Raw genomic sequence first — 55329 nt, 5'->3', positions numbered from 1 at the left:
CCAAGCGCGCGCAGCTGCTGTAGCGGCCACGGTCCCGTGCGGGCGCTGACGCCGGCGCGAGGTGCCTGATGTGTTGCGCACTGAGCCGTGCGTGAGGTAGCTGCTCAAGCAGCTCCTGCAGTGCTCCCCAGAATCGCAGCCGCCATGAGCGTGTTGTTGCAGTCGATTGCCGTCTTAAGTGCACGGCGTCGGTGACCGCTGCCCGATGCCCGCAGCCGCTCGCGAGGAGTCTGGCAACGCCATACCCCGCACGCCGCTTGGACGTGGATGCATGGCAACCGCGGGACAGCCAGCCAATCGTGAGCGCGTCTGCATGACCGTCACTGGACTTGGCGAAGCGACGCTGCACGGTGCGATGCGCGCCCCGTGATCGCACTGCAGGCGTCGCGCTGCAATCGGTACGTTGCATGCGGCAGAGGCTGCCTTTGACACGGCAGGCGCAAACGGCCTGCTGCCATGGCTGTTTTACATTGCTGTTTTACTTGGCCTCGGCTGTGACGGCCGCTACGACTGCAGCGGCTGGCGCAGCCTCCGGGGTGCCGCGCTTTTTTTCGCGACGTAGCGGTGTATCGCCCAGGCGCTCGATTGTGCCGCCAGATTGCTGAAACGCCTGCAGATCGGCGGCCAACCGCTGTTCGGACAACCGCGACTTGCCCGGCTGGTGACTGACGGTCATCGACTGACGGCGGGAATCATGCATCGTACATCCTCATGCGTTGTACAGCGTCAAGGGAATGCCGCGGCGGCGTTGATCTTCATAGGTGGCACGCACGTCGCGGCAGTATGGGCCGGACATGACAAAACGTCGGCAGATCGCCGGCCGCGTTTCGTAGATCGAGCAACACATGCGCGCAGCATCGATGGCCACGCACCAGCCTTCCTCGTCGCGCGCCATCACATGCCAGCCTTGCGGCGTCACGCTGGTGAGATGGTGTGGGATACGGTCGGATGGATCGACCATGACGGTGAGCCGGCAGCAGACGGCGTCGCAGCGTTCGCAGAGATTGTCGATGGAAAGGGCCAGATGAAATGAGGGCGACACCGGATTCCGGCCGCCCATGCACCATACACCCTGGACGCGCGCGGATGTGAACCAACAGCGCGTATGCGCATAGCTGCTGTGCAGGCGCAACTGCGCAGGTTCTCGGGTGCAGAGCTCGGCGACGAGCGTGTGCAGAATTTTGTGTAACCGTGGTTTGGGTTACCGCTGAGGAAGTCGCCCCTCGAACTGGATCGTAAAGCGGTTCAGCGCAGCCTTCCAGTCGCGGATCGGCAGCGTCCATTTCTTGGTGATGTTGCGCAGAGCCAGGTAGAACAGTTTCATCAAGGCTTCGTCGCTGGGGAACGCGCCGCGGTTCTTGGTCAGCTTGCGCAGGCTCATGTTGACCGACTCGATGGCGTTGGTCGTATAGATCACCTTGCGGATCTCCGGTGGGTAGTCGAAGAACGGGATCAGTCGTGACCAATTGCGCCGCCATGACTGGCTGATGGGCGGGTACTGGGCGTCCCACTTGGCCTCGAACTCGGTCAGTGCCTGCTCGGCCTCCTCGACGGTGGCGCAGGCGTAAATGCGCTTGAGATCGGCGGCAACCTCGGCGCGGCGTTTCCACGAGACGTAGTTCAGGCTGTGCCGCACCATGTGCACGATGCACAGCTGCACGGTGGTCTGCGGGAACACCGCCTCGATCGCCTCGGGAAACCCCTTCAGGCCATCGACGCAGGCAATGAAGATGTCCTGCACCCCGCGGTTGCGTAGCTCCGTCACGACTTGCAGCCAAAACTTGGCACCCTCGGCCTGCGCCAGCCATAGGCCCAGCACTTCCTTCTCGCCGCCCATGGTGATGCCGATGGCCAGGTACACCGCCTTGACCCGCACCGCGCCCTCGCGCACTTTGACGTGGATGCAGTCCAGATAGACGATCGGATAGACCGGATCCAGTGGCCGCGCCTGCCACGCCTTGACCTCCTCGACGACCGCATCGGTGACTGAGGAAATCAGACTCGGCGACACCTCGGTGCCGTACATCTCCTCCAGGTGCGACTGGATCTCGCGCACGGTCATGCCGCGCGCGTACAACGACAAGATCTTGTCATCGAAGCCGGCCCAGCGGGTCTGGTGCTTGGGGATCAGCTGTGGCGCGAAGCTGCCGTGGCGATCACGCGGAATCTCGATCGGCAGCTCGCCGAACTCGCCCTTGAGCGTCTTGCGGCTGCGTCCGTTGCGCGTGTTGCCGGCCGCGTTGGCGACCGGCTCATGCTTGTCATGACCGAGGTGTTCGGTCATCTCCGCGTCCAGCGCCCGCTCCACCAACCGCTTGGTCAGCTGCTTGAGCAGGCCGTTCTCGCCGATCAGATCCTCGGGTTTGGTGTAGTTGACCAACAGGCTGCTAAGCAGCTCGTCGGGTACCTCATGTGTGCGTGGGCTCATGGTGTCTCCGGGTTAGGTGGCAGTCTCCTGCCTGTGGCCCGGTTACACAAAATCTAGGACACGCCCTCGGCGACGGCGCTGGTTGCCGCACCGCTGCATGACCTCATTTGTGCAAGCACAGGTCACACCATGTCGCCGCGCGTATCGAGAGGGGCCACAGTTGCGCCGCATCTGGCAGAAATGGGAGTCCACACGCAATGCACCGAGTGGCCCGCCACTGTGTGTTCTGCGACACATGCGTTGCCTTTGTCGTTGATGTGCGAAGACGCTTTTCACCTGTGCCAACGCGGCGCACCGTAGCGTAGTGGCTCGCATCACGTCGTAGGACCACATATGAACACACCCAACCAGATTGCTTCTGCGCACGACCACGCCGAACACCGTGATCAAATGCAGCACGACCAGGCGCAGCACGAGAAGAAAAAGCAGGATGCACTGCAGGACGAAGCGGTGGAAGAAACCTTCCCGGCCAGCGATCCGGTGTCCCCGTTCGTACCGGCCAAGCCGCTCGACTGAGCCGATTGTCAGCGCTTGACGGTGCTACAAAACGCAGACGGCGCGGTCGAGGATCGCGCCGTCTGCGTTCATGCCATTTATGCACTCACGGCGTGAGCACCACCTTGCGGCAATCGTCCTGCTTCTTGTCGAACAGTTCGTAGCCACGCGCTGCGTCGGCCAGCGGCATGCGGTGCGAAATGATCGAGCTTGGCTTGAGCTGACCGTTGCCGATGCATTCCAGCAGATGCGGCATATGCTTTTGCACATGCGTCTGGCCCATCTTGAAGGTCAAGCCCTTATCGAACGCATCGCCAAACATGAAGGCGTGGATGAAGCCGGCATACACGCCAGGCACGCTCACTACACCGCAGCGGCGGGTTGCGGCGATGCACTGGCGGATCGCCACGCCGCTGCTGCCTTCCAGTTTCAGGTTGGTCAGTGCGGTTTCGATGGCGCTGCCTTCGGCCTCGAAGCCGACCGCCTCGATGCTGGCATCGACGCCGCGGCCATCGGTTTGCGAGACGATCACATCGGCCGGGTCGTCGATCTCGTCGAAATTGATCGGAATCACGCCATAGGCCTTGGACGCAAAATCGAGCCGGTATGCGTGCCGGTCGACCATGAAGATGCGCTCTGCGCCCAGCATGCGGCAGCACGCTGCGGCCATCAGTCCAACCGGGCCCGCACCGAAGATGGCGACGGTGGAGCCCTGCTTGACGCCTGCATCGACGACGGCCTGATACCCGGTCGGCAGGATGTCGGACAGGAACAACACCTGCTCATCGTGCAACGCATCGGGTACCACTAGCGGGCCGACATTGGCCTTTGGCACGCGCACGTATTCGGCCTGGCCGCCGGACAATCCGCCATACAAATGGCTGAAGCCGAACAGCGCGGCGGGCGGGCGCATGTCTTTGTGATTGAGTGCTGCGCCCTTGCCAGTATTGGTGGTCTCACACGCGGAAAATTCCTGCAGCACGCAGTGGAAACAGCGCCCGCAGGCGACCACGAACGGAATCACGACCCGATCGCCCGGCTTGACCGCCGTGACATCCGGGCCCACCTCTTCCACGATGCCCATGAATTCGTGGCCGAGAATGTCGCCTGGGCGCAGGTCGGGAATCTTGCCGCGATATAGATGCAGGTCAGAGCCACAAATCGCAGTGGCAGTGACGCGCAAAATCAGGTCGTCGCGTTCGACCAAGAGTGGGTCTGGCACAGTTTCCACGCGTACATCGTGTGAACCGTGATAGTTGAGGGCAAGCATGTCTGTCTCCTGTGGGCATTGGGACGCGGCAGCGCACTGCAGTGTTCGTGCAGCAGTGTTAAGCCCGTCAGCACGCTGCGTGCGCGTGGTGTGGACGCGCCTGACCCCCGACGCGGCGTTGATGCCCAGGTCACGCCTGGATAACCCCCGCGCTCGCAGGCTCGTGTGACGCGCTGGGAGGCAGGCATGCCACCTGCGCAAATGCATGCGAACCCGACAATCAACGACCACCAGACGCGACGAAAGAGCGCGATCAACAGGAGACAGCGATGGGACTTTTCAAGATGGTGACCGCCGGCGCCGTGGGCTACGTGGCGTACAAGGCCTGGCAGCGCCGGCAGGGGCAGGCGAGCGATCCACAGGATCTACGGAGCAGCGTATCCACGGTGGCCGGTAGCACGCCGCCTCACGGCGACCCGTTGCGCGACAGCGTGGGCGACGCCCGCGACCGCAAGCAGGCACTTGGTGCGCTGGCAGTGTTCAACGAGCACGAGCACACGCTTGCGCAGCTGGCGGTGGTCAAGGGTGTGGAAGGAGAGGTGCTGGCCTTCGCACGCAAGATGGGCGAAGCCCACAGCGCTGCGTTGACGGACCTCAGCCGGTTCGCGCCGGATCGCAATGGCACGCTGGGACAAGCCGCTGCTGCGGGCGCCGAGGGCCTGCGCAAGCGCCTGCAGGACCTGCATGGGCAGCAGTTTGAATCGCAGTATCTGCAGGCCAGCGTGGACAGCCACGAACAGGCGTTGGCCCTGCTCGACACACAGCTGAGCAGCGAGCCGGGCTCCAGCGACCTGGGCAAAGAGTTGCAGCGTGCACGCGAAACCATCGCCGAGCATCTGGAACATGCCAAGGCGCTGCGCGCCAAGCAGGGCCGGCCCCACTGACCACAGGCCGCCAGACAACGCGTCGAGGCAACAGCTCTGGCAAACCGTGAGAGCCGCAGGACTTGCAACCGACTCACCAGTTGTCCTATTCACCAGTTGTCCTATAGGGAGATCGCCATGGGCGAACCACAGGATGCGAGTCGCCAGCCCACCGATATGCACAGTGTGAGCATCAACGAGGAGTGGGAATTGCAGTACTGGGCGCGCGAGCTAGGGATGTCCGAAGACGATCTCAAGCGCGCGGTGCAGGAGGTCGGCAATGTAACGACCAAGCTGCGCGCCTATCGGCCACCGCATTGATGCGTTGTGCAGGAAGTGGAACAGGCAGCCAGACGCTGCCTGTTTTCTTTACGCGCCAGCGATTGCAAGCGTGGTCTGCTGTCTGGGCGGAAAGTGCATCTCATGCCATGCTCGTTGTACTGGGCCAGCCGTAGTCTGCGTCTGCCCGCCGCGCATCACGCAAGGCAACCAGCGCTTACCAGTGCAGTCGCTTCACAGGGTTTCCGGTGCAGTCTCGAATCCGGTCGCCTGCCGCTGCCACAAACTATCGAACACGCCACCACTGCCGCGCAGTTCCGCCGGGCTGCCGTCTTCGACGACGCGGCAGTCCTGCAGCACCACAATGCGATCGAAACCGATCACCATGGACAGGCGATGGGCGACCGCCATTACGATGCACTCGCGCGTCAGGTGATCCAGCGCAGCTTAAATTTCCGCTTCCGATTCGGTGTCCAGTGCCGAGGTGGCATAGTCCAGAATCAGGATCGGCGCATCCTTGAGAAAAGCGCGGGCGATACCCGCCGTTGCCGCTGTCCGCCCGACCACATCACACCACGCTCGCCCACCTGGGTGTCGTAGCCCTGGGGCAATTGCCGGATGAAGCATCGCAGAATGCATGCCGCGCCGCTTCGTGCACCTCGGCATCGCTGGCATCGGGACGTCCGTAGCAGATGTTGTCGCCGATGCTGCGATTGAACAACGCAGTTTCCTGCGGCACCACCGCACTCTTTTCGCGCAGGCTGTCCTGGCTGACCCCGCGGATGTCCTGCCCGTCGATCAGTACGCACCCGGATTCCACATCGTCCAGGCGCTGGATGAGGCAATCACGGTGGATCTGCCGGCACCGGAGGACTCTACGATGCCCACCTCTTGCCTGCCAGGAGCTGCAGGTTCAATCCCTCCAGCACTGCGGCCTGCTCGGGATAGGCAATCGCACCTCTTCGAAACAGACATCGCCTTCGGCCAAGGCCAGCAGCACGTCTGCATCGACGATGGCATGCGGTTGCAGCATGATCTGCAAGATATCGGGCAATGGCGCCCAGTTGCCGGGTGGTGTCCAGCAGGGTCTGCGCCGGATTGCGCGGGCCATGCCGGATGCGGAAGGTCAGCACACTGACCAATACCACATCGCCTGCACTCACCGCACCGGAACGCCAGGCAATGCGCTCGGATGTCCGCAAGGGCAAGCGAACGCGACGCGGTGTGCGCTGGTGAGCGCCGAGAATCAACGAACCCGAGCCAACAAGAAGCCCGCGTCGCTCGTCGGCGACGCGGGCATGGCAACAATCCGACAGCGTTACAGCGTGACTGCGCCGCCAGAGATGGTCAGCAAGGCGCCCGATGTGTAACTGGCGGTGTCGGCCGCCAGCATGACGTACGCCGATGCCAACTCGACCGGCTGACCCGGGCGCCCCATGGGTGTTTGCCCGCCGAAGTTTTCTACCGATTCCTCGTCCATGCCGGAGGGAATGAAGGGTGTCCAGATCGGGCCCGGCAGCACCGCATTGACGCGGATGTTCTTCTCCGCCAGCACACCGGCCAGGCCGATGGTGAGATTGGCCAATGCGCCCTTGGTCGCGGCGTAGGGCAGGATGTTGGGCGTCGGCTTCTTCGATTGCACCGAGGCAGTGTTGATGATGGAGCCGCCGTCGGTCATCAATGGCACCGACAGGCGCACCAGATTGAAGGCGGCATGCACGTTGGTATCGAACGTCTTGCGCCATTCGTCCAGGGTGATGTCGTCGAAGGTCTCGAAGTACTTCTGGTAACCGGCGTTGTTGACCAGAATGTCCAGGCCGCCCAGCGTGCTGTTGACCTTGTCGATCAAGGCGGCTGCCTGGCCAGGGTCGCTGATGTCGCATCCCACCAGCAGCGCCTTGACGCCGGCCTTTTCGATCAAAGCGCCAATGCGTGCCGCGTCCTCCTGCTCATCAGGCAGGAAGGCAATGGCCACATCGGCGCCTTCGCGCGCATAGGCAATGGCCACCGCAGCGCCTATGCCGCTGTCGCCACCGGTGATCAATGCGCGCTTGCCCTTCAACTGGCCGTGGCCGACGTAGCTGTCTTCGCCATGATCCGGGCGCGGGTCCATCTTCTCGGTGCGGCCGGGAAAGCTCTGCTGCTGTGGCTTGAAGGGCGGGCGTGGATAGTTGGGTACGGGCATCGTGGTCTCCTGGCAGTGGAAGTCGTTGGTCGCACGCCAGTGTCGTCATGCAAGCGTAAACATCCGGGCTAAACGATGTGCGCGTGGTGTGTGTTGCACAGCGCGCCATGTCCGTGGCAATCGACGATCGCGTGGCAAGCAGAACAGCGCGGCCGCACGCAAACTTCATGCGGTTTTGCCCGGGACACTCGATACTGCGCGCATCGTCAGGAGGTCATCCATGTTCTTGCGTCGTAACGGGCTGTCGTTGTGTCTGCTTGCGTTGACCATTTTCTTCATCGGTTGCCAGGTCTATGCCGGATTGCATGCGTACAACGACGAACTGCGCGAGCAGGGGCAGCCGACGCTGCTGCTGTCTGCGTATCTGCACAGCCCGCATTTCATGTCGGCATTGTTCGAAAACTGGGAGAGCGAATTCCTGCAGATGGGCATGTACGTGTTGCTCACCGTGAAGTTGCGGCAGGTGGGCTCTGCCGAATCGCGCCCGCTCGATCCGGCTGAAGAAAGCGTTGAGATCAAGCCCGGGACCACTCCGTGGCCGGTGCGTGCCGGCGGGATATGGCGACGGCTGTACGATCACTCGCTGGCCATCGCGTTCGGGGCGCTGTTCCTGATGAGCTTTGCGCTGCACCTGGTCGGCAGCTGGCGACTGGAGGTGGTTGAGCGTGCGCAGAAGGGCTTGCCGCCGATCACGGTCTTCGAGCATTTCACCAGCGCATCGTTCTGGTTCGAATCGATGCAGAACTGGCAGAGCGAGTTCCTGGCGGTGTTCTCGCTGGTGGTATTGACCATCTGGTTGCGGCAGAAGGATTCGCCGCAGTCCAAGCCGGTCGAGGCGCCGCATTCGCAGACCGGCGGGTAAGGCAGCTTGAACCTGTCGCCGGGCGGCGAGGCGGGCGCAGCCGGGCTTGTGCTCGCCAGTGTGGGACGTGCATCGCCAGGACGCACTTCACGCCACCACCGGGCTTCGTTCACCACCTCGCAATGTCTGCGCGCCTAGCGTTGGGGCATGACGACCACGCAGGAGATCAGCATGGGCAGCGAACCGAAAAAGCCATGGGGACCGGAAGACGATCAGAAAAAGCCGTTTACGCCACAGGAGCGTCGTAACGAGGATGTCGAATGGAAGGTGCACGACATGCCTGACGAAGACCCTGACGTCAACAAGGCCGATCCCGAACACGACTACGAACGACCGGACGGATCGGAAAAGCGCTGAAGCAAGTCACCAGGATCGCGAAACGCCCGCATTGCGGGCGCTTTTTGGTTGTATCAATGCAGCTGCCGCAACGCGTTGCATCTTGCCCGCGCCCACGCGCCGCACGATCGCCTAGTGATGATGGTGATACCCCACGTCAGCGGCGATCTTGCCGCGGAACACGCGGTACGACCACACCGTATAGCCGAGCACCAGCGGCAGCAGTATCACCAGGCCCACCATCGGAAAGATCTGCGAGGAGGGCGGCGAGGCCGCCTGCCAAATGGTGTAACTCGGCGGCACCAGATACGGCCACATGCCCAACACCAGGCCGACGAAGCCCAGCACGAAGATCGCCAGCGTCAACAGGAAGGGCATGGCGTCGCTGCGCGAGCTATCGCTGCTGCGCCAGAGCGCGAGCGCGACGCATGCAGTCACCAGCGGAATGGGCGACAGCCACCAGAAGTTGCCGTGCTCGAACCAGCGCGCCATCACATGCGAGCTCAGGAACGGCAGCCACGCGCTGACCAGCACGAGGAAGGTCACCACCACGCCCACCAGCGGCTTGGTCAGTTGCCGCGCCAGTGCATGCGTGCGCCCATCGGTCTTGAGGATCAGCCAGGTGCTGCCGAGCAGTGCATAGCCGAACACCAGCGCAGCACCGGTGAGGATGGTGAACGGGCTGAACCAGCCGAACACGCCGCCGGTGTAGCGCCCGTTGTCCAATGGCATGCCTTCCACCAGCGCGCCAAGGATGATGCCTTGCGCGAACGCGGTCAGGATCGATCCGGCGATGAACGACAACGTCCACAGCCGACGCGAGCGCTGCGCCTTGAACCGGAATTCGAACGCCACCCCACGAAACACCAGCGCCATCACCATCAACAGCACCGGCAGATACAGGCCGGACAGGATCACCGCATACGCCGTGGGAAACGCAGCGAATAGCCCCGCGCCGCCAAGCACCAACCAGGTTTCGTTGCCGTCCCAGATGGGCGCGGCGGTGTTCATCATCAGGTCCACCTCCTGTTCGTCGCGCGCGAACGGCGCCAGCATGCCCAGCCCGAGCACGAAGCCATCCAGCACCACGTACATCAGCACGCCGAAACCGATCACGCCAAACCACACCACCGGCAACCAGTGACTCAGTTCCATGGCGTGTTCTCCTGCTCCAATGATGTCTCTGCTGCAGACAGCGGGCGTGCCGGGGTGTGTTCGCCGCCGGCCACATCCGGCCCGTCGCGGCTGGGTTGCGGCCCGGCACGGACCAGCTTGGTCAGATAAAAGATGCCGAAGCCGAACACGAACGCGTAGCCCAGTAGATACACCAGCAGCGATACCGCCACCGTCGCAGTCGATTGCGGGCCTACCGCATCGGCCGTACGCAACAGCCCATACACCACCCACGGCTGGCGCCCGATCTCGGTGACGAACCAGCCGGCCACCAGTGCCGTGAATCCAGCCGGCAGCATGATGTTCCATGCCAGGATCAGCGGCCTGGCATGCAGGCGTCCACGCCACCACGCAATGGCCGAGATCCACGCCAGCAACAGCATCGCCATCCCCAGGCCCACCATGATGCGGAAGGCAAAGAACACTGGCGCCACCGGCGGCCGTTGATCGCGCGGCACCGACGTCAGCGGCGTAATGTCGCCGTCTGCGCTATGGGTCAGGATCAGGCTGCCCAGGCGTGGGATGGCCACCGCATAGTCGTTGCGCTCGGCCTCGGCGTTGGGCAGCGCAAACACCACCAACGGCACGCCGGCGCCATCGCCTTCGCTGTGCCAGTGCGCCTCCATCGCGGCGACCTTGAGCGGCTGGTGCTCCAGCGTGTTGAGCCCATGCTGGTCGCCCACCAGGACCTGGATGGGCAGCACGATGGCGGCAAATGCCACCGACAGGCGCAACATGCGGGCGCCGGCATCCACATGCAGCCCTTTGCGCAGATAGTAGGCGCCGACGCCGCCAACCACGAAGCAGGTGGTGATGAACGAACCCAGCGCCATATGGACCAGGCGATACGGAAACGACGGGTTGAAGATGATCTGCATCCAGCTGACCGGTTGCACGATGCCATTGACCATCGCGTAGCCACGCGGGGTATGCAGCCAGCTGTTGGACGACAGGATCCAGAACGTGGACACCAGCGTGCCGATCGCCACCATGCAGGTGGCGAAGAAATGCAGGCGTTCGGAAACCCGGCCCCAGCCGAACAGCATCACCCCCAGGAAGCTGGCTTCCAGGAAGAACGCAGTGAGCACCTCGTAACTCAGCAGCGGGCCGATGACACTGCCGGCAATGCGGCTCAGCTCGGGCCAGTTGGCGCCGAACTGGAAGGCCATGACGATGCCGCTGACCACGCCCATGCCGAAGGACACCGCAAAGATCCGCAACCAGAAGAAGTACAGCCGCTTCCAGGCCTCGTCGTGCGTGCGCAGCCAGCGCCATTCCAGAAAACCGAGCAGGTTCGCCAGGCCGATGGTGAAGGCCGGAAACAACACATGGAACGAAATGACGAAGGCGAACTGGATACGGGACAGCAGCAGCGCTTCCACAGGTGTCTCCTATGCCTTGCGGTATCCGGCGGCGCCGCCACGACGGCCGCGGAGTGGGGTGCCAGCCGGGCGAGGGCAAGCGCAGCTTGGGCCTGCGGCGTGCGCGCCGCGGGCACATGAGTACGCATGCCGCCACCGCGTGCGGTCATGGTGCCAATAACAAGCCTGCGCCCATCACACGCGGAAAAGAGTGAACTGGTGCACCGTGCGCCACCTTGCCGACTCAAAGAACCTGCGGACCCAAGGAGCCCAGCCAAGCACGAAAGGCCTGCACTGCATCGATCAAGCGAGCCCAATCGGTGGCCGCATCACGCCTGGCGTAAGTGACGCAGGCAACGCGGCGCCAGCCAGTCGGCGAACACGGCATTCATCGAGCCGGGGGTCAGGCACAGCGCATCGCGCACGGCCTTAACCGCGTCTGCATCAGTCAGGTCTGGACGCCTGTTATAGGCCGCGCAGACCGCGCGGATCGTGCCTTCGGGAATGCCGTCGAACGCGTAATAGCCAAGCTGGCCCCGGCGGTGCTCGCCACGCCAGTAGTCCAATTCGGTTTGCACATCGGCCTGCACGGGCGCCGAGACTGCGTGCATGGGACACCTCGCTCGCTGGATCGCGCGAGTGTTCGCCCCACCTTGGAAGGAATGCGTGAGCGTCTTGTGCACGCCCCCTCCACGGGCGGTGCGTAGGCTGTGGGTAACCCGGCGGACCCGATGCGGTTTCCTGACGGGTTCATGCGGCGCCATGCTGGCGTCGGCTTACGTCAGCCCCGGCTGATATCCTGGCCCCGATGCAGGCACGCAAGCGAGCTCAGCCAGCGCTCGATCAGGACGGCACCCGTCGTTGCACTGGCACGGCTGCCGCGGCAAACCTTGCACTCCTTGGCGTTTCGCCATTCTCGCAGCGGCAACCGGCCCAGAGCGTGACGCTTGGCACTGGCGCAATCGAGCGCTTCCATGCGTACTTCGCTCACGGCCGTCAGGGCGGGCTCGACAGGGGGGAGCGCCGCACCATCACAGAACGTGACAGCAGCAAGCAATTTCCGATGTGGTGTGTCAGCGCATTTCGCGCGACCGTCACAATTCTCAACTGAACATGTATCAGTCATTGCGGACAGAAGCGCTCATGGACCGTCTTTCCTGCGCCATCATCGACGACGACGTGGAGTTCTGCGATCAGGTGGTTGAACTCGCCACCGATAGCGGCTTCCGTGCCAAGGGCATCCACACCCTTGGCGAAGCCAGCCGCTGGCTGGACAGCAACTTTCCCGACCTGTTGGTGGTGGATGTTGGCCTGCCGGACGGCAGCGGTTTCGATCTGATCGAACGGCTCGACCCGGACCATACCCCACAGATCGTCGTGGTCTCGGGCGATTACGCGCGCGAAACCCAGGGCCGCGCACAGCAGTTCGGGGTCAGCGAATTCCTGACCAAGCCGTTCGCGCCCGAGCGCCTGGAGCGGGTGCTCGGGGGACTGCGCGAAGCGCAACAGGGCAACCTGGGCATCGTTGGCAACAGCGACAGCATCGTCATGCTGCGCAAGGACATCGTGCGCGTAGCGCCGACCGATCTGAATGTCCTGGTGACCGGCGAAACCGGCACCGGCAAGGATCTGGTGGCGCGCGCCATCCACCGTGTGTCCGGTCGTCGCGGCCGCTTCGTGCCGGTCAACTGCGGGGCCATTCCGGAAGAGTTGCTGGCCAGCCAGTTGTTCGGCCACGAGCGCGGCAGCTTCACCGGCGCCGACCGTCGCCATGCCGGGTTCCTGGAGCAGGCCGCAGGCGGCACGCTGTTCCTGGATGAAATCGGCGAGATGCCCAAGCGGCTGCAGGTGTATCTGCTGCGGGCGATCGAATCGCGCAGTTTCATGCGCGTGGGCGGCAACGAGGAAATCGCACTGGATGCGCGCGTGGTGGCAGCCACCCACCAGCACGTGCAGCGCGAGCAGGCGGTGCTGCGCGAAGACCTGTTCTACCGTCTCAACGAATACCCGATCCAGGTGCCGCCGCTGCGCGAACGCCGCGGCGATGCGCGCCTGCTTGGCTTACGCGCGATCGACGAGCTCAACGTCAAATACGGCAAGCGCAAGTTGCCGACCAAATCGTTGTTGCGCTACCTCGCCCACCATGTCTGGCCGGGCAACGTGCGCGAGCTGCGCTCGTTCATCCACTATCTGTATCTGCGCTCCGATGGCGATCTGTTGAGCGCCCCGGACGTGGAGCAGACCGTGCCCCAGGCGGACCAGGATGGCTTGCTGATCCCTGCCGGCTGGACCATGCGCCAGGCCGAAGACGCGATGATCGAATCGGCACTAGCGCGCACGCGCTTCAACAAAAAGGCCGCCGCGCGCGAACTGGGCATCAGCGTGCGCACCTTGCACAACCGTCTCAGCGACAAGGGCGCGGAGTGAGCGAGGCACCGCGTGGGCAGCGACGCGAGCTGCTGCACCAGTTGCGCAATCGTCTCAACGTGATGGGTTTTGCGTTGTATGCGTTGCGCAACGAAACGTCCAAACCGCTGGAAACGCTGCGCACGGCGCATCAGTCCGCCGTCGAATTGCTCAACCAGCTGGGCGAGCAAGAGCGCGCCCTGCAGCAGTCCGGCGTGGAACCGGACGATAGCGCCCAGCCCGCCTGCACGGATCAGTGATCGGCCAGCTCGGTCTGGTGGCTGAGCAAGCTGGTGATCGTGCGCGGGTTGTAGGGCTTCATGCAGTACGACAGATGCGCAAAGCGCTGCGGCAGCGTATAGCGTTCGTAGCCGGAGCAGAACGAAAACGGCACACCGCGCTCCATCAGCGCATCGGCGACCGGAAACACCGCCTGGCCGCGCACGTTGACATCCAGCAAGGCGCCATCGATGGCCTGGCCCGACGCCACCACTGAAAGCGCGTCGGGCACACTGCCGACCGGTCCCACGACACTGACGCCGGCTTCCACCAACAAGTCGTTGAGCGATTCGGCCAGCAAGTAATCGTCCTCGACCACGAGAATACGGCGGCCGGCGAGTGCAGTGTCGTGCATGACAGGCTCCAGAGCAGTGGCGCTTCAGGCAACGCGCGTGCGCATGGTGCTCCCAGTGCAGGTTAACGCGGCGCGCAAGCAGGCGCTTCCAAGACCGGTCTCTGCAGTGTGCGCACGCGATGCGCGGCGTGGTGCATGGCGGTCCACCGTGCTTTTACGCGATCATGGGCGATTGCGCTTGAACCCAGCGTTGCGACGCTAGTGCCGCCATGACCGACGACGAAACTTCCATCAACGACATCGCCACGGATGCGAACACGCAGCCGCCCTTATTCGTGCTCGGCGTGGGCGCCGCCGGCATGGACGCCGATCGCCTGGCAGAATTGCTCGATGCGGTTGCTGGCGCCTCGAATCTGGCCATCATGCTGTTGTTGCGCGACCGCCAATTATTGGATGAGGCACGCCTGCGCGAACTGCTCGGCAGCCAGGCGACCCTGCTGTCGGTCCCCAGTGATGGCGACCGGCTGCAACCGGGGCGCTTCTATCTGCCGCCGGCCGATACGGTGGTTACGCTGGAAGAAGGGCGCATCCGTCTGCGCGCCTTGCCCGGTGGCGAGAGCGACCACGGATTGATCGACAGCTTTTTCGTCTCGATGGCGCACGATCAGGATGGCAATGTGATCGGCCTGATCATGGGGCGCTTCGACGGCGACGGCACGCTGGGGACCGCGGCGATCCGTGAGTGCGGCGGTCTGGCGCTGGCCGTGGACGATGCCGCACTGCATGGGCTGGACCTGCGCAGCGCCAGCAACCCGGCCGCCATCACCGACGACATCCTGCCCCTGCCACAGATCGCCGCGCGTATCGCCGCGCACATGCAACGCCACCACGGCTTCGGTCATCCGGTGCCGACCGGCGTGCGCAATGGCAGCGAGAGCGACAAGCTCAGCCAGGTCGCCGCCATCCTGCGCAATACCACCGGTCACGATTTTCATGGCTACAAACGCGCCACCTTCCTGCGCCGCGTGCAACGTCGCATGCAGGTGGCGCAGGTGGAAACCCTGGAGCAGTATCTGGAGGTGCTGCGCAATCGCTTCGACGAACCGTTGCAGTTGTTCAACGACCTGCTGATCGGCGTGACCAAGTTCTTTCGCGACCGCCGCGAGTTCGAATTCCTCGAGCAACAGGTGATTCCGCGGTTGTTTCAGGGCAAGCACACCGGCGACAGCCTGCGCATCTGGGTGCTGGGCTGCTCCACGGGCGAAGAGGCCTATTCGCTGGCGATGCTGCTGCGCGAACACGCCGAAACCCTGGACACCGCGCCACGCATCCAGATCTTTGCCAGCGATATCGACGGGCGCGCACTGGCCACTGCGCGGGTGGGGCGCTATGCCTCCAGCATCGTCGGTGAAGTCGCACCCGAGCGGCTGCGGCGCTGGTTCGTCAAGGAAGGCGACACCTATGTGGTGAGCAAGGAGCTGCGCGAGCTGTGCGTGTTTTCGCAGCACAGCATCGTCAAGGACCCGCCGTTTTCGCGGCTTGACCTGGTGTCGTGCCGCAATCTGTTGATCTACCTGGATGCCGAATTGCAGAACCGGGTGATCCCGATCTTCCATTTCGCCATCCGTCCAGGCGGTTATCTGTTCCTGGGCAATGCCGAAAACGTCTCGCGGCACGCGCAATTGTTCATCCCGGTGGAGCGCAGCTTTCGTGTGTTTCAGCGCATCGATGCACAGAGCAACGTGCATGCGACGTTCCCAACCGTGCAGCCCGCTGCGGTTGTTCGGGTACCGACACCACCGCAACGGCAGCACGCTCCCAGCAATGCGCTGGTGCGTGCCGGCGAGCGTATCGCCGACCGTTATGCGCCGGCGTATGCGTTGCTGGACGAGCAGTTCGAGGTGCTGCACTTCTCGTCGCAGGCCGGGCGATTCATCCGCCCCGGCGGCGGCACGCCCAGTCTCAACCTGCTCAATCTGATCCATCGCGATCTGCGCCTGGACTTGCGCAGCGCGCTCAGCCGCGCAGAACGCGACCGTTCGCCCGTGCATGTCAGGGGCATCCAGGTGCACGAAGACGCGGCGACCTGGGCGGTGAACCTGTTCGTCGAGCCAACCGCCGACTCGGAGGTGCCGCGCGGCTACGTCGTGCTGTTCCAGGAAGTGGAAGCGCGCGAACCGGTGGAGCTGCCCGCACCACACGACAGCGTGCACGACGATGGTCATGTGCAAGTGTTGGAAAACGAGCTGCGTATCACCCGCGAGCGCCTGCAATCGATGATCGAGGAACTGGAAAGCACCAACGAGGAGCTCAAGTCCTCCAACGAGGAATACCAGTCGCTCAACGAAGAACTGCAGAGCGCCAACGAGGAGCTGGAAACCTCCAAGGAAGAGCTGCAATCGGTCAACGAGGAAGTGACCACCGTCAACGGTGAGCTGGCCCATCGCGTGCAGGAGCTGGCACAGGCCAACAGCGATCTGAAAAACCTGCTGGAAAGCACCCAGATCGCCACCGTCTTCCTCGACAACGAATTGCGCGTCACCAACTTCACCCCGGCCGTCACCGACATCCTGCCGCTGGTGGAAAGCGATATCCAGCGCCCGATCAGCCACATCAAGCTGCATGTGGATTACGACGAACTGCAGGATGATGCGCGGCGGGTGATCCGCACCCTGGCAGTGCTCGATCGCGAGGTCGAAAATCCCACCACGCATGCGCGCTACATGGTGCGTGTGTTGCCGTATCGCACCGTGGACAATTTCATCGGTGGTGCGGTGCTGACCTTCATGGACGTCACCCCGCTCACGCGCGCCGAGCGTGCGCTACGCAGCAGCGAGCAACGCCTGCGCACCCTGATGGAAGGCATCCCACAGCTGGTGTGGCGCTCGCTCGATGGCGGCCGCTGGACCTGGTCCAGCCCGCAATGGTCCAGCTACACCGGCCAGAGCGATGACCAGAGCCTGGAGCTGGGCTGGTTGCAGGCGGTGCACCCGGACGACCGCGAGCCGACCATGAATGCCTGGCTGGGAAGTGCGTCCAGCGGCAGGCTGGATATCGAACACCGTCTGTTCAATGCGGCCGAACAAGGTTACCGCTGGTTTCATACGCGCGGCGCGCCGGTGCGCGACGAACGCGGCCAGGTGCTGGAATGGCTGGGCACCTCCACCGAATCGGATAACCTGCGCCGCCTGCAGGAAGAACAGCGCGTCTTGGTGGCCGAGTTGCAGCACCGCACGCGCAATCTGATCACGGTGGTGCAGTCGGTGGCCAAGCAGACCGTGCAGGCCAGCCAGAGCATGCCCGAGTTTGCGGCCAAGTTCGAGGATCGGTTGGCTGCGTTGTCGCGCGTGCAGGGGCTGCTATCGCAATCGGACAACATGCCCACCACCATCGGTGCCCTGCTGCGCATGGAGCTGGATGCGCTGGGGGCAGAGCCGGATCAAAGCCGCATCGTGGTGGAAGGCCCGAACGTGGCGCTGCGCAAATCCACCGTGCAGACGCTGGCCTTGGCGCTGCACGAGCTGGCCACCAACGCGCTCAAGCATGGCGCGCTGGCGGTGGATACCGGCACCTTGTCGATCCGTTGGGAAGTCGTCTCCGGCAGCGATACGCCGGCGCGCCTGAAGCTATTGTGGATCGAAGAAGGTGCCAGCCAGCAGCTGCGCAACGACCGCGATGAAGCCGGTGGCTTCGGCCGCCGCCTGATCGAACAAGCGTTGCCGTACAGCCATGGCGCGCAGACGCGCTACGAGCTCAGCGATACGCGTCTGGAATGCGAGATCCAGCTGCCGCTCAATCCGGTAAACGGGTGAGTTGGATCGCAAGACGTCGGGACTGCAGGAATGGCTGCTGCAGCGGGCAGGGTGTGCACGTGCACGGCGCGGCCCACGCCGCGATGTGCATGTCTGAGCACCGGCACGCGGCTTTGGTGCGGATGAAGACGTACGCGACCATCTAGACCGCTAGTGAGAGCGCCGTACTGCACGCGATACGCCTGTGTAGTGCGTGCGTGCCTGCCGCAGCGGACTCTGCTGCACATGCTTGTGCATCTCACAACTTCGCGTGCGCTGTACACGCGTAGCCTACGGAAAATACTGCGCGATGGTGCAGATCCTGCGGCCTATTCGGCGTTCGCAGCGGATGTCGTGCGACTGAAGCTGCGTGAAACTCTTGCAGTGGCGACCTTTGCGAAAGTGAAAAAGTTGGCGCGCATTGTGCGTAACCACTTAGGGATGGTCTGATCAATGCGGCCAGAGGATGCGTCGACCCGCATCGGTAGCGCTGACTACGCTCACACCTTCGGTTTTTCGCTGTTTCCAGCGCATTCTCGGGGCATTCTCCCCATTACAGGCACAACTTCCCAACGGCAGGCATCAACTGCTTCCGCTTCAGCCACAGGTTCGACAGCGCAAAGAGCGTCAGCACCTGCGCGGTGTTTTTGACCAGGCCGCGATAGCGCACCTTGGCATAGCCAAACTGGCGCTTGATCACCCGAAACGGATGTTCCACCTTCGCACGCAGGCTGGCCTTGGTGTGCTCCCAGCGCTTGGCCAACTTCAGTTCGCGCTTGTTCTTGATCTGCTTCAGCTTCGAGGGCTTCTCCGCGATCAGGTAGCGTAGCTTGCGCTTGCCCTTGATCTCATCGCGCTTCTCAAGCCCGGTGTAGCCGCTGTCCCCACACACCGTGTCTTCCTTGCCATGCAGCAGCTTGTGCGCTTGCGTGATGTCCGCCACGTTGGCTGCCGTGCATTCCACGTGGTGCACTAGGCCGGATTCATCATCCACTCCAATGTGCGCCTTCATCCCGAAGAAGTATTGGTTGCCCTTCTTGGTCTGGCGCATCTCCGGATCGCGCTCACCGTCCTTGTTCTTGGTCGAACTGGGCGCAGAGATAATCGTGGCATCCACAATCGTCCCGCCGCGCAGGCTCTGACCCTTGCGCGACAGATGCGCGTTCACCCGATTGAACAGCTTGCGCGCCAAATCGTGCTGCTCCAGCAGATGGCGAAAGTTGAGAATCGTCGTCTCGTCCGGCACCTCATCCAGCCCGCCGATCTTGGCGAAACGGCGCATCGACACCGTGTCGTACAAGGCTTCTTCCGCCGATGGATCGCTCAATGCATACCACTGCTGCAAAAAGTGGATGCGCAGCATCGTCTCCAGCCGATACGGCTGTCGTCCCGGTTGCCCCGACTTCGGGTAGTGCGGCTCGATCAGCCCCAGCAGCTCCTTCCACGGCACGACCTGCTCCATCTCGGCCAAAAACACCTCACGCCGCGTCCGCTTGCGCTTGCCGTCGTACTCCGCGTCGCCGAAGGTCAGCTGCATCGAAATCGTCTACTCGGGTCGATGATCGATTGTGGCAGATCAGGACGGATTGTTCAGAGTTTCCTTAGGTCATCGCGATGTACACCGTGGAGTAGTCATGATTACGCGCATTCTTCAGTTGTCTGCCCGTGTGGCGAGCAATGCCTGGGTCGAGGTCGGCGTAGGCGCCGATGCCGACATCCTGGTCGCAGACCGTGGGGACAAACGCGAGGAGCGCGCCACCTTCGGTCGCCGCGCACCAGGGCAGCAGCGTTCGATCCATTTGCAGGAGCCTGGCGGATTGGGCGGGGTGGATCTGGCCATTTGGGAAACACAGCGCTGCGCCATTCCGCTGTGCGGTTTCGTCTGCACTGCATCGGCAGACGGCACCACTGCCGCAACCTGGTTGAGCCAGGACGGCAGTGCGGTGTATGCCGCCGGATTGCGCAACGTGATGGACATCGGCGGACGCCTGCAGATGGGGTTCTCGTTGCTCGTCGCCTCATCGGCGAGCATGCCCACCTACCGGCCGCTGTGTATCGACGCCGACCTGAGCAAGTGGCTGCACATGGGCGGTGCCGAGGCCATGCGTCATCTCACGCCCTGGCGGCTGGAACGCTGCGCCGCCGCGGCCGGCGTACGACCGGAGTGGGCGGGCGAAGCGGCCTCGGCGCGGATCGCACGGGTGTGAACGCTTGCGCCACGCAGCCAAAAAGAAGGGGCCCGGTGGGCCCCTTTATCGTTTCGGTGGTGCGGACGGATCGGGATTGCCGCCTGATCGCCAGCTCGCTACGAACAGATCACTAGACGGCCGTTAAGCGCGCAATCGTCAATTGTTCTCGGTGTCCTCCGTACCGCCATCCAGTGCGCGTTGCTGCGCGTCGATGTGTTGCTGCTTGCCGTACGTGCCGCTCTGGCCGAAGTTGGGTTGCGTGCTGCCATCGCGTTCCGGGTGGCCGTCGGGTTCGCCTTCGCCCAGGCTGCCGCCGCGGCCATGACCGCGTTGATTCAACGCTTCCGGCGCCCCGTCACGCGGTGGCTGTGCGTCGTGGGTCTGGACCGCCGATGGATCGTCACGGCCCCGGCCATCCACCGATGCGTCGGGACCGTTGCCGCGATAGGCCGATTGGCGTTCGTCGTGTGTGTCGAGTGTGGATTTTGTGTTCATGGCAACTCCTGTGCAGTGCAATGAAAAAGCCCGGAGCGCGCTGGCCCCGGGCTGGTGATGGGTGCGGCTGCACCCATCAATTAACGCTGGATATCGCCGGTGGTGGAGCCGGCGCCCGGGCCTGCACCCAGGTCTGCGCCGGTCACGCGGTCCAGCTCGGGATTGGAGAGCAAGCGCTCGGACATGGCGTCCAGCGCCGCGGTCTGCGTGGCATCCAGCGCAACCGTGGCAGAACCGTCGCCACCATCCACGGCGGCCTGCGCCTCGCGGTCGGCCACCACTTCCCACTGCTCGCCGGCATTCCACGGGCCGATCATGTCGCCTTCGCCCTGCGAGGTGTTGTAGTACTTGTCGGTGAAGCGCGGATCGCCTGGCAGCTTACCCGGCGGGAAGTTCGGCTCGATCGAGTACAGGGCTTTTTCGAACGACTTCTGGTGCGCCACTTCGCGCGTCATCAAGAAGCGCAGCGCATCCACGATGCCCGGATCGTCGGTGACGTTGATCAGGCGCTCATACACTAGCTTGGCACGTGCCTCGGCCGCGATATTGGAGCGCATGTCGGCCGTGGGGCAACCGATGCTGTCCACATACGCCGCCGTCCACGGTACGCCGCTGGAATTGACCAGGGCCGGACCGCCGCCATACAGGATTTGCTGGGTATGGCTGGTGCTGTTCTGGGTCATGTTGCGCATGTCCATGGCCTCTTCCATGCCCTCGGAGAGCACCGCCTTGGGCCCCTTGTTGAGCATGGCGATGATCGAGCCAATGATCTCCAGATGGCTGATCTCTTCGGTGGCGATGTCGAACAGCAGATCCTTGCGGCCCGGATCGTCTTCGCCCAGGGCCTGGGTGAAATAGCGCATCGCAGCGGCCAGTTCGCCCTGCGGTCCGCCGAACTGTTCCAACATCAGCGTGGCCAGATCCGGGTTGGGTTGGGCGACGCGGACGGTGTACATCAAACGCTTGTTGTGCATGAACATGGGTGGTGCTCCATGGCTGGCGCCCGGCAACTACGACCACTTAGGGAGCGGGCAGAAACGTGGGGCTTTGGCTTTCGGGGGGATGCCCGCAGGATATGCAAGCGACGCAGGACGGCGCTGCCGTCCTGCGCGGTGACTCAGGCGGCCTTGCTGGCCTTGGATGCCTTCTGGTTGCCGCCTTGCTCGGCAAGCAAAGTCAGCTTTTCGTCGGTGGCCTTTTCTTCTTCCAGTGTGGCCAGCAGTAGCGGCAAGGCATCGGCATAACCGAGTTGCTTGGCCATGGCGGCGATGGTGCCGTAGGACGCGATTTCGTAATGCTCCACCTTCTGCGCGCCGCCGATCAGCGCAGCGTCGCGCACCGGGCCGGCTTCGATTTCGTCGATGACCTCGCGGCTTTCTTCGACCAGGCCTTCCATCGCAGCGCACTTGATGCGCTTGAGCTTGATGCCCAACGTCTCAACAACCTGGTCGATGCGTTCGATCTGGCCCTGGGTTTCTTCCAGGTGGGTTTCGAAGGCTTGCTTGAGTTTCGGCTCGGTGGCCGCACGCGCAAGACGCGGCAGCGACTTGGTCAGCTGCTTCTCGGCGCTGTAGATGTCCGACAGTTCGTGGATGAAAAGTTCTTCGACGGTCTTGATCGCCATGTGTGGCTCCTTGGGTTGGTCAGAGGGTGGGTTGCTGCGGTTCGCCATGTCGATGGCGATGCCTTGATGCGCTCGCGTTGCACGCCTGCAGACGAACGTGCCGATGAATCACGTACGAAACTGTTGAAGATTCCGTGCGCGTCACTCGCTCGCAAATGAGCGCTGCGAGCACGTCGCTTGATGTTCTTCGAAAGACACCTTCGTTTTCGCTTCGATCTCCAGGCAGCACCGCGTGGTCGCTACGGTAGTCCTGCGAGTGTTAGCGGGATTGGTGGAAACGGTGATCCCGGTGCGATGGCGACCTGTGCTGTAGTGCAGGCCGCGCTCGCTGCGTGGGCAATGATGGAAATTTTAATTGGCGTACCTGTTACCGCCATCGCCTCGGCATGAATGCGGCGTCGCTTGCGCATCGCTGCTTTCGAGCATCGATCCATGTCGATGCGGTACAACGATGATCGAACTTTTTGCGAGGCTGTGCGATGACGCCGCTGGACAAACCCTTACGTCGCCAACTGCAGATCGGCGATCAGGCATATACCTTGGTCATCGATCCGCAAGGTTTGAAGTTGGTCGAGAAAGGCAAGCGCAAAGGCGTGACCTTGCGCTGGGAAGAACTGGTCAGCGGCGATGCTGCGCTGGCCAGTGCATTGCAGGCTTCGCTTGAAGATCGTTAGCGCGGCGGTGCCGAGCAGCGGTTAAAGCGCGAATGGAACGACTGCGCGCACCGTCTGGCGGACGCGGCTGGCGATCGTTGCGATCGCGCACACCCTACTGCTCGCCTGCGCCGTCCACGCCGACCCGAAGCGTGCTGGATCGGGTGTTGCCGCTGCGCTTGGCGTGGATAGATATTCCAACGACTGGAACAAGCGCGACAGGTGGCCTGGCACAACCACCTGCAGTGCTGGCATGTGGTGGAGGCCACTGCCCATCACTGCCAGCACCTACGCTTTGCAATGCACGCCGGCCACCACCGCGCTCGCCTGGCTCAGCGTGTGGCAAACAGCCGCGCCAGCTCGCGCACCGCCGCTTCCGTTGCGGCGCGATCGGGCATGGCGTCTGCATTGTTGAAGTCGTGCGCGCCTTGCGCCTGCACCAACAACCCGTCGCGTCGCGGCACGACGTTGAGATTATGGCCGCGCCAGACCAGGCCATAGGTGACTTCCGGCTGCGGGATCAGGCGCGCGGTCTGCCCGCGCACCGGAATCACGCTGTCGTCGCCCAGCAAGGCGCGCGCACCGTAGCCGGTCGCGTTGATCAGGATCTTCTCGCGCAAGTCGCCGAATTGGCGCGGATGCTCGAACTCGCGCGTGTAGAGCTCGCCGCCTGCCTGCAGAAAGTCGTCCATCAACAAGCGCGCGTAGGCGCTGAGGTTGAAGGTGAGCTGGCTGTAGCGGCGCACGAATGGCACCGGAAACGGATGACCACCGGGCGCCACCGGCTGCGAGCGCGGACCAAGATCATCGAGCAGTTCGCGTACCAGCGGCGGATAGTCCGGCTCATGCGCTTCGGCAGAGGCGACAGGTTGATCGAAGGGCACGTCCGAGAGCACGTAGCCATCGCGCCATTCAATCGGCTCGCCAGGCAGGCCCAGCAGGGTCTGGTAGCGGCGAAACGATGTGCGCGCCATGTCTTCCCAGCGCGTCTTGAAGTCGGCAGTGGCGTGTTCGCTGGTGCACACGCGCGAATCGGGCGACCACACGCCGGTGGCATAGAACGAACGCACATCCGGCAGGCGCTCGCGCGCGTAGATGCGCACGCGCAAGCCGGCGCGCTGCGCCACCAGGGCGGTCGTCAAGCCGATCGCGCCACAGCCAATCACCGCCAGCTCGCGCGCAGCGGGGTCGGCCGCACGCACCAACCGTAATGCCTGTTCGGCGGCACCCCACGAGAGTGACCACCCGCTGCCGCCATGCCCGTAGTTGTGCACCACCGTCCTGCGCCCGAGACGCTCGGCTTCGATCCGCGGCCCCTGCGCGCGGAACGGGCGCGTGCAACCGTTGATGGCGATGATGCGGTCGACCGAGGCGCGCATCGGTGCCAATGGCGGGGCAGCCGCGAATGGCGCAGGCAGACCACCCGGCGGCGTGACCGGCAGCGTGGCGGGCGGGACGGCGCGCGTCTTGTCGGTTGCTGCCCAGCTCGCCGTGGAGGCGGCCGCCAGCGCAACACCGGCGCTGCGGAGAAAATGACGACGGTGCATGCAACTCCCTGACGTGCTGTGGTGGGTGATGTGGTTGCCGTGATGCGGCTCGCCCCGCGTGCGCGGATGCATGCTGTGGCCTCTGCAGATGTGTTGTCTGCCGCGTGCCAGCATCCGAGCGCGGCATGCGCAGCGCCGGCATGTCTCCAGCATAGCGCGCGCATCTGCCGCGGCCGTAGCCGGCACCACGGTTTCGCACCGCAATCCTGGCGCTTGATGCCGCGCTGGCGGCCATTCGTCGCCCGGGGCTTTCGCAGTCGCGCGCGCCGGCTATGCTCGCTCCCGTCCCACCCAACGAGCTGCCCACCCGTGTCTGCCAGCGTGTTCCTGATCGTGCGTATCGTGTTCGCCTGTGCCGCCGCGTTGGTGGTGGCAGGGATCATGTGGGCGCAGTTGTTCGGCTCCATCGGCCCGATCTACGCGTTGGCCTGCATGGTCTTGCTGACGCTGGCGTTGATGAGTTCGGTCACCCATGTGCGGCGCGTGCGCCTGATCGCCGATCGGCTGGACCACACCACCTTGTCCACCCGCCAGCGCCGCCAGATCGAAGTGCCGCTGGATGTGCAGGCCAGCTTTGCGGTGATGGAAGAGGCGGTGCGTGCGCTACCGCGTGTGCAGGACATCGAATGCGCACCGGGCAGCCTGCTGATCCGCGCCAAGGTGCGCCGCATCGACCCGTACGCCGGTCGCCAGCCGTCGCGCTGGAACCTGTTCGCGCGCTTTGCCATCACCCACAACCAGATCCTGGCGACGATCGCGCCGGGGCAGGGCACCAGCAGCGTCACCGTGTTGTGCGAGCCCGACGCCGGCGCCTGGGTGGATCTGTTCGCGGTGGACGAAGGCAGCAATTACGAAAACGCCGAGGCGATCAATCGCGCGGTGGTGCGCCGGGTCGGCGAGCAGCGTCGCGACGAACAGGCCGCCGCCGAACAATCGGTCATGGAAAAGGAACTGGCCGTGGCGCGCCTGAATCTGCTGCACGCCCAGGTCGAGCCACACTTTCTGTACAACACCCTGGCCAGCGCACAGGTGCTGGCGCGCACCGACCCGCCGCGCGCCGAGATCATGATCGGCCATCTGATCCAGTATTTGCGCAGCTCGCTGCCCAATGCCGACGGCGCTATCGCCACCCTGGGCGAAGAACTCGAACGCACCCAGGCCTACCTGGAGATCCTGCGCATCCGCATGGGCACGCGGCTGGCCCTGCAGGTGGAAGTGCCCTACGAACTGCGTGCGTTGCCGCTGCCGTCGATGATGTTGCAGACCTTGGTGGAAAACGCGATCAAGCACGGGCTGGAAGCCAAGCCCGGTGGCGGCACCGTGTGGATCCTGGCGCGTCGCCACGATGACCATGTCACCCTCACCGTGGCCGACGACGGCCAGGGCTTCAACACGCACAGCCATGGCACCGGCATCGGCTTGAAGAACCTGCGCGAGCGCTTGCAGCTGATCTATGCCGGCAAGGCGAGCTTTGCCATCGTGTCCAACTTCCCCAGCGGGGTGGCGGCCACCTTGAGCCTGCCACTGCCGACGCAGTTTGCTGCCGCGCCGCCACCGTTAGCCACTGCGGGCGCACAGGCCGCACACGCCTCCCAGGTGCGCGCATGAGCGCGCTGCGCGCGGTGGTGGCCGAAGACGAGGCCTTGCTGCGGCAATCGTTGCTGACGCTGCTGGCCGAGGTGTGCCCGCAGTTGCAGATCGTGGGCGACTGCGAAGACGGTGCCAGTGCGCTGGAGACCATCGCCGCGCAGCAGCCGGACGTGGTGTTCCTGGATATCCGCATGCCCGGCCTCACCGGCATCGAGGTGGCGCGTGCGATGCGCGAGATCAGCCCGCGCAGCCAGGTGGTGTTCGTCACCGCCTACGACCAGTACGCCATCGATGCGTTCGAACACGGTGCGGTGGATTACCTGCTCAAGCCCATCGGCCGCGAGCGCCTGCAGGCCGCCTGGCAGCGCGTGCAACAACGCGCCGCTGCTGGGCAGCCGGATGGCGCGTTGTTGGAGGCCTTGCTGCAGCGTCTGTCGGCACGCCCGGCGGCGGCCAGCGCTGCTCCGCCGCTGGCCTGGCTCACCGCCAGCAGCGGGCGCGAGACGCGCCTGATCGCGCTGGATGAGGTGGCGTATTTCCAGGCCGATCAGAAATACACCACGGTGATGACCGCGGCCGGCGAAGCGGTGTTGCGCACGCCATTGCGCGAACTGCTGGATGTGCTGGACCCGCAGGTGTTCAAGCAGATCCACCGCTCGACCATCGTCAACATGAAGGCGGTTGCCTCGGTGGTGCGCGAGGACACCGGCAAGGGCCGGCTGGCGCTGCGCGGCCGCAGCGAAACGCTGACCGTCAGCCAGCCGTTCATGAGCCTGTTCCGCGGCATGTAAGCGCGTTCGGCAGACATCGCGAGCAGTCGCGGATGGATACCGACAGCGCGCGTGGAACCGGCATGCGCGCGCGTGCCAGGGCCGAGTTGCGATGACCGATCACCGCTGCCTGATGCGCTGCAGCCTGCTTTGATTCCCCCGTTTGCATCGACTGAAAGGACTGTCTCCATGCGCCTGATCGCCTCCCTGGTGTATTGCCTGCTTGCCCTGGCCGGCTGCCATGAACGCAGTGGCACCACCTCGATCACCCGTGCCACCCGCGACGGCCACGATGTGATCTTCAGCAAGACGCTGATCACTGCGATCGGTACCAGCGTGCATTGCCTGGCCAGCGATACCGGCCACTGCTACTACCTGATCTTTGAGGATCAGTGCGGCGCTCGCAGCAGCGGTGATGGCGCAAGCACACCGACGTGTGCCCGCAAGACCTTGGACAGCTTTGCGCTGGCGCCAGGGCAGGTGCGCGAATTGCGCGGCGTCCCCGGCCAGGCGCACACCTGCGTGGACACCACCGCTCCGCGGGCCGATTGCCACGGTTGAGGAAGGCTTACCCACGCACCGAGCCGGCGTCGGGTGGGCATGCGTCAGATGGCACCCTCCACGCGCACAAGCCGGAGCGCACCGCGCAGTGTCTGCGGGTCCCCGGCACCGGCACCCCGCCGCGCCAGCCTGGCTGCGGTGCAGATATGCCTTGTCGCTGCAGCAGGCAATGGGCACCGGCGTGCGCCGGCAGGCGGCGCACTGCCGGATCGGCAGGATGCCGGCAGCGAAACTCCGGCCATGCCTGAATACGCACTGACGGCAAGCGGTCGCTTCTGCGATCATTACCGGCTTGTTGCCGGTTCACGGCGTCCTCACTGCCAGGCTCCTCATGTCCGAACACTCGCTACGCCGCGACGTTGGCCCCTTCGCCCTCATGCTCACCGGCCTGGGCTCGATCATCGGCTCTGGTTGGCTGTTCGGCGCCTGGCGCGCAGCCGGCCTGGCCGGCCCCGGCGCGATCTGGGCCTGGGTGCTGGGCGCAGCGATCATCACCACCATCGCGCTGTCGTATGCCGAGCTGGGCGCCATGTTCCCCGAATCCGGTGGCATGGTGCGCTACAGCCACTATTCGCACGGATCGCTGGTGGGCTTCATTGCCGGCTGGGCCAACTGGATCGCCATCGTCTCGGTGATCCCGGTCGAGGCCGAGGCCTCGGTGCAGTACATGGCGTCCTGGCCATGGGCCTGGGCGCAGGGCTTGTATGTGCAGGCGCCCGGAGGGGCAGGTGAGCTCTCGGTGCCCGGCCTGCTGATTTCGGCGGTGCTGGTGCTGGTGTATTTCTTTTTGAATTTCTGGAGCGTCAAGCTGTTCGCGCGCTCCAATACGCTGATCACGGTGTTCAAGCTGGTGGTGCCGGCGGCGACCGGCGTGGCGCTGATCGCCAGCGGCTTCCACAGCGAGAACTTCAGCGTCGGCATCCACGGCGATGCGCACGTGCTCGACCTGGCCGCGGTGCTCACCGCAGTGGCCACCGCCGGCATCGTCTTCAGCTTCAACGGCTTCCAGAGCCCGGTGAACCTGGCTGGCGAAGCGCGTAACCCCGGCCGCAGCATTCCGTTCGCAGTGTTGGGTTCGATCGCGCTGGCCACGGTGGTGTACGTGATCCTGCAGGTGGCCTACATCGGCGCCGTGCCGCCGGATCTGCTGGCCAAGGCCGGCTGGCACGGCATCGATTTCCGCTCGCCGTTCGCCGAACTGGCCATCATCGTCAACCTGCATTGGCTGGCGATGCTGCTGTACATCGATGCATTCGTCAGCCCCAGCGGCACCGGCATCACCTATACCGCGACCACTGCACGCATGGTCTACGGCATGGAAAAGAACGGCACCATGCCGGCCGTGCTGGGCAAGCTGCACCCGGTCTGGGGAGTGCCGCGCATGGCGATGTTCTTCAACCTGGCCGTGTCGTTCGTGTTCCTGTTCTTCTTTCGCGGCTGGGGCACGCTGGCGGCGGTGATCTCGGTGGCCACCATCATTTCCTACCTCACCGGCCCGATCAGCGCGATGGCGCTCCGCCGGCACGCGCCGGAACTGCATCGCCCGCTGCGCATTGCCGCACTGCCGGTGCTGGCCGGCGTGGCCTTCGTGATGGCCACCGAACTGCTGTACTGGGCGCGCTGGCCGCTGACTGGCGAGATCATCCTGCTGATGGTCGTGGCGCTGCCGGTGTACTGCTATTACCAGGCCAAGCAAGGCTGGCCGGATCTGCGCCGCAACCTCAAGGGTGCGGCCTGGATGATCTGCTACCTGCCCACCATCGCCCTGGTCTCGTGGGCCGGCAGCACCGATTTCGGTGGCCACGGCTACCTCAGCTATGGCACCGATCTGGTCGTGGTCGCAGTGATGGGCGCGGTGTTCTACGTCTGGGGCGTGCGCAGCGGCTGGCGGACTCCCTCGGTAGAAAAGGCGGTTGCGCAGGCGTAAGCGGTCACAGTGTCGGCCGCGCTGCCAGGAGCCGGCGCCCGTCAACCGGCTGGCAGTGATCGCTGGGGATTAACAACAACGGCCGGTGCAGTGCGCACCGGCCGTTGTTGTTTGCAGCGGAATCAGTGCTGCAGGCAACGCGTTTCCGTCAACGGCGTCGCTGCATCGCATGGCGGCCCTGGTCAGGAATTGACCACCAGCCGTGGCGCGCCATCGAAGCGGTCGAGGTCGCGCAGCAGTTCGGTGTAGCGGCGTAGGCGGCCCATTTCGCGCATGTTGACGATGTCCTCGTGGCGCAACTCGCGCTTGGAGGTGACCTCCTGCTTGTAGCGCAGCACCTCCGGGTAGCGGCGCGTCATGTCCAGCGCGTCGGCAACGCACTCGACCGAGTCGGCATCCGGCGTCACCCGTGCGCGGCTGTTGAAGGCGCGTAGCCAGCGCTCGAAACCGGCGCTGTGGTCGAACAGGTCGGCGATGTACCACATCACGAACAGGATCGACGCCCACGAGGTGAAGATGATCACCACCCGGCTGAAGGTCAGGTGGTAGTCGTTCTGCCACAGCTGGTGCGTGATCACGCCCAGTAATATCAGCGAGATCGCCTGCCAGCCGATGATCGAGGCGATCACCCACTGCTTCTTGGCCACCTTGAGCAACGAGAGCTCTTCGTCGAGCTGCGCGTCGGTCTTGTCGCGCCAGTGAGCCACCTGCTCGTCGAAGGGGAGCCGATGGAGTGCGTTGTCCTGCAATAGCAGGCCTAAACCCTGGAACAAAGCGATCATGACAAGCTCCTGACGGATGGCTGGTACGAACGACTTGCTGCACTGGCCGTGGCCGGTGCCTGGAGCGTCCGCAACGTGCTGGCCAAGCAGTGCGTCGACGGACGGTCTTAGTTCTAGCACTTTCGCTGTGCATGGCAATGCCCCAAGCCAAGCGCTGGCCGCGCAATTCTGCGCAGACGCGCACAAATTGCTGAATTCAGGCGGATTTGCTGCAATGCCGCCGCCGCGTGCCTTCCCCGCGCCTTCGATCTTGTTGCACTGCACACTCGGCGCTGCGGCAATTGCCGGTTCACAGGAGATGGCAGGCTGGCTTGCCGGACACGTTCGGAAGGTAGGCGTTGGGGAGACGCCGGGCCCGCTTGTAGAAAGATCAGGGGGGACTGCCCGCGTGGTCAGTACCCACCCAGATGCCGGGTCGCCCTCTTCCGGCGCCGCGGTCACGAAGCCCGTCCGCATCTGGTCGCCGTCGCGACTCATGCGTGGATGCTGGTTTGCGCGACGCTGATCTGGCGTTGCAGATGCGCTGCGTATCATGGCCGTATGTCAGCCGTCCTGCGCACCCTCACCGCCCCCGCCGCCAAACAGATCCATCGCTGGGTGCTCGATGCGTTTCCGCGTGGTCAGAGCACTATCGAATACGATCAGCCGCTGGGCGACCCCGGCATCTTCGGGCCCGACAGCATCACCTGGCGCATCCATTCCGAATTTCCGGGCATGTTGTCCGGCGGCCTGTGCGCATTGATGTTGCAGTTGTTGCATCCGCGCGCGCTGGCCGGGGTCTACGACCATTCCAACTTCCGCACCGATTTGATCGGGCGGCTGCGGCGCACCACCAACTTCGTCGCCGGCACCACCTACGCACCACGTGCGGAAGCCGAACAGCTGATTGCGCGCGTGCGCAAGATCCACTCGCATATCCGCGGCCACACCGCCGACGGCGTGCCTTATGAGGCCAACGACCCACAGTTGCTCACCTGGGTGCATGTCACCGAGGCCTACGGGTTTTTGCAGGGATGCCGGCGTTATTGCCGCCAGGTACCTGCTGTCATCGCCGACCGCTACTACGACGAAGCGCGACGCGTGGCCGAAGCGCTGGGCGCTGCCGATGTGCCGGCCAGCGAGGCGCAGGTGGATGCATATTTCGCATCGGTCCTGGGAGAGTTGCGCATGGACGCGCGCTCGCGCGAGGTGCTCGACATCCTTACCAGCATCCAGCTGCCGGTGCCCGCCGCGGGCCTGTCGCGCGGGGTATTTCTCGGCGCTGGCACGGCCTTGTTGCCCGGCTGGGCCAGCGACATGCTCGGCCGCACCACCGCCCAACGCGCGCAGGCGCGCGCATCGGCACGGTTGTTGCGCAGCCTGTCGCCGCTGTTCCGCACCGCCTTGCGCGACGGACTGTCTGCGCGCGCATGCAGGCGCATGCAGTTGCCGCCGGCGACGTTGCTGGAGTGGCCCGACCGGGCGTAATGGTTGCGAGATGGGGCTGGTTGCGCGTTCTGGAGTGGCGAGCGACGTGGCGGTGCCCGGGAGCGGCTGGCAAGGGGGATGCGCGCGGGCGGCAGCGTGATGCGACACCGTACCCTCACCCCAACCCCTCTCCCGAGGGTAGAGGGGCTTTCAGCACCCTGCCGCAGCGGCGGTGAGCGGCCAGCGGCTAGATGCAGCGTTGCGTGCTGCGTGCTACCAGCAATCGAACACTAGCCCCTCTTCCTTCGGGAGAGGGGCGGGTGAGGGTAGGGCGCATGTCGAGCGGCAGCCCAGGCGTCACGAGTTTTTTTTAAGCAGGCAGGCCAGCAAAGAAATCGTGAGTGCCGCGCTAATCACTTAATGCCGAGAACCGGCACAGCACAGCAACAACGCCAGCAGCAACAAAAACAACAACAGCAGCGACGGCAACAGCAACAGCAACGGCAACACCGACAACAACAGCGGCAAAACAGCAACAGCAGCATGCACGCAGTACCAAAGCTTAGCTGCGTCTCATCTCATGCCCGATCCCGTGGCGATGTCGCTCAACCTTCAACGCCAGACCAGTCTTGGCAGCGAAGAACTGCACAGCAGACATACGCATCAGTCGCGCTGTAGCACCAGTGTTAAACAGTAGCCCTGCAGCGATCGGCCAAAATGGCGCTGCAGCGATCGACACACCAATTACCAGATCCTGACCCGCTGCTCCGGCGCCAGATACAGCTGCTGATCCTGTGTCACATCGAAGGCCGGATACCAGGCATCCAGGTTACGCACGGTTTGCGCGCGGAAGCGGCCAGGCGCATGCACGTCGGTGAGCAGCGCATTGCGCAGTGCCGCGTCGCGATACTTGCCGCGCCAGGCCTGCGCAAAGCCCAGGAAAAAGCGCTGATCCGGGCTGAATCCATCCAGGGTCCGGGGCTGCTTGCCCTGCAGCGATAACTGGTAGGCGTCGTATGCAGTGGCCAGGCCCGCAACGTCGGCGATGTTTTCGCCCAGCGTCAGCTTGCCGTTGACCGACAAGTCGTCGAACGGTTGGTAGGCGCTGAATTGCGCGGCCAAGGCGTTGCCGGCGCTCTCGAATTTCTTCAGGTCTTGCGGTGTCCACCAGTTATGCAGCTCGCCGTGTTCGTCGAACAGCGCGCCCATGTTGTCGAAGCTGTGGCTGATCTCGTGGCCGATCACCGCGCCGATCGCGCCATAGTTCACCGCATCGTCGGCGGCGGGGTCGAAGAACGGCGGTTGCAGGATCGCCGCCGGGAAGATGAGGCGGTTTTCAAGTGGCACGTTCAGCGCATTGACCTCCTGCGGCAGCATGTACCACTCGCGATGATCGACCGTCTTGCCCAGCTTGGCCAGGTTGCGGCGGTATTCGAAGACCTCGGCGCGCTGCACATTGCCAAGCGCATCATCGCGGCGCACGTCCAGCCCGCTGTAGTCGCGCCAGGTGTCCGGGTAACCGACCGCCACCGTCAGGCCGGCGATTTTCGCCTTGGCATGCTGCTTGGTTTCGGCACTCATCCATTCCAGTGCGTCGATGCGTTTGCCGAACGCGGTGATGATGTTCTTGACCATCTCTTCGGCACGCGTCTTGGTCTGCGCGCTGACGTACTTCTGCACGTAGCGCTTGCCGACCGCTTCGCCCAATGCGGCATTGGTCGCGTCGATGCCGCGCTTCCAGCGCTGGCGCTGTTGCGGGGTACCTTCCAGCGTGGTGCCGTAGAACGCGAAGCGCTCGTCGGCGAAGGCCTTGGACAGGTAGGGCGAGGCGCGATCCAGCGCGCGGAAGCTCAGATAATCCTTCCAGGTCTGCAGCGGCTCGGACTGCACCAACGCCGACAATCCGCTCACCGCGCGCGGCTGCCACACGATGAAATCCTGCTGTGCATTGAGGCCGGCGGCCTCGAAGAACACCGGCCAGTCCAGGCCAGGCGCATTGCGCGCGAAATCGGACTGCTTCCAGGCGTTGGCGCCCGCCTGCACGTTGTTGGTCTGCTCGGGGGTCGCGTGCACGCGCGCCATGGCGATTTCCAGTGCCAGGATGCGCTCGGCCCTGGCGGGCGCATCGTCGATGCCGGCCAGCTCCAGCAACGTGACGATGTGCGCGCGGTAGGCCTCGCGCAGCTGCGTCATGCGCCCGCCGTCCAGGTAGAAGCTGCGCTCGGGCATGCCCAGGCCGCCTTGCACCAGATAGGGCACATAGCGGCCCGGATGCTGCAGGTCCTGCGACACCCACAGGCCAAATAGCCTGTCGGTATGGAAATTGGTGGCGTTGAGCAGATCCACATCGGCACGCAGCTGGCCGCCCAGGGTGCGCGCCAGCGCCTGCTTGTCGTCGAGCTGGGCAATCGCCTCCAGTTCCGGTTGCACCGGGCGCGCGCCCTTGGCCTCAATGCTGGCTTCGTCCATGTAGGCGGCGTAATAGTCGCCGATCTGCTTGTCTTCGCCGGTGACGCGGTCGTTGGCGGCAGCGCCTTCGATGATGTCGCGGCTATGCCGTTCGGTCTCGACGGCGATGGAAACGAAACTGTTGAAGCTGGCGCGATCTTCCGGAATCTGCGTGCGCTTGACCCAGTTGCCGCTGGCGTAGTCGAAGAAGTCGTCGCCCGGCGCCACGCTGCGATCCATGCCGGTCGCATCGAAGCCGAAATCGCCGAGCTTGGGCTTGCTGGGCGGCGGCGTTGGGTGCGTGCTCGCGGCCGGTGTCGTGCCATCACGGTGGCAGGCGGCGGTGGTCAGCAGCGCGGCAGACATAGCAGCGATCAGGACGGGGCGATGCAAAGAAGCCATGCGGCGCAGCTCGTATAACCAGAACGGACAACACAGTGTAGTGGCCTGCAGTGCCGGGTGCCGGTTCTCTCGTAGGCTCCGCCGCGGATCGTGGTGATGCGGACACGCTCGGTTCAGCGCCGGCGCTGATACCAGAAGCCGAGTGCGTCGCGGGTCTGCAGCATGCGCCGCCCGCGCCACAGAAACCGCAACAGCAGGCCCAGGTGCTCGCGCTTGGAAAAGCTGCGCAGCTTGCGGTCGGAGGTGTGCACGGTTTGGCGCAAGATCACAAAGCGTCCGCAGCGCGCCAGGGCGCGACTCAGTGCCACATCTTCGCCAGCGTAGTAACGGGTGTCGAAGCCCCCTGCGCTGACAAAGGCCACCCGCGTGCAAAACAGAAAGCATCCGGGCGCGATGCCGGAAACCCGGAAAAACCAGCCAAAAAATGCTTGCGCCACGCGCTCGGACCACACCCGCTTGCCCTGCAGATGCACCTGCGCACCGCCGCCTACCGCGCCGGCATCGAGCGCAGCCAATGCTGCGCCAACGACTTGCGGGTTGATGCGTGTGTCGGCATCCAGAAACAGCAGGCGCTCGCCTTGTGCGGCCTGTGCGCCGGCATTGCGCGTGGCGGCGATATGGCGCAACTGCACCTCCAGCACCTGCGCGCCATGGCTGCGCGCGATGGCCGCCGTGGCGTCCTCGCAGGCATCGGCCACCACGATCACCTCATAGTCCAGCTGCATGCCCTGCGCGCAGGCCTGCAGGCACTGCAGCGTGTCACCGATCAGGGCAGCTTCGTCATGGGCGGGAATCACGAAGGACAGCATGGGGCACGACGTGTGTGGGCTGCCGCCAGTGTGCAAGAGGCAGCGGAGCGGGCGTGTGAGCAGGGGCGGCCGGCATTCGGTCCGTGCGATCGAACGAGCGCTGCGATCAATACACGCGTGTATTGATCGCGGTGTGACCGTGGGATCGCGGCAGCGGCGCGCAACAAGCTCCACCGCAGTGCCGCAGCGCGGGCAATGCATTGCGCAGACCGGCAGTCCACAGCAAGGCGATTGCGCTCACCGCCATGCGGGCGCGGCCGTGCGTGGAAGCGGCAGGTGCCGCAGTCGCACACGCCGGTTGCCAGCGCGCCGTCCGCATCCACCTGGCAGCGCCCGTTGCGAGGTGGCCGCCCAGGGCCGGGCAGCACGGCTCAGCGGTTGACCGCGCCCATCATCGCTTCCGGGTAGCGCGTGCCCGCCGCCGCTTGCGGCGGGAAGATGGCATCGATGCGGGCCAGTTCGTCCGGCATCAAGGCCACATCCAGCGCAGCGATGTTTTCTTCCAGATAGGCCAACCGCTTGGTGCCCGGGATCGGAACCAGGTCCTGGCCCTGCGCCAGCACCCAGGCCAGCGCCAGTTGCCCGGGCGTGATGCCCTTGTCGGCAGCAATGGCCTTGACCTGTTCCACCAGCTGCAGGTTGCGGGTGAAGTTATCGCCCTGAAAACGCGGCGAATGGCGGCGGTAATCGTCGGCGTCGAAATCGTCCGGCGACGAAAACGCGCCGGTCAGAAAACCGCGCCCCAGCGGCGAGTACGGCACGAACCCGATGCCGAGTTCGCGCACCGCGGCGAACACGCCGTTGTCTTCCGGCTCGCGCGACCACAGCGAATATTCGGTCTGCACCGCGGTGATGGGATGCACGGCATGCGCGCGGCGAATGGTGGCTGCGGCCGCTTCCGACAAACCGAGGAAGCGCACCTTGCCTTGTTCGACCAGGCGCGCCATCGCGCCCACGGTGTCTTCGATGGGCACATTGGGGTCGACGCGGTGTTGGTAATACAGGTCGATATGCTCCACGCCCAGCCGGCGCAGGCTGGCTTCGCATGCGGACTGCACATACGCCGGACTGCCGTCGATGCCGCGCACCGACGGGTCGTTGGGGTCGAGCTTGATACCGAATTTGGTGGCCAGAAACACTTCATGCCGGCGCGAGGCAATCGCCTTGCCGACCAGCACTTCATTGGTGTGCGGGCCGTACATGTCGGCGGTGTCGAGCAAGCTGATGCCACGATCGAGCGCGCGGTGGATCACCGCGATCGAGGCGGCCTCGTCGCTGCGGTCGCCATAGAACGCGCTCATTCCCATGCAGCCAAGGCCCAGGGCCGAAACGGTGGGGCCGGAACGGCCAAGCGTGCGGGTTTGCATGGGGGGGACTCCGTGCAGCAAAAGGTCGGGGAACAATGGCGTGAAAGGCGTTAGCGCGATGTGGCCCACGCGCTAACGCACAGCCCGCGCAGATCGGCAGGCCATGCTGCGATCTGCGCGGGCTGGTGTGCGGTGCAATCAGCCCTTGAGCTTGGCGGCCACTTCGGCCACGCGCTTGCCGAACAGCTTGGCCGTTTCCAGGTCGCCGCTACGCGGCGCTTCGTCCGGCGAGGCGTCCGATGGCGAGATGGCCAGCGCACCACCCCAACCGCCAGTCCAGTTCACATCCTGCGGACCATGCGCCTTGGTGTTGGCCGGCGGCAGCCCGGTGCCCACCCAGATCTGGCCATGCTGTTGCGACAGGGTCCACAGATACTGGATGGTGGCGGCCTTGTCGCCGTTTGCCGATGCCGAATTGGTGAAACCGGCAGCGACCTTGTCCTTCCAGGCCTGCGCAAACCACGGCTTTGAGCTGGCATCGGCAAATTTCTTGAACTGCCACGCCGGGCCGCCCATGTAGGTGGGGCTGCCGTAGATGATGGCGTCGGCGGCACCGATGGCGTCCCAGGCATCGTCGGGCAGGTTGCCGTCCTGGTCGATGCGGTACAGCGTGGCTTGGCCAACGCTGGCTGCGCCTGCATGCACGGCTTCGGCCTGCTTGACGGTGTGGCCGTAGCCGCTGAAATACACAATGGCGATCTTGGTCATGGGCACTCCTGTTGAACGGGGAGCCGGATTTTGCGCACACCGGTCGCGCCAGCAGAATGACCACGCACGGGACGAACTGTTGCCGCGGCCGGTTGCCGCAGCGGGTCAACCGTGATGCGCCTGCCGAAATGTTGCGCGTGCTTGCGCGCCCAGTTCCCCAATTCCCCGATCCCCGGCCGCAAGGGCACACGCGCCGGATCGGCGACAGGTCTCTTGGTGTCGCTGCTGGCTCAACCCTGTCCGGGCTCGGCCATGCATTCGATCAGGTAATCGATGAAGCTGCGCACCTTCGGTGCCAGGTGGCTGCGGCTGGTATAGACCGCAAAGATGCCGACTTCACCCAGTGCGTAGCCCGGAAGAATGCGCAGCAGACGCCCGGCAGACAGATGCGGCTCGGCCAGGAAATCCGGCTGCATCACGATGCCTTGCCCGGCCAGCGCGGCAGCGTTTAGGACATGCCCGTTGTTGGCGCGCAGGCCGCCATGCAGGCGCACGTCGATATCGCCTTCCGGGCCCTGAAAGCGCACTTCATCGCCGCTAGGCGAGTAGTGATAGAGCAGGCATTCGTGGCCGGCCAGATCGGAGGGATGTTGCGGCGTACCCGCACGCGCCAGATAGGCCGGCGATGCGCATGCCAGGAGGCGGACCGTGCCCAACTTCCGGGCGATCAGCATCGGCGCCGGCTGGCGGGTGATGCGGATGGCGACGTCGAAGCCTTCTTCGACCATGTCCACCAGACGATCGGACAGCGACAGGTCCAGTTCGACCTGCGGGTAGCGTGCGCGAAAGCCCGGCAGCAAGGCGCCCAGGCGCTCGATCCCGTAGCTCACCGGCGCGTTCACTCGCAGCACGCCGGCCGGCTCCAGCGCTTGCGCGCCAATGGTGGCTTCCAGGTCGTCCAGATCGGCCAGCAGCTGCAGGCAGCGTTGGTAGTAGGCGCTACCGGCACTGGTCAGGCTGACCCGGCGGGTGGTGCGGTTGAGCAGGCGGGTGCCGAGCCGCTGTTCAAGCGCGGCGACCTGGCGGGTAACGCTGGCAGTGGAGCGGTCCATCGCATCGGCGGCAGCACTGAAGCCGCTGCGCTCGGCCACGGCGGCGAACACGCGCATCGCATCGAGGGTATCCATGATGGTTCCGATTGTTACATCAAAGGAAACAATTTATCTGAAATAAGAGGATTTATTAGAATCTTTGGAAGGATAGGCTGTGGCGGTCCTCTACCGAATCCTTCCCATGACCAGCGCCTTCCCATCTCCACGCACCGCTGCCTATGGCACTGCCTTGCTGCGCATCAGCCTGGGTGGGCTGTTCCTGGTGCATGGCGTGACCAAACTGCTGGTCTTCACGCCCGCCGGCACCGTGGCGTATTTCCAGACGCTCGGCCTGCCCGCCGCGCTGGCGTACGTCAGCATGACGCTGGAACTCGGCCTTGGCGTGTGCTTGGTGCTAGGCACCTATGCGCGCTGGGTCGCGCTGCTGGGCGTGCCGCTGCTGCTGGGCACGATTGTCGCCGTGCATGGTGCCAATGGGTTCGGTTTCTCCAACCCGGGCGGCGGCTGGGAATACCCGGCGTTATGGACGGTGTTGCTGGTTGTCCAAGCATTGCTCGGCGACGGCGCGTTTGCGTTGAAGCCGTCGCGCTGATGCGGTTTTCATCGATCAAGGAGCTGTCCATGACCCGCCTGCCCTCCCTGTATATCTCGCATGGCTCGCCGATGACTGCGCTGCAGCCGGGGCAGGTCGGCGAGCGCCTGGCCGACCTGCGGCACGCGCTGCCGCGGCCGCGTGCCATCGTGGTGGCGAGCGCGCACTGGCTGGGCCGTCGCCCGCTGGTCAGCGGTGCGTTGCGGCCGCCGACCATTCACGACTTCGGCGGCTTCCCGGCGCCGTTGTATGCGCTGGACTATCCGGCGCCCGGCGAGCCGGCATTGGCGCAGCAGATCGTGCGCCGGCTGGAGCAGGCCGGCCTGCATCCGCACCTGGATCCGCAGCGCGGCTTCGATCACGGCGTCTGGGTGCCGCTGCGCCTGCTGTATCCGCACGCCGACATCCCGGTAGTGTCGCTGTCGATCCAGCCCGAGCTGGGGCCGGCGCACCAGTTCGCGATGGGCCGTGCGTTGGCGCCATTGCGCGATGACGGCGTGCTGGTGATCGGCTCGGGCAGCATCACCCACAACCTGCATGACTTCCGCCACGGCTACAGCACCGAGCGGCAAGCGCCGTACGTGCGGCCCTTCATCGAATGGACCGAACGCAAGCTGCTGGACAACGACATCCCCGCGCTGCTGGACTACCGCCGCCAGGCGCCGCATGCCGCACGCGCGCATCCCAGCGACGAGCACTGGCTGCCGCTATACGTGGCGATGGGTGCGGCCAGTGATGACCGGCTCGGTGCGCAGCGCATCGACGCCGGCATCGATGCGGGTTTCCTGGCCATGGATCTGTATCGCTTCGACGGCCCTGCAGCGGTGGCGGAGCCGGTTGCGGTATAGCGCCGAATGCGGACGTGCGCGCATCGGCAGGTGTGGATCACGTGCAGCGATGCCGAGTGGGGAGAGTGCAGTCGCATGGTCGGCAGGGCAGGGGCATCTGCAGTTGCGAGCGGCCGGAGCACGCCAATCCGCAGCGCTCTGAAGCATTCACGATCGGGTGCAGGCCAGTCTCATAGGCTGAGACGCCACCGCTGCATGCTGCCCGCGTGAAAATCCTCGACAAGCTCGCCGTCCTCGCCGACGCCGCCAAATACGATGCCTCCTGTGCTTCCAGTGGCGCCAACAAGCGCAACTCGCTGGGCACCGGCGGCATCGGCAGCACCGAGGGCATGGGCTTCTGCCACTCGTACACGCCCGATGGCAGATGCGTGTCGCTGTTGAAGATCCTGCTGACCAATTTTTGCATCTTCGACTGCGCGTACTGCGTCAATCGCGTGTCCAGCAACGTGCGCCGTGCGCGCTTCACGCCGGAAGAAGTGGTCACGCTCACGCTGGACTTCTACAAGCGCAATTACATCGAAGGCCTGTTCCTGTCCAGCGGCATCATCCGCAATTCCGACTACACCATGGAGCAACTGGTGGAAGTGGCGCGGCAGTTGCGCGAGGTGCACCATTTCGCCGGCTATATCCATCTCAAGACCATCCCGGATGCGGCCCCGGAGTTGCTGGCAGCGGCCGGGCGCTATGCCGATCGCTTGAGCATCAATGTGGAGTTGCCCACCGAGCAGGGCCTGACGCTGCTGGCGCCGGAAAAAAGCGTGGGCGGCATCCGCTCGGCGATGGGCGAGCTGCGCTGGCGCATCGAAGAAAACCAGCTCGAACGCAAGGCGGAAACGGTGCGCCGCGCCAAGCCGCCACGCTTCGCACCGGCCGGGCAGAGCACGCAGATGATCGTCGGCGCCGACAATGCCAACGACCGCAGCATTCTGGACACCAGCCACAATCTCTACGGCAATTACCGCATGCGCCGGGTGTACTACTCGGCCTTCAGCCCGATCCCGGATGCCTCGTCCAAGCTGCCGTTGCAGGCACCGCCCCTGCAGCGCGAGCACCGGCTGTACCAGGCCGACTGGTTGCTGCGTTTCTACGAGTTCAGCGTGGACGAAATTGCGCCGGCGCAATCCAGCGGCATGCTCGACCTAGACGTGGACCCCAAGCTGGCCTGGGCATTGCGCAACCCGGAGCGGTTTCCGGTGGATCTGAATGCGGCACCGCGCGAAATGCTGCTGCGCGTCCCGGGCCTGGGCACGCGTAACGTGGAGCGTCTGTTGTTGTCGCGGCGGCATGCGCGCTTGCGGGTTGGCGACCTGGCGCGGCTGCGCGTCCCGATGAAAAAGCTGCTGCCGTTCGTGAGCGTGCTCGATCACCATCCGCGTCAGCGCCTGGACGATCCGGTCAGGTTGCGTGCGCAATTGGCGCCCGCACCACGGCAGGCGAGTCTGTTTGACTGAGGTGTGGGCAGGATGAGCGTGCGATGTTGCGCGTGATGCTTGCTGCGGTTGAAGGGAGTGGGTGCTGAGCACAGGGCACAACAAGCGCAGGGCACAACAAGTGCAAGGCTTTCGCACCTTCGGCGCGAGTGACCTTGTCTTGGCAAAAGTCACCAACACCGTCGTCGCCGACGCGATCCGGTGCGATACAGTCGCACCGGTTCCCTGCGCTCTTCGCCACGCGCGGCACGGCGCCCAAACTCGCTTCGCCCAGACAAGGTGCCTCTTCGGCCGTGCATGACTGCGGTGTCCGGCTCGCTTTGAGGCGACAGGGTGAAGCAGGAGCAACAGCAACAGTGGCCAGTTTTGCTTGCTGCAGCTGCCGCAAGCAGGGTGGGGCGGTAAAAGCACCCATCGAAACAGCAGCAGTAATACCTCCAGTAGGATCGATAGCAGTCGTAAGACGGTAGTGACGGTGGTGGTGTTCGTCTTTGTGGGAGTGTAGTGGAGCGATGTTCAGCGCCGAGGTGGAACCCGCGTGGAGTTTTGAAGCATGGCGTGCATTGGCGCGGGCAGGCTGGTGTGCGCAGGTGGAGCCGGACGATGTGGCCTGGAATGGCGGGGCGCAGGGCGGCTTGTTGATGGGGCAGGGACTGTTGGCATTGCCGGCCGTGGCGCCACCACCGCGGGTCTCTGCAGATTTCATGCAGCTGGCGGCCTCGGTGCTGTGTCACCGCGACCCGCAACGGCACGCCGTGTTGTATCGCTTGCTGTGGCGCGTTGCCTCTGGGGAAAAAGCCTTGCTGGAGCGCGCCACCGATGTGGATGTGCACCGGCTACGGCAATGGCAAAAAGCGGTGCAGCGCGATACCCACAAGATGAAGGCCTTCGTGCGCTTTCGTCGCCTGCCCGGGGAAGAAGAAGACTTCGTGTCCTGGTTCGAGCCCGAGCACTGGATCGTGGATCGCGTGGCGCCGTTTTTTGCGCGCCGGTTTGCCGGCATGCGCTGGGCGATCCTGACCCCGTACCGCAGCGTGCGATGGGATGGGCAGGCGTTGACCTTCGGCGAAGGCGCGGTGCGCACCCAGGTACCCGCCGACGATGCGCAGGAGACGCTCTGGCGCACGTACTACGCGCATATCTTCAACCCGGCGCGGCTCAACCCGACCATGATGCGGCAGGAAATGCCGCAGAAATACTGGAAGAACCTGCCCGAAGCCACGCTGTTGCCGGAGCTGATCCGCGATGCCGGCGTGCGTGTGCGCGAGATGGCCGAACGCGCGCCCGAGCCGGTACGGCGGCGGGTGCCGGCGGCACCTGCGCCGTTGCCGGAAGTGGCAACCCAAAGCCTGGCGCAGTTGCGCACTGCCGCACGCGATTGCCGGCGTTGCGAACTGTGGCAGCCGGCAACGCAAACGGTGTTCGGCGAAGGACCCGACGATGCGTCGGTGATGGTGATCGGCGAGCAGCCGGGCGATGAAGAGGACTTGAGCGGTCGTCCGTTCGTCGGGCCCGCCGGGCGCCTGTTCAACATGGCGTTGGGCGAGCTGGGTGTGGACCGCGAGAAGTTCTACGTCACCAATGCGGTCAAGCATTTTCGTTTCGAGCAGCGCGGCAAACGGCGGCTGCATCGCAATCCGGAGCGCACCCATGTGCAGGCCTGCAGCGGGTGGTTGCAGGCCGAACGGGCGCAATTGCGTCCGGCGCAGGTCGTCTGCCTGGGCGCGACTGCGGCGCAAGCCGTGTTGGGAAGCCGCTTCCGATTGATGCAGCAACGCGGGCAGTGGCAGCGCCTGGACGACGGCACGCCGGTATTGACCACGGTGCATCCGTCCTGGGTATTGCGCCAGCCATCGACGGATGCGCGCGAAGAAGGGTATCGCGGATTTGTCGAAGATCTCCGTCGGTTGCTGGATCCACCGCCGCCGTCCAGCGATCAGTCGAGATAGGGAAATAGCGCGCCACACGGGCAAAAAAATACGCGTGCAAGGGCACGCGCACGGTGTCGGAGAATCGGGACACCAAGCGGAGCCACCGGCAGGCCGGTCACTCCCTCACCGCCGTTTGGCGGTTTGATTGCGACCGCTGGAGGCTGGCTCGCGCGACGTACAGCATGATCGAACCACGCCTTGCCTGTGCTGGTGCGCTCGCAGATCAACGGCCATCCACTGCAGATCCGTGGCACGGCATTGCTGATCAACTAGCGACAAACAGAACCGACCGGACAGTCGTCAGGCGCTGCCTCCTGGCAGGCAACGTGTGTGTCGATGTCGAGCAATGTCTGCGTTTGACAAGCGCTCGCCGCGTCGACGGCCAATGTCTTCAAAAATAGCGCCTCCCATGCCTTGACGCGCTGCATGAAAGCGCTGCGCCATCGGCGGAAAAATCGCATTCCGCCGATGGCAGTGTGCGTGCGTCAGCAACGACGCGTCGCGGTACGACTGCAGGCCATTACGGCATCAGCACCTTGTCCACCACGTGGATCACGCCATTGCTCTGGATCACGTCGGCGATGGTGACGTTGGCGGTGTTGCCCTTGACGTCGGTGATGGTGACCTTCTTGCCATTGAGCTTGGCGGTCAGCGGCTCGCCCTGCACGGTAGTCAGCGTGGCGCTACCGCCACCGGCCTTGATCTTGGCGATCAGCGAGGCCGCATCCACCTTGCCCGGCACCACGTGATAGGTGAGCACCTTGGTCAGCGTCGCCTTGGATTCGGGCTTCAGCAAGGTATCGACGGTGCCGGCGGGCAGTGCCGAGAAGGCCGCGTTGGTCGGTGCGAACACGGTGAACGGGCCCGGGCCCTTCAGCGTGTCGACCAGGCCGGCGGCTTTGACGGCAGCGACCAGCGTGGTGTGATCCTTGGAGTTGACCGCGTTGTCGACGATGTCCTTGGTCGCCAGCATCGGCGCGCCGCCAACGGTCGGATTGGACGCCGCATAGGCGGGGGCCAAGGCGCTGCTCAGGGCAATGGCGGTGGCAACGGCAAGCGACTGGAATGAAGTCTTCATGAGGCATCGATCCTTTTGGGTTAGCGATCGCCTGGATGGCGACCGTAGCGTCAATACGCGCCTGCGAAACGACCGGATGCATCACGCTGTTTTGACATTCATCACCGCGTTTGGCGTGGTGAGGGTGGCGTCATAGGTGACGGCTGCACGACTGGCCACGAACGACGCGATACGACACCGGTCGTGGCATCCGGCATGCGCTGGTGCGTCGTTGTAAATGCAGGGCGATGCTCGTGGCGTTGGAGCGAGCAGCAAGGGGGGAGCAATGCCCCATCCATGCCCCGGCTCGACATGCCCTCGGCTCGATCGGATCCGGTGACCATGCGCCCTCCGGCCGCCGCAGACAGGCCTGTGTCCAAAACGCTGGGCGTAGTTGCGGAGCCACCAGTGCGTTGTCGCAGCGTTTCGTCATCGATCGGGCCGCGGCAGCTCTCCATCGCGTCGATGCGCTATCGGCTTGCCGCAGGACGCGCGCCTGAAGCGCGCCACTGCGCCTGTCTCCATTCGCCAGCGTATCGGACGCCGGGCAATTGAACCGAACCGCAACAGTCGTATCGCATCGCCTCACTTGCCAAGGTGCGAGGCAATGCAGTGGTTTTCATCACCGGGTGCAACACGGTATGGTCCGGTAGGTGCGTTGTTGTGCGTCGCAATATGCGATGCCGCACGTGCGGCCGTTCTTTCATTCCGGGTTCTTCATGCATTCGATCGATGTCGTCCTCGCCATGTTGCTGGCGGTCGCGGCCAGCGGTTACCTGATCCGCATCCTGCCGTTTTCGCTGCCGTTGCCGTTGGTGCAGATCGCGCTGGGCGCGGTGGTCTCCGGCGTGTTCGATGCGGGGCACGAGCTGGAACCGGAGCTGTTCTTCCTGTTGTTCCTGCCGCCACTGCTGTTTCTGGATGGCTGGCGCATTCCCAAACAAGGCCTGTTCCGCGACAAGGCGGCCATTCTGGAACTGGCGTTGGGGCTGGTCATCTTCACCGTGATTGGTGCCGGCTTCTTCATTCATTGGCTGATACCGGCGATGCCGCTGGCGGTTGCATTCGCGCTGGCGGCGATCATTTCGCCGACCGACCCGGTAGCGGTGTCCTCGATCGCTTCCAAGGTGCCGATCCCCAAGCGCCTGATGCACATCCTGGAAGGCGAGTCGCTGCTCAACGACGCCTCGGGCCTGGTGTGTTTCCAGTTCGCGGTGGCGGCGGTGCTGACCGGCACCTTCTCGGTGGCGGCCGCTTCGCTGACCTTCCTGTGGGTGGCGCTGGCCGGCCTGGCCCTGGGCGTGGCGACGACCTTCGGGTTGAGCCGCATCCAGGCCTGGATCTGGCGGCATTTCGGCGAGGAGCCCGGTTCGGCGATCCTGGTCAACCTGCTCACCCCATTTGCCGCGTATCTGCTGGCCGAAGCATTCCACGCCTCCGGCATCCTGGCCGCAGTGGCTGCCGGCATCACCATGAGCTACGTGGAAATGGCCGGCAATGCGCCGGGCAATATGCGCCTGCAGCGTTCGGCGGTGTGGGACACGGTGCAGTTCACCTTCAACGGCATCATCTTCGTGTTGCTGGGCGAGCAGTTGCCGGGCATCCTGGACGGTGCGGTGCGCAGCGTGCAGGAGGCCGGGCACCTCAATCCGTGGTGGCTGGCGGTGTATGTGGCCACCATCAGTCTCAGCCTGATGGCCTTGCGGTTTGTGTGGGTGTTCCTGTCGTTGCACTGGAACATCTTCAAGGCGCAGCGGCGTGGGGAAGCGCATGTCAGCCCGCCGTGGCGCATCGTGGTGGCGGTGTCGCTGGCCGGCGTGCGCGGTGCGATCACCCTGGCCGGCGTGCTCACGCTGCCGTTGATGCTGGAAGACGGCTCGCCCTTTCCGGCCCGCCAGCTGGCGATCTTCCTGGCGGCCTCGGTCATCCTGGTGTCGTTGCTGGTGGCCAGCGTCGCGTTGCCGCGGCTGCTGCGCGGCCTGGAGCTGCTCGAAGAAGAAGACGAGCAGCTCAAGGAAGACCTGGCCGTCAAGGCCGCTTCGCAGGCGGCGCTGGATGCAGTGGAAAAGCTGCGCCAGCGGCTGGTGGAAGACAGCAAGCATGCCGAGCGCTACAACGCGGCGGCCAACCAGGTGAGCCAGCGCTATCAGCGCAAGCTTGGTGCGGTGGACATGGCCGAGACCGATCCGGAAGAGGCGGTGGCCTACGAAAAGGCGCTGCGCCAGTTTCGCCATGCGGCCCTGGTGGCCGAGCGCAATGAGCTGTTCAAGCTGGCGCGACGGCGCGAGATTTCCGACGACCTGTCGCGACGGCTGGTGCGCAATCTGGATCTGATCGAGTCGCGCAAGCGCGCTTGAGCGCGCTTAGGCGCGGGGATTAGGGAATCGGGAATCGTAAAAGCAAAAGCCTGGGCGATAACAGCGGCTGCCGTAGGAGCGCGCCTGGGCGCGACCGGGCTGTCTCGATACGCGTCCAGGGGCGGCCGGCTCGGGAATCGGAACTCGTAGCGGCCGGGGCTATGACCACGGCTGCGGTAGCGGCTGATCCAGGCGCGAGAGGTGTTCTCTGGATGGCCCCGTTGCGCCAAGGTGCGCTGCGATGACACCGCGCCGCTAGGATGCAAGCAGCGCGGCCCTTGAGCGGACGCGATGCGCAAGCTGCGGGTCTTGTCCGTTAGCAGCAGGCAGCAGGCAAACCAATGGGTCGGGAGACACCATCCCACCAGACCCCCTCCCATCGTCACGGCACGCGGCCTACCCTGTGGCGCTCATCGTTGCCGTGCACAGCCCATGACGCCCATCGTTTCCATCCAGGGATTGAGCAAGACCTACGCCGGCGGTTTCCAGGCACTCAAGCAGGTGGATCTGCAGATCCAGCGCGGGGAGATCTTCGCGCTGCTCGGCCCCAACGGCGCCGGCAAGACCACCTTGATCAGCATCATCTGCGGCTTGATCAACCCGAGCACCGGCACCGTGTTGGCCGATGGCCACGACATCGTGCGCGACTACCGCGCCGCGCGCGCCAGCATCGGCCTGGTGCCGCAGGAGCTGGCCACCGATGCGTTCGAAACGGTATGGGCCACGGTGCGATTCAGCCGCGGCCTGTTCGGCAAGCCGGCCAATCCGCAGTACCTGGAAACCATCCTGCGCGAGCTGTCGCTGTGGGACAAACGCAACAACAAGATTTCCACGCTCTCCGGCGGCATGAAGCGGCGTGTGCTGATCGCCAAGGCGCTCGCCCACGAGCCGCGCATCCTGTTCCTGGACGAGCCCACGGCCGGTGTGGACGTGGAGCTGCGCCACGACATGTGGCAGATGGTGCGTCGCCTGCGCGAGCAGGGCACCACCATCATCCTGACCACCCATTACATCGAAGAGGCCGAAGACATGGCCGACCGCGTCGGTGTCATCAATCGCGGCGAGCTGGTGCTGGTGGAAGACAAGCACACCCTGATGCGCAAGCTCGGCAAGAAGCAGCTGACGCTGAGCCTGCAATCGCCGTTGCAGGCATTGCCTTCCACGCTGGCGGACCTGCCGCTGGAACTGTCGGCCGATGGCAACAGCCTGATCTACACCTTCGACACCCAGGCCGAGCAGACCGGCATCGGTGCGCTGCTGCGCCGGCTCAACGAGCACGGCATCGACTTCAAGGACCTGCATTCCAGCGAGAGTTCGCTGGAAGAGATCTTCGTCAACCTGGTGCATGGCGCACGTCAACAGGAGGTGCGCGCATGAACCTGCATGCGATTGCGGCGATCTACCGGTTCGAGATGGCGCGCGCCTTCCGCACGCTGACCCAGTCGATCGCCTCGCCGGTGTTGTCGACCTCGCTGTACTTCGTTGTGTTCGGCGCGGCGATCGGTTCGCGCATGGGCGATATCGACGGCATCAGCTACGGCGCCTTCATCATTCCCGGCCTGGTGATGTTGTCGCTGCTCAACGAAAGCATTTCTAACGCCTCGTTCGGCATCTACATGCCGCGCTGGGCCGGCACCATCTACGAGGTGCTGTCCGCGCCGGTGGCGTGGTGGGAAATCGTGATCGGCTACGTGGGCGCGGCGGCGACCAAGTCGGTAATGCTGGGGCTATTGATCCTGCTCACCGCGCGGCTGTTCGTGCCGTACGAGATCGCCCACCCGGTGTGGATGCTGGGCTTTCTGGTGCTCACCGCGCTGACCTTCAGCCTGTTCGGTTTCATCATCGGCATCTGGGCCGATGGCTTCGAGAAACTGCAGGTGATTCCGCTAATGGTGGTGACGCCGCTGACCTTCCTGGGCGGCAGTTTCTATTCGATCAACATGCTGCCGCCGTTGTGGCAGAAGGTCACGCTGTTCAACCCGGTGGTGTATCTGATCAGCGGCTTCCGCTGGAGTTTCTACGGCAAGGCCGACGTGCACATCGCGGTGAGCACCGGCATGACGTTCCTGTTCCTGCTGGTGTGCCTGGGCGTGGTGGCGGCGATCTTCCGCAGCGGCTATCGGCTCAAGGCGTGAGTGGTGAAGGCAGTGGTGTTTGTCGCCGCAGTCTGGTGGATGCGGCCAGGGGTCCAGGTCGAACGGTGAGCGAGGCAGGGCACGGTGCCCTCACCGCTCGCGGGACACGTCGCAAGTACGTCCATGTGGGCTCGGGTGGCATCCATGCCGCCACACGGTTCCGCAAGCGGGGAGGGCACCGCGCTGGAAAGTTACTCGATTGCTTTGTTTGAACCCTGCGCACCGACACTCTCGACAGGTGCTTGCCCGCCTATCGTCGCCGGATCTTACGCGGCATGGATGCCGCGTAAGAGCATGTAAGGACATACCTGCAGCGTGTCCGGCGATGGTGAGCGGGCAAGGCCCCTGCAGCAAGCTCGTCGCTCAGCAGCTCTGCCATGGGACAGCGTAAAGTCGTCTTGTCAGCCGCTCTTACTCGGCAGCCGGTTTGGCGCCGGCTTTGGTGTCCAGGTAATAGGCCACCACCTCGCCCTTGATCTTCATCGTCATCGGGTTGCCACGACGGTCGCGCGCCTTGCCGACCTGCACCTTGATCCAGCCTTCGCTGACCGAGTATTCCTCCACGTTGTCGCGTTCGATGCCGTTGAAGCGCACGCCGACGCCGCGGTTGAGGGCATCGGCGTTATGGAACGGGCTGCGTGCGTCGATGGCCAGGTGATCGGGAGGGGTATCGCTCATGGGAAAGGCGTCATGGCGGCCTGGATAGCCGTCTTCGGCCGCACAGGATACGGGCCTGCGCCGGGAAGACCAGCCCCGGCGACGCAGCGACGTGCGCTCATCGGTTTGCTTGCGCGCCGTCAGGCCTCACACTTCCGACCCTGCACTCCAGCAAACGAGACCGCAATGCCTGACAACAGTGCCGACTACGAAGACGACGAAGGCCTGCAGCCCGAGGGCGACGAAGACGATGTGGATGACCATCCGGCGCGGGTGTGGAACCTGCTGGTGCTGATCAACCCCGGCGACGAAGACACCGCGCTGGCCCAGTTCGACGCCTGGCGCGAAACGCAGGCCGAGGCTGATGGCGACGAAGGCGACGACGCCTGGCTGTGGGCGCTGAAGGACGTGATCGACTGGCGCTCGGGCTTCTATGTCGACTGGAAGGACACCGATTCGTTCATCGCCGCCATCGACGAACTCAGCGCGCGCTGGAACCTGCGCATCGACTGGGGCGGCGACCTGGACGACGAAGATTTCGCCGGCAACCTGGAGGTCCCCGACTTGATGGCGGTGGCGTTCGATCGCCTGCGCGAGCACGGCTACTCGCTGTGGAACTGGAACACCGGCGGCGACGCCTACGCCGGCTGGTTCGCCCTCAGTCGCGACGACGACGCCATGCTGGCGCTGACCTCGCTGCTGGGGGTGGAAGTGCGGCTGGGGAACGAGGCGTTCTGAGGTGGGAATCGGGAATCGGGAATTGGGAATTGCAAGGGCGGGTCCCGAGCCATTTGCTGTATGAGGGTGGCTTTTTGTGTGCAATGCGCCGTCACTGCAACTGACGCAGTTTTTTGCCGCAGCTGCATCGCATTGGTTTAAACGAAGGAACGTGAAACGAAAGGGGCTGCTATACCAAGACGTTCTTGCGTAAAAGCGCTTTGTATCGGACTTTCTCGAGCATACCGCAGCGCATGCAAGCGCCCTTGACGAGCACGCAGCCCACGACGACCCCGCTTTTCCGATTCCCGATTCCCGATTCACGGCACCTCGCCCCGCGCCTGCGCCCGCGCATTGGCGATCAAGGCCTTGAGCAGGGCGCGGTCGGTGTGGCGGGAGATGGGGATGGCGCCCAGGGCAATGGCCTCAAGGCGGAGCGGTGCAGGCACGTCGTAGTGCGCACCGCTGAGTTTGTTCTGGAAGGCGCGGCGGGGAATGCCCAGCCGCGCCGCCATGGCATGCAGCTCGTCCAGCGTATCGCCGAGCAGGTGCGCCCAGCGCTGGTCGCGCCACAGGTGCACCGCATCGTCGACGTAGACGGCCATCGGCCGGGTCAGGCCTTCTTGGACTTCTTCGGCTTCTTGCCGGCGCTGTCGCCGCTTGCCTCGTCTGTCGCTTCCTCGGCGGCGTTGTCGCCGGCGTCTTCGGTGTCGCTGCCTGCGTCTTCGCCAGCGGCGTCGTCGGCCACGGCATCGCTGCCGTCTTGGCCTGCCTCGCTGTCGGCGTCTTCGTCGCCGTCTTCATCGGCATCGGCGTTCTGGAACTCGGCCACCAGCTTGGTCAGGTATTCTTCGGCGGTCTGGCCTTCGTCGGCGGCCAGGTCGTCGATCATCTGCTGCAGCTGGGTCGAATATTCCAGCGAGATGGTCTTGCCTTCGGCTTCCTGCAGGTTGGCCAGGTGCTTGAGCATGGCCAGCATCGGGACCGGGTTGTCGGCGCTGCCCATGGTCTGGCCGCCGATCGACAGCATCCACTCGCTGCCACCCTGCAGGCCGATCGCGGCCACCACGCGCCCTTCGGCCTCCTGCAGCACGGCATGATTGATGACCTGGGGCGCCTGGCCCAGACGGACGAAGGGGCGCTTGGGCTGCTGCTTCTTGCGCTTGTCGCGCTTGGCCTTGGAATTGCGGGACACGGTATTCTCGACGCTGGGAATGGCCGGCCATTCTAGAGCGTGCGCCGCACGATGGGATGCGTGGCGGAGTTGGCCCATGGATGCGACCGGGCCGCCGGAGCCGCATCGTCTTGGCAGGCACCGACCTCAGAGCCGCGACCAGGATGCCCCAAGCCCGAGCTGCCGCAGGCCATCGCCCGGTGTCGATTGCCTGGCGAATCCGGAAAATCCCGGCCCGCGCCACCAAGCCTGTCGGCCTGAATTACCGCTTCTCCACCGCCGCTTCAGCGGCCTTCGCGAGCGCGGTGGCAGAGGCCACCTGCGCGCTGGACGAGATACGTGGTCCTGCCGGACGCGCAGCAGCAGTGCCTGCCGATGCCAGGACCGGAGCCGGGGGCGCAGCCGCGGCAGCGGCGACTGGCGGGGCCGCGTCTGACTTTGCGCCTTCGACAGGCGTCCCCACGGTGGCGGTGCCGGTGGCCGCGGCGCCGCTCAGGTCCGGTACCTGGGTGTCGGCATCGTGCAGCGATTTGCCCAACGCCACGCCTTGTCCGGCGCCGGCCAGGGCTGCGTTTTCGGCGTCCTGGGTCATCACCACGATACTGATGCGGCGGTTGATCGGGTTCTGCGGATCGGTCTTGTCGAAAAGCACCGACGAGGACAGCCCTACCACACGCGTCACCTTGGCATCGGACATGCCCCCGGCCACCAGGGCGCGGCGCGCGGCATTGGCGCGGTCGGCGCTGAGTTCCCAGTTGGTGTAGCCGGCATCGCTGCTGTAGGCGGTGGTGTCGGTATGACCGGTGATGCTGATGTGGTTGGGCACCTGGTTGATGAAGCTGGACAGCTCGCGCAGGATCGCCACCGTATACGGCTTGAGCTGGTCGCGGCCGATGTCGAACATGGGGCGGTTCTGCTTGTCCACGATCTGGATGCGCAGGCCATCGGGCGTGAGGTCCAGCAGCAACTGGTCCTTGAACGGCTCCAGCGCCTGGCTCTTGTCGATGGCCTCCTTCAGGTCCTGCATCAGCGCTTCCAGGCGCCGCTTGTCCTTGGCACGGCTGTCCACGTCGGTGTCGGCCGCGTTGTCGCGCTTGCGGCCCATTTCGTCCTTCTGCCCCTTGGCCATGTCGGCGGTACCGCCGAGCTTGATCATCGAGGTGCTGGCGCCGCCGGGGCCGTTCATGCCGGGCGAGGGCGCCGGCGACTTGCCGGACAGCGGGCTGGGGTTGCGGAAGTATTCGGAGATCGCCGCGCGCTGTTCCTTGGTGGTGGCCGCCATCAGCCACAGCACCAGGAAGAAGGCCATCATCGCGGTCACGAAGTCGGCAAACGCCACCTTCCAGGCGCCGCCATGGTGGCCGCCGCCCTGTACCTTCTTGACCCGTCGGATGATGACGGTGGATTTGGCCTCGGCCATGACCGCGGCCCTACTTGATCGTCTTCAGGTGCGTTTCGAAATCGCCGAAGCTCGGACGCACATTGGAGGGCAGGGTCTTGCGCGCGAACTCCAGCGCAATCTTCGGGTTGTAGCCACGCAGGCACGCCAGCAGCGCGGTCTTGACCGCTTCGTAGATGCGTCCGTCCTGCTCGGCACGCGCTTCCATCGCCGCCGACAACGGCGAGACGAAACCGTAGGCCAGCAGAATGCCGAGGAAGGTGCCGACCAGCGCGGCGCCGACATGGTGGCCGATCTCTTCGATCGGCCCGCCGATCGAGCCCATGGTGATCACGATACCGAGCACCGCCGCCACGATGCCGAAGCCGGGCAGGCCGTCGGAGACTTTGCTCAGCGCATGCGACGGCGCCAGGGCTTCGTGATGGTGTTTTTCCAGTTCCAGTTCGAGCAGCGGTTCCAGCTCGTGCGGCTCGATGTTGCTGCCGATCATCAGGCGCAGGCAGTCGGTGATGAAGTCCAGCAGGTGATGGTCGGCCACCACCTTGGGGTAGTTGCCGAAGATGGTGCTGTCCTGCGGCTTTTCGACGTGGTCTTCCAGCGCCATGAAGCCGTCGCGGCGGGCCTTGTTCAACAGTTCGTAGATCAGGCTCAAGGTGTCCTTGTAGTCGTCGGACTTGTATTGCGGGCCCTTGAACACGCCCATGATGCCGCTGAGGGTTTCCTTGACGATCTTGCCCGGCGTGCTGACCAGGAACGCGCCCAGCGCCGCGCCACCGATGATCATCAGCTCGTACGGCTGCCACAACGCGCCCAGCTTTCCGTGCGACAGCACATAGCCGCCGAGGACGCTGACGATGACGACGATGAAGCCAACGATGATGAGCATGGCGCAGCCGGAAGCAAACTGGGGTTGCTAGTGGTTTCGGCTTGCGCGGCCGATTCTTGAAGCGCACGGCGTGAAGACGTGCGCTGTAGCTGAATGTCTAGCCGATTGTAATGGCGGTCTCATGCACGCATCTGATTGCCTCGCCGCCTGCCAGCGACAGTGTCGCTTCGCCGGCGTGTTCCCAGAATTGGTTGCCCTGCGCATCGGCAAAGCGCGCCCCGGATGCCGCCTGGGCACTAAGCAGCACCAGCCTGCGGTCTTCGAGGGTCAGCTGCAGGGCATCGGTGGCCGCGTCGAAACGTGTCGCGATCATGCGCGGGCCGCAGCGCCAGGCCACCGTGTGCGCGGCAAGCGTGGGGCCGGCCGCCGCCGCCGGAGTGGGTGTCCTGGCCGGATGCGGCAGCGGGCCGGTCACGCTGGCATCGGTGCCGGTGGCGAGCGGGCGCGCGTCGGGTTGGAGGCCGGCTGGCTGCGCTTGTGCGGGCTTGGCCGTCTGCGTTGCCGGGGGCGGGCTACCTGCGCTGCAGCCGGCGAGTGCGGCCGCCAGCAGGCCGGTAAGCATCAGCGCTGAGGACGTGTGCATCTGCGTACTCCTGCCTGGTTCGGATGGCCGCCGTGTCTGCGGCGGTCGGGACCTGGGGTGCCAGTCCTGGCGCCGCCCGAGCGCTTGCATCGGGCGCGTCGGGGCCGGGAAGGCCTGCCTACAACTGAACACGCGACCGCTTTACGGCTGGGACGTCGCCTGCATGTGGCCGCTCATATGGAGATCAAGCCTTGCCTGAGGTTCTCGCGCCAGCAAGCGATCTGCACATCGGCATGTCGGCGCGAACCGCTTGCACGCGGTTCGCGCCATGACGCGCAAGAACGCAGGTGGGCGTTGTCGACTACCTCCAGGCACCGCAGCGGCAGTGGCCCAGACGCGGCGCCATCAGGCCGCTTGCGCTTCGGCGCCTTGGCGCTGCAGCGGATTCGGCAGCGCCTGGCCATTTTCGGTGAAGCCCAGCGAGACCGAGTTCAGGCAGTGGCGCTCGCCGGTGGGCGGCGGGCCGTCCGGGAACACATGGCCCAGGTGGCTGTCGCAGCGCGCGCAGACGATTTCGGTGCGGATCATGCCGTAGCTGGTGTCGCGGATCTCGCGCACATGGGCCGGGTCGTAGGGCGCAAAGAAGCTCGGCCAGCCGGTGCCGGATTCGAATTTGGCGCTGGAACGGAACAACGGCAGGCCGCACAGCCGGCAGGTGTAGACGCCGTCCAGCTTGTTGTCCAGAAACACCCCGCAGAACGGCGCTTCGGTGCCATGGTGCAGCAGCACGCGCTGTTCCTCGTCGCTGAGCCCGGCGATCAGGGCATCGCGTTGGGCGGGGGAGGGAGGGGTCAGATCGAACTGGCTCATGGGGCTCTCGCATGCGCTCGCCAGCGGGGTGCCGGCGCCTGCTTCCGTGATGTGGGCAGTGTCGGGGTGGTTCAACCGCTAGGACGTAGCCAATGGCCTGCCACTGCGGCGGAGGGTCGGCCTTTCTTCGCACCGCAACCACCTTGCGAAAGCGTTCATCCCCCGGCCGGTCGCATGCATTGCCGCAGCGCCCCCGCGCCCCAATCACTGCATGACCCTCGAACACGCAAGGTGACTGTCATGGCGATCCACGCATCAAGCCGCCGCGTTCTGCTGTGCGTCCTACTGACGATGTCCGGCGCGGTGGCGGCGCAGTCGGCCACCACCACGCGCTCATCCACGAGCTTGCAGCCCATCACCACGCCAACGCCCGTCCAGCCCACGGTGACGCCGCCGCGC

Annotated in this window: 55 protein-coding genes and 2 pseudogenes (2 of these 57 running past the window's edge); 27 read left to right on the top strand and 30 right to left on the bottom strand. The window is 64.7% G+C overall.

Going from position 1 to position 55329, the window contains the following annotated elements:
- Positions 1–23: the final stretch of a hypothetical protein gene (locus ACCQ00_RS18255; protein WP_008577678.1), read on the top strand. The gene continues 190 nt to the left of window position 1, outside the view; the window shows 23 of its 213 coding nt (coding positions 191–213); the start codon falls outside the window, past its left edge; its stop codon occupies positions 21–23.
- 455 nt (positions 24–478) lie between these two features.
- Here the strand turns inward: ACCQ00_RS18255 and ACCQ00_RS18250 are convergent, their stop codons facing one another.
- The 3 genes from ACCQ00_RS18250 to ACCQ00_RS18240 all read right to left on the bottom strand — a co-directional run bounded on the left by ACCQ00_RS18250 (position 479) and on the right by ACCQ00_RS18240 (position 2428).
- The gene (locus tag ACCQ00_RS18250) at positions 479–700 is read right to left on the bottom strand and encodes a hypothetical protein (protein ID WP_033473661.1); all 222 of its coding nucleotides are present in this window, start codon (positions 698–700) and stop codon (positions 479–481) included.
- 9 nt (positions 701–709) lie between these two features.
- Positions 710–1132 (bottom strand): YkgJ family cysteine cluster protein, encoded by a 423-nt coding sequence (locus ACCQ00_RS18245; RefSeq protein WP_099770644.1) that lies wholly within the window; start codon positions 1130–1132, stop codon positions 710–712.
- Between the two features lie 69 nt (positions 1133–1201).
- Positions 1202–2428, bottom strand: coding sequence for an IS256-like element ISXax1 family transposase (locus ACCQ00_RS18240; protein WP_011345585.1), 1227 nt, complete (start codon positions 2426–2428; stop codon positions 1202–1204).
- A 333-nt stretch (positions 2429–2761) separates the two neighbouring features.
- Between ACCQ00_RS18240 and ACCQ00_RS18235 the strand changes: the two genes are divergently transcribed.
- A complete protein-coding gene (locus ACCQ00_RS18235; protein ID WP_039571486.1) occupies positions 2762–2944 on the top strand; it encodes a hypothetical protein in 183 nt (60 codons plus the stop codon).
- 85 nt (positions 2945–3029) lie between these two features.
- On the opposite strand, the gene ACCQ00_RS18230 is transcribed toward ACCQ00_RS18235, so the two are convergent.
- Positions 3030–4193, bottom strand: a complete 1164-nt coding sequence (locus tag ACCQ00_RS18230; protein WP_017160407.1) for a zinc-dependent alcohol dehydrogenase — start codon at positions 4191–4193, stop codon at positions 3030–3032.
- Between the two features lie 269 nt (positions 4194–4462).
- Here ACCQ00_RS18230 and ACCQ00_RS18225 point away from each other — a divergent pair, with 269 nt between their 5' ends.
- Both ACCQ00_RS18225 and ACCQ00_RS18220 read left to right on the top strand, forming a co-directional pair.
- Positions 4463–5077, top strand: a complete 615-nt coding sequence (locus ACCQ00_RS18225; RefSeq protein ID WP_372354001.1) for a DUF4142 domain-containing protein — start codon at positions 4463–4465, stop codon at positions 5075–5077.
- A 96-nt stretch (positions 5078–5173) separates the two neighbouring features.
- Positions 5174–5377 carry a DUF3606 domain-containing protein gene (locus ACCQ00_RS18220; protein WP_180301643.1) on the top strand — a complete coding sequence of 68 codons (204 nt, stop codon included), beginning with the start codon at positions 5174–5176 and terminating at the stop codon, positions 5375–5377.
- A 192-nt stretch (positions 5378–5569) separates the two neighbouring features.
- Here ACCQ00_RS18220 and ACCQ00_RS18215 read toward each other — a convergent pair.
- Together ACCQ00_RS18215 and ACCQ00_RS18210 are read right to left on the bottom strand one after the other, a co-directional pair.
- Positions 5570–6513 (bottom strand): annotated as a pseudogene (locus ACCQ00_RS18215) (ABC transporter ATP-binding protein); the annotation flags it as partial.
- Positions 6514–6653: 140 nt separating this feature from the next.
- Positions 6654–7520 carry an SDR family oxidoreductase gene (locus ACCQ00_RS18210; protein WP_039571493.1) on the bottom strand — a complete coding sequence of 289 codons (867 nt, stop codon included), beginning with the start codon at positions 7518–7520 and terminating at the stop codon, positions 6654–6656.
- 220 nt (positions 7521–7740) lie between these two features.
- Here ACCQ00_RS18210 and ACCQ00_RS18205 point away from each other — a divergent pair, with 220 nt between their 5' ends.
- Together ACCQ00_RS18205 and ACCQ00_RS18200 are read left to right on the top strand one after the other, a co-directional pair.
- Complete coding sequence (locus ACCQ00_RS18205) at positions 7741–8382, top strand: DUF6766 family protein (protein WP_039571497.1); 642 nt, start codon at positions 7741–7743, stop codon at positions 8380–8382.
- Positions 8383–8529: 147 nt separating this feature from the next.
- Positions 8530–8739 (top strand): hypothetical protein, encoded by a 210-nt coding sequence (locus ACCQ00_RS18200; RefSeq protein ID WP_017157407.1) that lies wholly within the window; start codon positions 8530–8532, stop codon positions 8737–8739.
- Positions 8740–8850: 111 nt separating this feature from the next.
- Here ACCQ00_RS18200 and cydB read toward each other — a convergent pair whose 3' ends face one another.
- The 3 genes from cydB to ACCQ00_RS18185 form a co-directional block, all read right to left on the bottom strand.
- Entirely contained in the window at positions 8851–9873 is a 1023-nt protein-coding gene (cydB, locus tag ACCQ00_RS18195) for a cytochrome d ubiquinol oxidase subunit II (protein ID WP_039571499.1), read from the bottom strand.
- Positions 9864–11273: a cytochrome ubiquinol oxidase subunit I gene (locus ACCQ00_RS18190; protein ID WP_039571501.1), complete on the bottom strand. Its 1410-nt coding sequence runs from the start codon at positions 11271–11273 to the stop codon at positions 9864–9866. Before ACCQ00_RS18190 ends, cydB begins: the two co-directional genes overlap by 10 nt.
- Positions 11274–11581: 308 nt before the next feature.
- Entirely contained in the window at positions 11582–11863 is a 282-nt protein-coding gene (locus tag ACCQ00_RS18185; RefSeq protein ID WP_039571504.1) for a hypothetical protein, read from the bottom strand.
- 197 nt (positions 11864–12060) lie between these two features.
- On the opposite strand from ACCQ00_RS18185, the gene ACCQ00_RS18180 reads away from it, so the two are divergent.
- The 3 genes from ACCQ00_RS18180 to ACCQ00_RS18170 are packed head-to-tail and all read left to right on the top strand — an operon-like array spanning position 12061 to position 13918.
- Positions 12061–12363: a hypothetical protein gene (locus ACCQ00_RS18180; protein ID WP_039571507.1), complete on the top strand. Its 303-nt coding sequence runs from the start codon at positions 12061–12063 to the stop codon at positions 12361–12363.
- Between the two features lie 32 nt (positions 12364–12395).
- Positions 12396–13679 carry a sigma-54-dependent transcriptional regulator gene (locus ACCQ00_RS18175; protein WP_039571510.1) on the top strand — a complete coding sequence of 428 codons (1284 nt, stop codon included), beginning with the start codon at positions 12396–12398 and terminating at the stop codon, positions 13677–13679.
- On the top strand, positions 13676–13918 hold the full coding sequence (locus ACCQ00_RS18170) for a hypothetical protein (protein WP_017157412.1): 243 nt from the start codon (positions 13676–13678) through the stop codon (positions 13916–13918). Before ACCQ00_RS18175 ends, ACCQ00_RS18170 begins: the two co-directional genes overlap by 4 nt.
- Here ACCQ00_RS18170 and ACCQ00_RS18165 read toward each other — a convergent pair.
- A complete protein-coding gene (locus ACCQ00_RS18165; protein ID WP_039571513.1) occupies positions 13912–14292 on the bottom strand; it encodes a response regulator in 381 nt (126 codons plus the stop codon). The two genes, ACCQ00_RS18170 and ACCQ00_RS18165, sit on opposite strands and share 7 nt — an antisense overlap.
- Positions 14293–14501: 209 nt before the next feature.
- Here ACCQ00_RS18165 and ACCQ00_RS18160 point away from each other — a divergent pair, with 209 nt between their 5' ends.
- Positions 14502–18044: a CheR family methyltransferase gene (locus ACCQ00_RS18160; RefSeq protein WP_039571516.1), complete on the top strand. Its 3543-nt coding sequence runs from the start codon at positions 14502–14504 to the stop codon at positions 18042–18044.
- A gap of 225 nt (positions 18045–18269) precedes the next feature.
- Positions 18270–18473 carry a hypothetical protein gene (locus ACCQ00_RS18155; RefSeq protein WP_372354000.1) on the top strand — a complete coding sequence of 68 codons (204 nt, stop codon included), beginning with the start codon at positions 18270–18272 and terminating at the stop codon, positions 18471–18473.
- A gap of 103 nt (positions 18474–18576) precedes the next feature.
- On the opposite strand, the gene ACCQ00_RS18150 is transcribed toward ACCQ00_RS18155, so the two are convergent.
- Complete coding sequence (locus tag ACCQ00_RS18150) at positions 18577–19560, bottom strand: IS5-like element ISXfu1 family transposase (RefSeq protein WP_022557821.1); 984 nt, start codon at positions 19558–19560, stop codon at positions 18577–18579.
- A 97-nt stretch (positions 19561–19657) separates the two neighbouring features.
- Between ACCQ00_RS18150 and ACCQ00_RS18145 the strand changes: the two genes are divergently transcribed.
- Positions 19658–20230: a hypothetical protein gene (locus tag ACCQ00_RS18145; RefSeq protein ID WP_039571521.1), complete on the top strand. Its 573-nt coding sequence runs from the start codon at positions 19658–19660 to the stop codon at positions 20228–20230.
- 138 nt (positions 20231–20368) lie between these two features.
- Here the strand turns inward: ACCQ00_RS18145 and ACCQ00_RS18140 are convergent, their stop codons facing one another.
- The 3 genes from ACCQ00_RS18140 to ACCQ00_RS18130 all read right to left on the bottom strand — a co-directional run bounded on the left by ACCQ00_RS18140 (position 20369) and on the right by ACCQ00_RS18130 (position 22331).
- Positions 20369–20707 carry a hypothetical protein gene (locus ACCQ00_RS18140; protein WP_039571524.1) on the bottom strand — a complete coding sequence of 113 codons (339 nt, stop codon included), beginning with the start codon at positions 20705–20707 and terminating at the stop codon, positions 20369–20371.
- A gap of 80 nt (positions 20708–20787) precedes the next feature.
- Positions 20788–21687 carry a manganese catalase family protein gene (locus ACCQ00_RS18135; RefSeq protein WP_008577723.1) on the bottom strand — a complete coding sequence of 300 codons (900 nt, stop codon included), beginning with the start codon at positions 21685–21687 and terminating at the stop codon, positions 20788–20790.
- A 137-nt stretch (positions 21688–21824) separates the two neighbouring features.
- Entirely contained in the window at positions 21825–22331 is a 507-nt protein-coding gene (locus ACCQ00_RS18130) for a YciE/YciF ferroxidase family protein (protein ID WP_008577724.1), read from the bottom strand.
- A gap of 479 nt (positions 22332–22810) precedes the next feature.
- Between ACCQ00_RS18130 and ACCQ00_RS18125 the strand changes: the two genes are divergently transcribed.
- On the top strand, positions 22811–23005 hold the full coding sequence (locus tag ACCQ00_RS18125; RefSeq protein WP_039571530.1) for a hypothetical protein: 195 nt from the start codon (positions 22811–22813) through the stop codon (positions 23003–23005).
- 311 nt (positions 23006–23316) lie between these two features.
- On the opposite strand, the gene ACCQ00_RS18120 is transcribed toward ACCQ00_RS18125, so the two are convergent.
- On the bottom strand, positions 23317–24531 hold the full coding sequence (locus ACCQ00_RS18120) for an FAD-dependent oxidoreductase (protein WP_039571534.1): 1215 nt from the start codon (positions 24529–24531) through the stop codon (positions 23317–23319).
- A 309-nt stretch (positions 24532–24840) separates the two neighbouring features.
- Between ACCQ00_RS18120 and ACCQ00_RS18115 the strand changes: the two genes are divergently transcribed.
- The 4 genes from ACCQ00_RS18115 (at position 24841) to ACCQ00_RS18100 (ending at position 29379) form a co-directional block, all read left to right on the top strand.
- A complete protein-coding gene (locus ACCQ00_RS18115; protein WP_039571537.1) occupies positions 24841–26139 on the top strand; it encodes a sensor histidine kinase in 1299 nt (432 codons plus the stop codon).
- Entirely contained in the window at positions 26136–26912 is a 777-nt protein-coding gene (locus tag ACCQ00_RS18110; RefSeq protein ID WP_017157421.1) for a LytR/AlgR family response regulator transcription factor, read from the top strand. The genes ACCQ00_RS18115 and ACCQ00_RS18110 overlap by 4 nt, the downstream gene beginning before the upstream one ends.
- Positions 26913–27080: 168 nt before the next feature.
- On the top strand, positions 27081–27452 hold the full coding sequence (locus ACCQ00_RS18105; RefSeq protein WP_039571540.1) for a hypothetical protein: 372 nt from the start codon (positions 27081–27083) through the stop codon (positions 27450–27452).
- A gap of 331 nt (positions 27453–27783) precedes the next feature.
- Positions 27784–29379 carry an APC family permease gene (locus ACCQ00_RS18100; RefSeq protein WP_039571543.1) on the top strand — a complete coding sequence of 532 codons (1596 nt, stop codon included), beginning with the start codon at positions 27784–27786 and terminating at the stop codon, positions 29377–29379.
- A gap of 182 nt (positions 29380–29561) precedes the next feature.
- Here ACCQ00_RS18100 and ACCQ00_RS18095 read toward each other — a convergent pair whose 3' ends face one another.
- Positions 29562–30251 (bottom strand): hypothetical protein, encoded by a 690-nt coding sequence (locus ACCQ00_RS18095; RefSeq protein WP_080948960.1) that lies wholly within the window; start codon positions 30249–30251, stop codon positions 29562–29564.
- Positions 30252–30644: 393 nt separating this feature from the next.
- On the opposite strand from ACCQ00_RS18095, the gene ACCQ00_RS18090 reads away from it, so the two are divergent.
- Positions 30645–31628, top strand: coding sequence for an oxygenase MpaB family protein (locus tag ACCQ00_RS18090; RefSeq protein ID WP_180301644.1), 984 nt, complete (start codon positions 30645–30647; stop codon positions 31626–31628).
- 684 nt (positions 31629–32312) lie between these two features.
- Here the strand turns inward: ACCQ00_RS18090 and ACCQ00_RS18085 are convergent.
- The 6 genes and pseudogenes from ACCQ00_RS18085 to ACCQ00_RS18060 form a co-directional block, all read right to left on the bottom strand.
- Positions 32313–34382 carry a M13 family metallopeptidase gene (locus ACCQ00_RS18085; protein ID WP_039571550.1) on the bottom strand — a complete coding sequence of 690 codons (2070 nt, stop codon included), beginning with the start codon at positions 34380–34382 and terminating at the stop codon, positions 32313–32315.
- Positions 34383–34531: 149 nt separating this feature from the next.
- Positions 34532–35227, bottom strand: coding sequence for a glycosyltransferase (locus ACCQ00_RS18080; RefSeq protein WP_039583661.1), 696 nt, complete (start codon positions 35225–35227; stop codon positions 34532–34534).
- Between the two features lie 126 nt (positions 35228–35353).
- Positions 35354–35550, bottom strand: a pseudogene (locus ACCQ00_RS18075) (hypothetical protein); the annotation flags it as partial.
- Positions 35551–35598: 48 nt separating this feature from the next.
- A complete protein-coding gene (locus ACCQ00_RS18070) occupies positions 35599–36594 on the bottom strand; it encodes an aldo/keto reductase (protein ID WP_022560061.1) in 996 nt (331 codons plus the stop codon).
- Positions 36595–36732: 138 nt separating this feature from the next.
- The gene (locus ACCQ00_RS18065) at positions 36733–37302 is read right to left on the bottom strand and encodes a flavodoxin family protein (protein WP_039571555.1); all 570 of its coding nucleotides are present in this window, start codon (positions 37300–37302) and stop codon (positions 36733–36735) included.
- A gap of 230 nt (positions 37303–37532) precedes the next feature.
- Positions 37533–38429, bottom strand: coding sequence for a LysR family transcriptional regulator (locus tag ACCQ00_RS18060; protein ID WP_039583662.1), 897 nt, complete (start codon positions 38427–38429; stop codon positions 37533–37535).
- 106 nt (positions 38430–38535) lie between these two features.
- On the opposite strand from ACCQ00_RS18060, the gene ACCQ00_RS18055 reads away from it, so the two are divergent.
- The 4 genes from ACCQ00_RS18055 (at position 38536) to ACCQ00_RS18040 (ending at position 43173) form a co-directional block, all read left to right on the top strand.
- A complete protein-coding gene (locus ACCQ00_RS18055) occupies positions 38536–38946 on the top strand; it encodes a DoxX family protein (protein WP_039571560.1) in 411 nt (136 codons plus the stop codon).
- Between the two features lie 29 nt (positions 38947–38975).
- The gene (locus ACCQ00_RS18050; RefSeq protein WP_039571607.1) at positions 38976–39794 is read left to right on the top strand and encodes a dioxygenase family protein; all 819 of its coding nucleotides are present in this window, start codon (positions 38976–38978) and stop codon (positions 39792–39794) included.
- A 206-nt stretch (positions 39795–40000) separates the two neighbouring features.
- A complete protein-coding gene (locus ACCQ00_RS18045) occupies positions 40001–41245 on the top strand; it encodes a putative DNA modification/repair radical SAM protein (protein WP_039571563.1) in 1245 nt (414 codons plus the stop codon).
- 491 nt (positions 41246–41736) lie between these two features.
- Complete coding sequence (locus ACCQ00_RS18040; RefSeq protein ID WP_022560057.1) at positions 41737–43173, top strand: UdgX family uracil-DNA binding protein; 1437 nt, start codon at positions 41737–41739, stop codon at positions 43171–43173.
- 502 nt (positions 43174–43675) lie between these two features.
- Here the strand turns inward: ACCQ00_RS18040 and ACCQ00_RS18035 are convergent.
- A complete protein-coding gene (locus ACCQ00_RS18035) occupies positions 43676–44233 on the bottom strand; it encodes a fasciclin domain-containing protein (protein ID WP_039571566.1) in 558 nt (185 codons plus the stop codon).
- A 659-nt stretch (positions 44234–44892) separates the two neighbouring features.
- Between ACCQ00_RS18035 and ACCQ00_RS18030 the strand changes: the two genes are divergently transcribed.
- The 3 genes from ACCQ00_RS18030 to ACCQ00_RS18020 all read left to right on the top strand — a co-directional run bounded on the left by ACCQ00_RS18030 (position 44893) and on the right by ACCQ00_RS18020 (position 48704).
- The gene (locus ACCQ00_RS18030) at positions 44893–46569 is read left to right on the top strand and encodes a Na+/H+ antiporter (RefSeq protein ID WP_180301646.1); all 1677 of its coding nucleotides are present in this window, start codon (positions 44893–44895) and stop codon (positions 46567–46569) included.
- A gap of 432 nt (positions 46570–47001) precedes the next feature.
- A complete protein-coding gene (locus ACCQ00_RS18025; protein ID WP_039571569.1) occupies positions 47002–47946 on the top strand; it encodes an ABC transporter ATP-binding protein in 945 nt (314 codons plus the stop codon).
- Positions 47943–48704: an ABC transporter permease gene (locus ACCQ00_RS18020; protein ID WP_011348694.1), complete on the top strand. Its 762-nt coding sequence runs from the start codon at positions 47943–47945 to the stop codon at positions 48702–48704. The genes ACCQ00_RS18025 and ACCQ00_RS18020 overlap by 4 nt, the downstream gene beginning before the upstream one ends.
- Before the next feature lie 411 nt (positions 48705–49115).
- Here the strand turns inward: ACCQ00_RS18020 and ACCQ00_RS18015 are convergent, their stop codons facing one another.
- Positions 49116–49382: a DUF3297 family protein gene (locus tag ACCQ00_RS18015; protein ID WP_017157439.1), complete on the bottom strand. Its 267-nt coding sequence runs from the start codon at positions 49380–49382 to the stop codon at positions 49116–49118.
- Between the two features lie 165 nt (positions 49383–49547).
- On the opposite strand from ACCQ00_RS18015, the gene ACCQ00_RS18010 reads away from it, so the two are divergent.
- Positions 49548–50099 (top strand): DUF6630 family protein, encoded by a 552-nt coding sequence (locus ACCQ00_RS18010; protein WP_039571573.1) that lies wholly within the window; start codon positions 49548–49550, stop codon positions 50097–50099.
- 299 nt (positions 50100–50398) lie between these two features.
- On the opposite strand, the gene ACCQ00_RS18005 is transcribed toward ACCQ00_RS18010, so the two are convergent.
- The 6 genes from ACCQ00_RS18005 to msrB form a co-directional block, all read right to left on the bottom strand.
- A complete protein-coding gene (locus tag ACCQ00_RS18005) occupies positions 50399–50683 on the bottom strand; it encodes a DUF4031 domain-containing protein (RefSeq protein ID WP_017157441.1) in 285 nt (94 codons plus the stop codon).
- An 8-nt stretch (positions 50684–50691) separates the two neighbouring features.
- Positions 50692–51273: a hypothetical protein gene (locus ACCQ00_RS18000; protein ID WP_039571575.1), complete on the bottom strand. Its 582-nt coding sequence runs from the start codon at positions 51271–51273 to the stop codon at positions 50692–50694.
- 241 nt (positions 51274–51514) lie between these two features.
- On the bottom strand, positions 51515–52672 hold the full coding sequence (gene motB / locus ACCQ00_RS17995) for a flagellar motor protein MotB (protein ID WP_039571578.1): 1158 nt from the start codon (positions 52670–52672) through the stop codon (positions 51515–51517).
- A 10-nt stretch (positions 52673–52682) separates the two neighbouring features.
- Positions 52683–53537: a flagellar motor stator protein MotA gene (motA, locus tag ACCQ00_RS17990; protein ID WP_003489127.1), complete on the bottom strand. Its 855-nt coding sequence runs from the start codon at positions 53535–53537 to the stop codon at positions 52683–52685.
- Between the two features lie 97 nt (positions 53538–53634).
- Positions 53635–54120, bottom strand: a complete 486-nt coding sequence (locus ACCQ00_RS17985; RefSeq protein WP_039571581.1) for an MliC family protein — start codon at positions 54118–54120, stop codon at positions 53635–53637.
- A 345-nt stretch (positions 54121–54465) separates the two neighbouring features.
- Complete coding sequence (gene msrB / locus ACCQ00_RS17980) at positions 54466–54930, bottom strand: peptide-methionine (R)-S-oxide reductase MsrB (RefSeq protein ID WP_017157445.1); 465 nt, start codon at positions 54928–54930, stop codon at positions 54466–54468.
- Positions 54931–55170: 240 nt separating this feature from the next.
- Between msrB and ACCQ00_RS17975 the strand changes: the two genes are divergently transcribed.
- A protein-coding gene (locus tag ACCQ00_RS17975; protein WP_039571583.1) for a hypothetical protein crosses the window boundary here: on the top strand, positions 55171–55329 show its 5' end (the start). The gene runs 270 nt beyond the window's last position; the window shows 159 of its 429 coding nt (coding positions 1–159); it begins with the start codon at positions 55171–55173; its stop codon lies beyond the right edge, outside the window.

The organism is Xanthomonas sp. NCPPB 3761 (assembly GCF_041475705.2).
Classification (GTDB): Bacteria; Pseudomonadota; Gammaproteobacteria; order Xanthomonadales; family Xanthomonadaceae; genus Xanthomonas; species Xanthomonas phaseoli.
The sequence above is the reverse complement of the archived record's forward strand: the minus strand, read 5'-3'. Positions and strand labels throughout refer to the sequence as shown.

Bases quoted from the DNA above. Each gene is read 5' to 3' on its own strand.
- ACCQ00_RS18250 (WP_033473661.1), bottom strand. From the start codon at position 700: ATGCATGATTCCCGCCGTCAGTCGATGACCGTCAGTCACCAGCCGGGC.
- ACCQ00_RS18240 (WP_011345585.1), bottom strand. From the start codon at position 2,428: ATGAGCCCACGCACACATGAGGTACCCGACGAGCTGCTTAGCAGCCTG.
- ACCQ00_RS18235 (WP_039571486.1), top strand. From the start codon at position 2,762: ATGAACACACCCAACCAGATTGCTTCTGCGCACGACCACGCCGAACAC.
- ACCQ00_RS18230 (WP_017160407.1), bottom strand. From the start codon at position 4,193: ATGCTTGCCCTCAACTATCACGGTTCACACGATGTACGCGTGGAAACT.
- ACCQ00_RS18225 (WP_372354001.1), top strand. From the start codon at position 4,463: ATGGGACTTTTCAAGATGGTGACCGCCGGCGCCGTGGGCTACGTGGCG.
- ACCQ00_RS18210 (WP_039571493.1), bottom strand. From the start codon at position 7,520: ATGCCCGTACCCAACTATCCACGCCCGCCCTTCAAGCCACAGCAGCAG.
- ACCQ00_RS18205 (WP_039571497.1), top strand. From the start codon at position 7,741: ATGTTCTTGCGTCGTAACGGGCTGTCGTTGTGTCTGCTTGCGTTGACC.
- ACCQ00_RS18200 (WP_017157407.1), top strand. From the start codon at position 8,530: ATGACGACCACGCAGGAGATCAGCATGGGCAGCGAACCGAAAAAGCCA.
- cydB (WP_039571499.1), bottom strand. From the start codon at position 9,873: ATGGAACTGAGTCACTGGTTGCCGGTGGTGTGGTTTGGCGTGATCGGT.
- ACCQ00_RS18185 (WP_039571504.1), bottom strand. From the start codon at position 11,863: ATGCACGCAGTCTCGGCGCCCGTGCAGGCCGATGTGCAAACCGAATTG.
- ACCQ00_RS18180 (WP_039571507.1), top strand. From the start codon at position 12,061: ATGCAGGCACGCAAGCGAGCTCAGCCAGCGCTCGATCAGGACGGCACC.
- ACCQ00_RS18175 (WP_039571510.1), top strand. From the start codon at position 12,396: ATGGACCGTCTTTCCTGCGCCATCATCGACGACGACGTGGAGTTCTGC.
- ACCQ00_RS18165 (WP_039571513.1), bottom strand. From the start codon at position 14,292: ATGCACGACACTGCACTCGCCGGCCGCCGTATTCTCGTGGTCGAGGAC.
- ACCQ00_RS18160 (WP_039571516.1), top strand. From the start codon at position 14,502: ATGACCGACGACGAAACTTCCATCAACGACATCGCCACGGATGCGAAC.
- ACCQ00_RS18155 (WP_372354000.1), top strand. From the start codon at position 18,270: ATGCTTGTGCATCTCACAACTTCGCGTGCGCTGTACACGCGTAGCCTA.
- ACCQ00_RS18150 (WP_022557821.1), bottom strand. From the start codon at position 19,560: ATGCAGCTGACCTTCGGCGACGCGGAGTACGACGGCAAGCGCAAGCGG.
- ACCQ00_RS18145 (WP_039571521.1), top strand. From the start codon at position 19,658: ATGATTACGCGCATTCTTCAGTTGTCTGCCCGTGTGGCGAGCAATGCC.
- ACCQ00_RS18140 (WP_039571524.1), bottom strand. From the start codon at position 20,707: ATGAACACAAAATCCACACTCGACACACACGACGAACGCCAATCGGCC.
- ACCQ00_RS18135 (WP_008577723.1), bottom strand. From the start codon at position 21,687: ATGTTCATGCACAACAAGCGTTTGATGTACACCGTCCGCGTCGCCCAA.
- ACCQ00_RS18130 (WP_008577724.1), bottom strand. From the start codon at position 22,331: ATGGCGATCAAGACCGTCGAAGAACTTTTCATCCACGAACTGTCGGAC.
- ACCQ00_RS18125 (WP_039571530.1), top strand. From the start codon at position 22,811: ATGACGCCGCTGGACAAACCCTTACGTCGCCAACTGCAGATCGGCGAT.
- ACCQ00_RS18120 (WP_039571534.1), bottom strand. From the start codon at position 24,531: ATGCACCGTCGTCATTTTCTCCGCAGCGCCGGTGTTGCGCTGGCGGCC.
- ACCQ00_RS18110 (WP_017157421.1), top strand. From the start codon at position 26,136: ATGAGCGCGCTGCGCGCGGTGGTGGCCGAAGACGAGGCCTTGCTGCGG.
- ACCQ00_RS18105 (WP_039571540.1), top strand. From the start codon at position 27,081: ATGCGCCTGATCGCCTCCCTGGTGTATTGCCTGCTTGCCCTGGCCGGC.
- ACCQ00_RS18100 (WP_039571543.1), top strand. From the start codon at position 27,784: ATGTCCGAACACTCGCTACGCCGCGACGTTGGCCCCTTCGCCCTCATG.
- ACCQ00_RS18090 (WP_180301644.1), top strand. From the start codon at position 30,645: ATGCTGGTTTGCGCGACGCTGATCTGGCGTTGCAGATGCGCTGCGTAT.
- ACCQ00_RS18085 (WP_039571550.1), bottom strand. From the start codon at position 34,382: ATGTCTGCCGCGCTGCTGACCACCGCCGCCTGCCACCGTGATGGCACG.
- ACCQ00_RS18080 (WP_039583661.1), bottom strand. From the start codon at position 35,227: ATGCTGTCCTTCGTGATTCCCGCCCATGACGAAGCTGCCCTGATCGGT.
- ACCQ00_RS18070 (WP_022560061.1), bottom strand. From the start codon at position 36,594: ATGCAAACCCGCACGCTTGGCCGTTCCGGCCCCACCGTTTCGGCCCTG.
- ACCQ00_RS18065 (WP_039571555.1), bottom strand. From the start codon at position 37,302: ATGACCAAGATCGCCATTGTGTATTTCAGCGGCTACGGCCACACCGTC.
- ACCQ00_RS18060 (WP_039583662.1), bottom strand. From the start codon at position 38,429: ATGGATACCCTCGATGCGATGCGCGTGTTCGCCGCCGTGGCCGAGCGC.
- ACCQ00_RS18055 (WP_039571560.1), top strand. From the start codon at position 38,536: ATGACCAGCGCCTTCCCATCTCCACGCACCGCTGCCTATGGCACTGCC.
- ACCQ00_RS18050 (WP_039571607.1), top strand. From the start codon at position 38,976: ATGACCCGCCTGCCCTCCCTGTATATCTCGCATGGCTCGCCGATGACT.
- ACCQ00_RS18040 (WP_022560057.1), top strand. From the start codon at position 41,737: ATGTTCAGCGCCGAGGTGGAACCCGCGTGGAGTTTTGAAGCATGGCGT.
- ACCQ00_RS18035 (WP_039571566.1), bottom strand. From the start codon at position 44,233: ATGAAGACTTCATTCCAGTCGCTTGCCGTTGCCACCGCCATTGCCCTG.
- ACCQ00_RS18030 (WP_180301646.1), top strand. From the start codon at position 44,893: ATGCCGCACGTGCGGCCGTTCTTTCATTCCGGGTTCTTCATGCATTCG.
- ACCQ00_RS18025 (WP_039571569.1), top strand. From the start codon at position 47,002: ATGACGCCCATCGTTTCCATCCAGGGATTGAGCAAGACCTACGCCGGC.
- ACCQ00_RS18020 (WP_011348694.1), top strand. From the start codon at position 47,943: ATGAACCTGCATGCGATTGCGGCGATCTACCGGTTCGAGATGGCGCGC.
- ACCQ00_RS18015 (WP_017157439.1), bottom strand. From the start codon at position 49,382: ATGAGCGATACCCCTCCCGATCACCTGGCCATCGACGCACGCAGCCCG.
- ACCQ00_RS18010 (WP_039571573.1), top strand. From the start codon at position 49,548: ATGCCTGACAACAGTGCCGACTACGAAGACGACGAAGGCCTGCAGCCC.
- ACCQ00_RS18005 (WP_017157441.1), bottom strand. From the start codon at position 50,683: ATGGCCGTCTACGTCGACGATGCGGTGCACCTGTGGCGCGACCAGCGC.
- motB (WP_039571578.1), bottom strand. From the start codon at position 52,672: ATGGCCGAGGCCAAATCCACCGTCATCATCCGACGGGTCAAGAAGGTA.
- motA (WP_003489127.1), bottom strand. From the start codon at position 53,537: ATGCTCATCATCGTTGGCTTCATCGTCGTCATCGTCAGCGTCCTCGGC.
- ACCQ00_RS17985 (WP_039571581.1), bottom strand. From the start codon at position 54,120: ATGCACACGTCCTCAGCGCTGATGCTTACCGGCCTGCTGGCGGCCGCA.
- msrB (WP_017157445.1), bottom strand. From the start codon at position 54,930: ATGAGCCAGTTCGATCTGACCCCTCCCTCCCCCGCCCAACGCGATGCC.